This is a genomic window from Trinickia dabaoshanensis, from assembly GCF_002879885.1.
Lineage (GTDB): Bacteria > Pseudomonadota > Gammaproteobacteria > Burkholderiales > Burkholderiaceae > Trinickia > Trinickia dabaoshanensis.
Genome location: NZ_PNYA01000006.1, coordinates 228775 through 283543, shown reverse-complemented (window position 1 = coordinate 283543; position 54769 = coordinate 228775). Strand labels below are relative to the sequence as shown.

Here is a 54769-nt window from a genome sequence, read left to right as displayed (position 1 = left end):
ATCGGCACCATGCATGACATCTCGGTCAGCTCGAAGAAAGTTGTCGCCATCATCGGTGTCATAGAAGGCATCAGCTTCCAAACAAACATCCTAGCCCTGAATGCAGCCGTCGAAGCCGCGCGGGCGGGCGAGCAGGGGCGTGGTTTTGCGGTGGTAGCGGGTGAAGTGCGATTGCTGGCGCAACGTAGCGCGACCGCTGCGAGGGAGATCAAAAATTTGATCGAAGACTCTACAAGCAAGGTCGTCAGCGGGGCCACGCTGGTGGACCGTGCTGGGCAGACAATGGAAGAAATCCGGCTCGCAATTAGGCGCGTGACGGACATCATGAATGACATTTCCACCGCGTCAGTTCAGCAAAGCAGCGGCATCGAGCAAGTGAATAACGCGGTGACGCAGATGGACGAAGTCACCCAGCAAAATGCAGCGCTGGTCGAGCAGGCGGCTGCGGCGAGTGGTTCGCTGAAGCAGCAGGCGATCGACTTGCATAACGCCGTATCCAAGTTCCAGCTGGGGTGATGCCCACCGCCGGCAGCTGCGCCGCCCGGTTCAACCCGACGGCGCAGCTCGAAAGCAGGCGGCGCGCCGATTAGATGCGCTGGAGCCTTAAGACTCCTGCGACGCAGCGAGCCGCTGTTCGAGCTCGGCGACGCGGCGTTCCAACTCTTCGAGGCGCGTACGCGTCCGAAGCAGCACCTGCGTTTGCGTGTCGAATTCCTCGCGCGTGACGAGATCGAGCTTCGAGAATCCCTGCGAGAGCATGGCTTTCACGTTGCGTTCGACGTCCTTCGCCGGCGAATTCTTCAGCAGCTCGCTCATGCGATTTTGGAAATCCTGAAATAAATCATTCGGTTGCTTCATGGCGGTTCCCCTTCTTTGCACAAAAAATGTGCAGCTTCTTTCCCGACTTGCGCTGCTGATGCACGTTTGATCGAACTTGGTGCGTCCAAGGCCGCACGCTCGTGCACCGAGGAGCGTCGTTGGTGCGTACCCGAATCTCGGGCGTGCGGACACTCTAGCAACGATCGCAGGGGTGCGCCAGCGTGGCGGCCCTTTGCTGGCCGTTCGGCCGACTGAGCGCCGATACCCGCATAGCGCGTTCCCGGCACCGGCCGACACGCGGTTGGCACATCTGTTGCTTTAACTGGCCGCACGATTCGGGGGGCTGTACCCGGCGCCGATTCGCACCGCCGGCGGCGGTGCCCGGCAACACAGTTTTCGCAACGAAAAGAGGACATTCATGAAGCTCATTACCGCAATCATCAAGCCGTTCAAGCTCGATGAAGCGCGCGAAGCGTTGTCGGCGATCGGCGTGTCGGGCATCACGGTCACCGAAGTGAAGGGTTTCGGGCGCCAGAAGGGTCACACCGAGCTCTATCGCGGCGCCGAGTACGTCGTCGACTTCCTGCCGAAGGTGAAGATCGAGGCGGCCGTCTCCGACGACATCGTGGATCAGGCCATCGAGGCGATCGAACGCGCGGCGCGCACGGGCAAGATCGGCGACGGCAAGATCTTCGTGACGCCGATCGAGCAAGTGATTCGCATCCGCACCGGGGAAACGGGCGCCGACGCCCTGTAATTCGAAAACCAAATTCGAAGACTTAGCGACATAGAGGAAACCGAAAGATGCGCAAACTATTGATGTCCTTGGCGATGGCCGCCACGCTGCTGGTCGGCGGCCTGGGCACCGCACTGGCCGACGACGCTGCGTCGGCCGCTGCCGCCGCGTCCACCCCCGCCGCGGCAGCGCAAGCAAGCGCCGCGTCGGCGGCGGCCGCCCCCGATGCATCCGCCGCGGCAGCCGCCGCCGCGCCCGCCACGCCGACCGCCCCGTTCTCGGTCGATTCCTCGAAGATCAATTCGGGCGATACGGCGTGGATGCTGACTTCCACCGCGCTCGTGCTGTTCATGACGATCCCGGGCTTGGCGCTCTTCTACGGCGGCATGGTCCGCAAGAAGAACGTGCTCGCGACGGTGATGCAAAGCTTCGCGATCACCTGTGTCGTCACGTTGATCTGGACGGTCATCGGCTACAGCCTCGCCTTCACGCCGGGCAATAGCTTCATCGGCGGTTTCTCGCGCGTGATGCTTGCCGGGATGAACTACATCAAGGGCGACAAGGCGACGACGCTGACGGTGAGCCATCTGGCGACGACGATTCCCGAGTCGGTCTACTTCGTCTATCAAATGACGTTCGCGATCATCACGCCCGCGCTGATTACGGGTGCGTTCGCCGACCGCATGAAGTTCTCGGCCATGCTCGTGTTCATGTCGGTCTGGTCGATCATCGTCTACTCGCCGATCGCGCACATGGTGTGGGAACCGACGGGCTGGCTCTCGTCCGCCGGCATTCTCGATTTCGCGGGCGGCACGGTCGTGCACATCAACGCCGGTATCGCGGGCCTCGTTTGCGCCCTCGTGCTCGGCAAGCGAGTGGGCTACGGCCGCGAAGCGATGGCACCGCACAACCTGATCCTGACGCTGATGGGCGCGGCGATGCTGTGGGTGGGCTGGTTCGGCTTCAACGCGGGCTCGGCCGTCGCGGCCGACGGCCGTGCGGGCTTCGCGATGCTGACGACGCAAGTGGCCACGGCCTGCGCGGCGCTCGGCTGGATGTTCGTCGAATGGATCACGAAGGGTAAGCCCTCGGCGCTCGGTATCGCGTCGGGCGCAGTGGCCGGCCTCGTGGCGATCACGCCGGCATCGGGTTACGTCGGCGCGGGTGGCGCGATCGCGATCGGTTTCATCGCCGGCGTGGTCTGCTTCTGGTCCGCAACGTGGCTCAAGATGAAGCTCGGTTACGACGATTCGCTCGACTGCTTCGGCGTGCACGGCGTGGGCGGGATCATCGGCGCATTGCTGACGGGCGTGTTCGCGGTCAAGGATATCGGCGGTGCCGACGGCAGCCTGATCCTCCAAGCGAAGGGCGTGCTCACGACGCTCGTCTACAGCGGTGTGCTCAGCTACGTGCTGCTCAAGATCATCGATCTCACGATCGGCCTGCGCGTGGCCGAAGAGGAAGAGCGCGAAGGTCTGGACGTGGTGCTCCACGGCGAACACGTGGAATAAAGGTACTCGGGCAGGGGCGCCGCCGCTTCGCGGCGGCTTCCCATCCGATCAAGCGCAGCGACTTTTGCCCGCCTCTCGGCGGGCTTTTTTGTTGCTTATCCGTCACGTTGGCGCCTTCCCGGCCGTCTTCCACCGTGACGGCGCAAGCGGCCGGCGGCTATGACCCTTCTCGCTATCGGGTCAATAAGTATCCGCGAAGGCGTACGATCTTGCGTTCGCACAAACCGCCCCCAAATCGGCTAGGCAATTGCTCTACAATCTTTTTCTCCCCTGTTCATCGAGTACTCAATGGTTCCGCACTTAGTTACGGCGTTAAACGGTCCTCTGCTCGAGTTGGAGCGGAAGATCCTCGACGCCACGCCGGCGATCGAGCGGTGGTTCCGGCTCGAATGGCAGGAACACACGCCGCCGTTCTATTGTTCGGTCGACTTGCGCAACGCGGGCTTCAAGCTCGCGCCCGTCGATACGAACCTGTTCCCGGGCGGGTTCAACAACCTGCCGGAAGAGGTGCTGCCGCTCGCGGTGCAGGCGGCGATGGCTTCGATCGAAAAGATTTGCCCCGATGCGAAGAATCTGCTCGTGATCCCCGAGCGGCATACGCGCAACGCGTTCTACCTCGAGAACGTCGCGCGGCTCGCGACGATCATGCGTCAAGCCGGCCTGAACGTGCGTTTCGGCACGCTCGACGAAAATATCGTCGGCCCGGTGACGATCGCGCTGGCCGACGGGCAAAAGATCGTGCTGGAGCCGCTCGAACGCACGCCGCGCCGGCTCGGGCTGAAGAATTTCGATCCGTGCTCGATTCTGCTGAACAACGATTTGTCCGCCGGGCTGCCGCCCGTGCTGGAGAATCTGCATGAGCAGTACGTGCTGCCGCCGCTGCATGCGGGCTGGGCCGTACGCCGCAAATCGACGCACTTCGCGTGCTATGACGACGTAGCCAAGAAGTTCGCCAAGCTGGTCGAGATCGACCCGTGGATGGTGAATCCCTATTTCGCGCGCGTCGAGGACGTCGATTTCGAGGCCCGCACCGGCGAGCAGGCCCTGGCCGACGCGATCGACGCCGTCATCAAGAAGATCGCTCGCAAGTACCGTGAATACGGGATTACCGAGAAGCCGTACGTCGTCATCAAGTCCGATGCCGGCACCGACGGGCGCGGCGTGATGACCGTGCACGACGCATCGGAAGTCGCCAATCTGACGAAGGGCGAGCGTACGCGCATGTCGGCCACGAAGGACGGGCTGCAAGTGCACGACGTCATCGTGCAGGAAGGCGTGTATACGTTCGAGCGAATCGGCGAGGAAGTGGCCGAGCCGGTCGTCTACATGATCGACCGCTACGTCGTGGGCGGTTTTTATCGCGTGCACGGCAGCCGCGAGCGCGATCAGAATCTGAACGCGCCCGGGATGCACTTCGTGCCGCTCGGCTTCGAACATACGGCTTTGCCGGACGCGCACGCCAAGCCCGGCGCCGCGCCGCCGAACCGGTTCTATATGTATGGCGTCGTCGCGCGGCTGGGGCTGCTCGCGGCGTCGCTGGAGCTCGAGAAGACGGACCCGGAAGCGATTCAAGTCTGAGCGGCGTTGCCGGCCGGGGGCGGATCTTCGCGGCGCGAGCCGCGCCCGGCCGGAAGCGCGCATCGAGCGATCGACGCATCCAACGAACGAAAGCCCGCACCCGGGCACCAGGGGTTTCATGGACATCCTTTTCATTGCCGATCCGCTCGCGCACTTCAAGATCTACAAAGACTCGACCTACGCGATGATGGCCGAAGCCGCGCGCCGCGGCCACGTGGTCTACACGTGCGAGCCCAAGCATCTCGCTTGGGTCGATGCGAAAGTCGAAGCGACGGTGCGCCGAGTCGACATCGTCGGCGATCCGGCCGACCTGCACCGGCACCCGTGGCACGAGAGCGGTCCGCACGAACATCGAACGCTGACGTCGTTCGGTGCCATCGTGATGCGCAAGGACCCGCCGTTCGACATGGAGTACGTGACCTCGACCTGGCTGCTCGAGTTGGCCGAGCGCGCGGGCGCGCGTGTGTTCAATAAGCCGCAGACGATCCGCGACCATTCGGAAAAGCTCGCGATCGGCGAATTCGCTCAGTTCGTCGCGCCCACGCTCGTGACGCGCGATGCCGCGCGGCTGCGCGCGTTCCATGCCGAGCATGGCGACATCATCCTCAAACCGCTCGACGGGATGGGTGGGATGGGCGTCTTTCGGGTCACGCGCGAAGGCATGAATCTGGGTTCGATCATCGAGGTGCTCAGCCATGACGGCGCGCGCTCGGTGATGGCGCAAAAGTTCATCCCCGAGATCGCCGCGGGGGACAAGCGCATCTTGCTGATCGGGGGCCAAAGCGTGCCGTTCTCGCTCGCGCGCATTCCGCAAGGCGGGGAAGTGCGCGGCAACTTGGCGGCGGGCGGGCTCGGCGTGGCCCAGCCGCTCACCGCCCGCGATCGCGAGATCGCCGACACGCTGGCGCCCGTGCTGGCCGCGCGTGGATTGTTGCTGGTCGGCCTGGACGTGATCGGCGATTGGCTCACCGAGGTGAACGTCACGAGTCCCACGTGCTTCCGCGAGATCATGGAGCAGACCGGCTTCGACGTGGCCGCGATGTTCGTCGACGCGCTCGAGCGCGCCGTGGCGTAAGCTTGAAGGGCGCCCACGCGAAGCGCGCCGGTTCGGCGAAAGACGCGCCTGCTACAATGCCTGTCTCCTGAAACGGCTCGCTCGCCCGGCGTGCGGTTCGCTGCCCGCGGGCAGCGTTCGCGCGCGGCATCCCGGCGCGGGCATCGCCTGGATCTGGCCCTTTGCGGCGCTTTTCGTAGCAAGACTGACATGGCAGGCATACTGATCATCGCGCATGCACCGCTCGCTTCGGCGCTGAAAGAATGTGTCGCGCATATCTATGGCGGATTGCCCGCGCGCATCGGCGTCATCGATGTACTGCCCGATAGCGATCCCGCGCAAGTCGTCGCGTTCGCACATAGTGAGATCGAGCGGTTGCGCGAGGAGAACGGCACGCTGGTACTCACCGACATGTTCGGGGCCACGCCCGCCAATATCGCGAGCCGTCTGGCCGCGCTGCCGGACGTGCGCGTGCTGGCGGGCGTGAATCTGCCGATGCTCGTGCGAGGCGTGTGCTATCGCGCGTGCGATCTCGACACGCTCGTCGACAAAGCGCTGACCGGCGCTGCCAAGGGCGTGCACGCGATCGCGGCGCTGACCGCTTCGGCCGGCGCGGGCAAGCCGGTTGCCGAAAGCGAGTGCGTCGCGCCGGGCGTGCCGGTCGTCGCACCCGCGTCGAGCGCGAGCGCAACGGCGGCCGCTGCGCCAGCCGCTAGCGTGGCCGACCCGAACGGCCCCGCGCACTGACCTTTTCTTTGTATTCAGTACGACAGGACGAGCACATGCTTCAAAAAGAAACGACGATCGTCAATAAGTTGGGTTTGCATGCACGTGCGTCAGCCAAGCTGACGCAGCTCGCCGGTAACTATCAATCGGAAATTTGGATGACCCGCAACGGGCGCCGCATCAACGCGAAAAGCATCATGGGCGTAATGATGCTGGCGGCCGGCATCGGCAGCACCGTAACGATCGAGACCGAGGGTCCCGATGAGAACGACGCCATGGACGCGCTCTTGAAACTCATCGCGGATAAATTCGGCGAGGGACAATGAGCGGCGAGCCGCGCGATTCGATTTGAAAAACGCCGTGGTCGAGCCACGGCGTTTTCTTTCGTGCGCCGCAACGCGCCATTGCGCCGCGGATGCTGCGCCGCACGCAGTCAGCGGGCCGGTTGGAATTTATAATCGCGCATTGAGGCCTATTGCATCTTGCAGCGGTATTACTCCCGCCGCATCACACAACTCGAGGAGGTGCGCGTGTCGTTTTCGCTGCATGGTATTCCGGTGTCACGCGGCATCGCGATCGGGCGAGCCTATCTCATCGCGCCTGCAGCGCTGGACGTCGATCATTACCTCGTCGATCCGCCTCAAATCGAAAGCGAGATCGAGCGCTTTCGCGCCGCCTTGAAAGTGGTCCAGACCGAACTCGATCGGCTCAGTGCCGATCTATCGGCCGACGCGCCGAGCGAAGTGGGCGCATTTATCAACGTCCACACGATGATTCTCAAGGACGCGATGCTCGTCCAAGAGACGATGGACCTTATCCGCACGCGGCGCTACAACGTCGAGTGGGCATTGACGGAGCAGCTCGAACGTTTGTCTCGGCACTTCGACGATATCGAGGACGAGTACCTGCGCGAGCGCAAGGCCGACGTACAGCAAGTGGTCGAACGTATCTTGAAGGCGCTGGCTGGCGCGCCGTCCGCGGCCGCGCTCGTCGACGGCAATGCCGATGCGAGCGACGACATGATCGTGGTGGCGCACGACATTTCGCCGGCCGATATGCTGCAGTTCAAAACGCAAACGTTTCAAGGTTTCGTGACCGACCTGGGCGGGCGCACGTCGCACACGGCGATCGTCGCACGCAGCCTCGGGATTCCGGCGGCGGTCGGCGTGGCGCACGCGAGCGCGCTGATTCGGCAGGACGACTTGATCATCGTCGATGGCGACCACGGCATCGTCATCGTCGATCCGGCGCCGATCGTGCTCGAGGAATATTCGTACCGGCAAAGCGAGAAGCTGCTCGAGCAAAAGAAACTGCAGCGGCTGAAGTTCTCCCCGACGCAAACGCTGTGCGGCACGAAAATTTCGTTGCTGGCCAATATCGAGTTGCCCGAGGATTCGCGTGCGGCCGTCGAGGCGGGCGCCGTCGGCGTCGGTCTGTTTCGCACCGAGTTCCTGTTCATGAATCACAAGGACCGGTTGCCGGAGGAAGAGGAGCAATTCGAGGCGTATCGGCGCGCCGTCGAACTCATGGGCGGCTTGCCCGTGACGATCCGCACGATCGACGTGGGCGCCGACAAACCGCTCGACAGCATGGGGGCGGATGGCTACGAAAGTGCGCCGAATCCCGCGCTCGGTTTGCGCGCGATCCGCTGGAGCTTGTCCGAGCCGCAGATGTTCCTTACGCAATTGCGCGCGATCCTGCGCGCGTCGGCGTTCGGCCAGGTTCGGATTCTCGTGCCGATGCTCGCGCACGCGCAAGAAATCGATCAGACGCTCGACCTCATCCGCGAGGCCAAGCGCCAACTCGACGACGCGGGCCTGCCCTACGATCCGAATGTGCGCATCGGCGCAATGATCGAGATACCGGCCGCCGCGATCGCGCTGCCGCTGTTTTTGAAGCGCGTCGATTTTCTGTCGATCGGCACGAACGATTTGATTCAATACACGCTGGCGATCGATCGGGCCGACAATGCCGTCGCCCACCTTTACGATCCGTTGCATCCGGCGGTCTTGCACCTCATCGCCTTCACGCTGCGCGAAGCGAAGCGCGCCGGCGTGTCGGTCTCGGTGTGCGGCGAAATGGCGGGCGACCCGCAGCTCACGCGGCTGTTGCTCGGCATGGGCCTCACCGAATTTTCGATGCACCCGAGCCAGTTACTGGTTGTGAAGCAGGAGATCTTGCGTGCGAATCTCGCGGCCCTGGAGAAACCCGTCGCCGACGTTCTCGCGGCTTTCGAGCCCGAGGAAGTGCAGGCAGCGTTAAAGCGTCTCGGGCAGGCTTGAGGGGCCGCTCCCGCATACGGGGCAATCGCTCTGGCGGGCTATTTTCATCGTCGTCCATTCCATCCGCAGCGAATCGAGCATCATGAGCCGGCCCGTCAGGGTCTGGCCGATGCCGCCGATCACGCGCAACGCCTCGGCCGCCTGCATCGTGCCGATGATGCCGACGGTCGGGGCGAACACGCCCATCTGGGAACACGCGACTTCCTCGAACGGCTGGTCTTCGGGGAAGACACAGGCATAGCAAGGCGAGTGCGCGTCGCGGAAATCGAAGGTGCTGATCTGCCCGTCGAAACGCAGCGCCGCTCCCGATACGAGCGGCACCTGGTGTTTGACGCAGGCGCGATTGATCGCGTGCCGCGTTGCGAAATTATCGGTGCAGTCGAGCACCACCGTGGCCTGCGGGACATGCGCGTCGAGCCAGGCATCGTCGACGCGCTGGTCCACGGCGTGTACGCGAACCTCGGGGTTCAGGCGCGCGATGGTTTCGCGCCCGGATTCGACCTTTTTCTGCCCGATAGACGCCGTGGCGTGCAGGATTTGACGTTGCAAGTTCGTCAGATCCACCGCATCCGCATCGACGAGCGTCAGCGTCCCGACGCCGGCCGCGGCGAGATACATCGCTGCTGGCGAGCCCAGCCCGCCCGCGCCGATGACGATCGCGTGCGCATCGAGAAAGCGCTGCTGCGCTTCGATGCCGATCTCATCGACGAGGATATGCCGGGAATAGCGAAGGAGCTGATCGTCGTTCATGGCGGCGCGCCGAGGGATTGGACGTGCGATGGCGCCGGGAAGCGGCGCCTTCGCTGGCCCCTCGATGCTCGATGCGGCAGGGGCGGGCGAAGGCTGGCCGGATACGGCGGGTGTTACTTGCTGGGCGCGGACGCGGGCACGGCCGCCGAGGCGGGCTTGACCGCGACCGGTGCCGAGGCCGAACGCGGCGGCTTGTTCTCGGCGAGCTTGCGCTCCATGATCGACTTCGACAACTGCACCGGCTTGCCTTCGAGCTTGTTCACGGCTTGCTGAAGCATGAAGTCGTCGGCCGAGCCGAACTCGATCGGCTTACGATCGCGTTCCTTCTCGCGCTGCTCGGGCGTGAGCTTGTCGTTTTGCTCTTCGAGTTGCTGTAGTTGCAGCATGCGATCTTTCTCGCGCTGTTCCTCTTCCTTCTTCTCGTTCGGGTCCTGCGTATTGGCGAGGTGATTCGAGTAATCGACCTCGCGCGTGACGAGGGCGTCGTCCGGGTCGCCGTTCGCATATTGATCGACGGGGACGTCGGGGCGGATGCCCTTGTTTTGGATCGAACGCCCGCTCGGCGTGTAGTAGTACGCCGTCGTCAGACGCAGTGCCGTGTCGGACGTGAGCGGCCGAACCGTTTGCACCGACCCCTTGCCGAACGTCGTCTTGCCCATGATCAGCGCGCGATGCTGATCTTGCAGTGCGCCGGCGACGATCTCGGAAGCCGACGCCGAGTAGGCGTTCGTCAACACGATCATCGGCACGCTCTTGTAGATTTCGGGCAGGTTCTTCAAAGGATCGGAATCGAACGACGGCAGACGATAGTTATCGTACGTGTCGCGGTAGATCTGCTTCGAATCGGGGATCTGGCCGTTCGTGGACACGACGACCGAGCCGGACGGCAAGAACGCGCCGGCCACGCCGACGGCGCTTTGCAGCAGCCCGCCGCCGTTGTTGCGCAGATCGATCACGAGGCCCTTCAAGTTCGGCTGCTCGCGTGCGATGTCCTCGAGCTTGGTTGCCAGATCCGGCACCGTGCGCTCTTGGAAGCTCGTGATGCGGACATAAGCGTATCCGGGGGCGACGACCTTCGACTTCACGCTCTGCACGCGGATGATCGCGCGCGTCACCGTGACCGGGAACGTGCGGCTATCGGTCTTGCGGAAGATCGTGAGGGTGACTTTCGTGCCGGGCTCGCCGCGCATCTGCTTGACGGCTTGGTCGAGCGTCATGCCGCGCACGGGCTTGTCGTTGATGCGCGTGATCAGGTCGCCCGGACGGATGCCGGCGCGGAACGCGGGCGTATCCTCGATCGGCGAAATGACCTTGATGAGGCCGTCTTCCTGCGAAATCTCGATGCCGAGACCCGCGAAACGGCCCTTCGTTTGTTCCTGCAGTTCCTGGTAATCCGTCTTGTCGAGATACGACGAGTGCGGATCGAGGCTCGAAACCATCCCCTTGATCGCTTCGGTCAACAGCTTCTTGTCGTCGACCGGCACGACGTAGTCGCGCTTGATCTGCCCGAACACCTCGGCGAAAAGACGCAACTGATCGAGCGGCAGCGGTGTCGTCGTGACTTGCTGTTGCGCCGCGGCGGAAAATTGCAGCGTCGCGAAGACGCCGGTGGCGAGGCCAGCGGCGATCAAGCCGATGTTCTTGAGTTTCGTGCGCATAGAGTCTGGTGCGTTCGGGAAACGGGGTGTGAGCGCCGTGGGCGAAGGACGGTCAAGTATAACTGTTCGCGGGCGACGCGCCGACCGGCGCGTCGCTGCAGCGAATATTGGACCCGTGCGGACAAGGTCGGTTCTCGCCCGGCCGTTTGCGTTTGCGGCCGCGGCGGCCGCGGCCGACCGTTCGGACGGGGGCCGCGGACCGCGCCGAGCCGCCGCGTTCGGCTTTAGCCGGCCTTGCCTTGTTTCGCGACGGCGGCTTGCGCCTTGGCGATCGCCTCTTGGTCGCCGAGGTAGTAGTGGCGAATCGGCTTCAAGTTTTCGTCCAGTTCATAGACGAGCGGCACCCCGTTCGGAATGTTCAGGCCGACGATGTCGCTATCCGAGATGCCGTCGAGATACTTGATCAGCGCGCGCAGCGAATTGCCGTGGGCGGCGATCAGCACCTTCTTGCCGCCCTTGAGCGCGGGGGCGATCGATTCGTTCCAGACCGGCAGCACGCGCGCGACCGTGTCTTTCAGGCATTCGGTCAGCGGCAACTCGGCGCGCGGCACCTTCGCGTAGCGCGGGTCGTCGTACGATGCGCGCGGATCGGTGGGTTCGAGCGCGGGCGGCGGCGTGTCGTAGCTGCGGCGCCAGACGAGGACTTGCTCATCGCCGTACTTGGCCGCCGTTTCGCCCTTGTTGAGCCCGGCAAGCGCGCCGTAATGGCGTTCGTTCAGGCGCCACGAATGGACGACGGGGATGTACATCAGATCCATTTGATCCTGCACGTGCCAGAGCGTGCGGATCGCGCGCTTGAGCACCGACGTGTAGGCGATGTCGAACGTATAGCCGGCTTCCTTGAGCAGCAGCCCGGCTTGGGCGGCTTCGCGGTTGCCTTGCTCGGTGAGGTCGACGTCGACCCAGCCGGTGAAGCGGTTTTCCTTGTTCCACGTCGATTCGCCGTGGCGGATGAGAACGAGCTTGTACATGAGGTTAGCCGGTCGGTAGTGAGGAAGCGCGGCGCGGGCGGCCCGCTCCTACAGCGGAATGCCATCGCGTCAAACGGTTATTTTATAATGCTCCGTTGCCCAAACACTTTTGGCGGATTCTCGTGACGTTTTTTACCGATTACACCAACCTCGTTTTGATGGCCGCTCTCGCCGGTTCGGGCGCGCTGCTCCTGTGGCCGACCATTGCGGGGCGCGGCCGCGGGGGCGTCTCCGCCGCCGAGGCGACGCAGCTCATCAATCGCCGTAACGCGATCGTCGTCGATCTGCGGACCGCCGCCGATTACGCCGCCGGCCATCTGCCGGCTGCCCGCCACGTCGCGCTCGACGAGCTTCAAGCAAAGATCGGCCAAATCGCGAAGAATAAGGCTACGCCGGTATTGCTCGTTTGCCAGACGGGGCTGCAATCGAACAAAGCGTCGCACATCGTTCAGGCGGCGGGCTTTACCGAAGTCCACGTGCTGCAAGGCGGGTTGAACGCCTGGCAGCAAGCCGGCATGCCGGTCGTCAAGTAAAGGAGTGCGAGAGTGAATTCCGTCGTCATGTATAGCACGCAGGTCTGCCCCTATTGCCAGATGGCCGAACGCCTGTTGAGATCGCGTGGCGTGCAGCAGATCGAAAAGATCCTGATCGACAAGGACCCGGCCCGGCGCGAGGAGATGATGACGCGCACCGGCCGCCGTACCGTGCCGCAGGTGTTCATCGGCGATACCCATGTCGGCGGCTATGACGATTTGTCCGCGCTCGATCGCGCCGGCGGCTTGATGCCGCTGCTGGGTCAAGCGTAAGAGGCCGCGCGGCCCGTTTTGCCTTCGCGGTTCTCGAACATTCGCGCACGAGTTCATACTCTAGCGCCACACGCACCTCGGTGGCCGGTTTGCCGTCCGGCCGCCGCACACTATTCACCCATCGGAGTCACCATGTCGGACCAGAACAATCAGCCGTTCTTCAACATTCAGCGCGTCTACCTGAAGGACCTGTCGCTCGAACAGCCGAATTCGCCGGCGATCTTCCTCGAGCAGGACATGCCGGCTGTCGAGGTCGAGGTCGACGTCAAGGCTGACCGTCTTGCCGAAAGCATCTTCGAAATCCTCGTCACGGGCACGGTGACGGCCAAGGTGAACGAGAAAATCGCGTTCCTCATCGAAGCCAAGCAAGCCGGCATTTTCGATATTCGCAACATCCCGGCCGAACAGATCGATCCGCTCGTCGGCATCGCCTGCCCGACGATCATCTTCCCGTACCTGCGTTCGAACATCGCCGATGCGATCACGCGCGCCGGTTTCCCCCCGATCCACCTGGCCGAGATCAACTTCCAAGCCCTGTACGAGCAGCGTCTGGCGCAGTTGAGCGCGCAGCAAGAAGGCGGCGCGGCGGCGAACGCCACGCAGCATTGAGCCGAACGCGAGCGGTGCCTGCCATGAAGGTCGCCGTCCTCGGGGCCGGAGCGTGGGGCACCGCGCTCGCGGCGCATCTCGCGCTCAAGCACGACACCGTGCTATGGGCACGGGACCCCGCGTTGGTGGCCGAATTGGCGGCCAAGCACGAAAACGAGCATTACCTGCGCGGGGTCGCGTTGCCGGCCGCGCTTCGCTACGAAACGAATCTGGCCGCCGCGCTCGCGCATGCGGCCGACGATGCGTCGCTCGTCGTCATCGCGACGCCGGTCGCGGGGCTGCGGGCGCTTTGCCGGACGATGCGCGACGAGGCGCATTGCGTGCCCGCGCACCTCGTCTGGGTCTGTAAAGGGTTCGAAGCCGATACGCAATTGCTGCCGCATCAAGTGGTCGCGGCTGAACTCGCCGGTCACCCGAGCATCGGGGTGCTGTCGGGGCCGAGCTTCGCGCGTGAAGTCGCATCGGGCTTGCCGGCCGCATTGACGGTCGCGAGCGCCTCGGCCGCGTGCCGCGAGCGCACGCTGGCGGCATTCCATCACGGGGCGATGCGCATCTACACCGGGGACGACGTCGTCGGCGTGGAAGTGGGCGGCGCCGTGAAGAACGTCCTGGCGATCGCAACCGGCATCGCCGACGGGCTCGCGCTCGGCATGAATGCGCGAGCGGCGTTGATCACGCGCGGCCTCGCGGAAATGTCGCGGCTCGGTGCGGCGCTCGGCGGACGCCCCGAGACGTTCACGGGCTTGACCGGACTCGGCGATCTCATCTTGACGGCCACCGGCGATTTGTCGCGCAACCGAACCGTTGGGCTCCAGCTTGCGGAGGGACGCACGCTCGACGATATCTTGCTGGCGCTCGGTCACGTGGCCGAAGGTGTACGCTGTGCCAAAGCCGTGCTGGCGATCGCTCGATCGCACGGTGTGGATGTGCCGATCACGCAAGCGGTCTGCGCCGTGCTCTTCGACGGTGTCGCGCCGCGTGCCGCCGTCGACGCGCTCTTGCGCCGCGACGCGCGTGCCGAATCGTTCGGCGCGAAAGGCGCGGCGGGGTAGCCGCGCGGCGGGCAAGGAGGGGCGGCCATGGCTATGCTCGAGCTGGGTGCATGCCGATTGGAGGCATGCGACATCGATATCACGACGCTCGCCGTCGACGCGATCGTCAATGCCGCGAATAGCTCGCTGCTCGGCGGTGGCGGCGTGGACGGCGCGATTCATCGCGCGGCGGGCCCGGACCTGCTTCGCGAATGCGAAACGCTCGGCGGTTGTGCCACGGGCGACGCCAAGCTTACGCGCGGCTACCGCTTGCCGGCCAAGTACGTCGTTCACGCGGTAGGCCCCGTATGGCGCGGCGGCGATCACGGCGAGGCCGGGCAATTGGCCTCGTGCTACCGCCGCTCGCTCGAACTCGCGCATGAAGCGGGTTGCTCGAGCATCGCCTTTCCGGCCATCAGTTGCGGCATTTACCGTTTTCCCGCCGAGCAGGCGGTGCACATCGCCGTCGGCACGGTCCTCGGCTCGCTGCCCGCGTCTCCCGATTTGAAACAGGTCGTATTCGCTTGCTTCGGCGAGCCGATGCTGCGTTTGTACGAGCGCGAGTTCGAGCGCGTGCGCCTTCAGGCGCCTCCCTCGAATCCCATCTGACGCCACGCCTCGAACACGACGATCGCGACGGTATTCGACAGGTTCATGCTGCGATTGCCGGGGCGCATCGGCAGGCGAACACGCTGCTCGGCCGGAAACCGATCGAGCAGTTGCGCGGGCAGCCCGCGCGTTTCGGCACCGAACACGAACCAGTCGCCGGGCAGGAAGCGCGAATCGTGAAAGCGGCTCGAGCCGCGCGTCGTGAACGCGAACATCCGGGCGGGATCGGGCGCCTCGTTCGCGACGAGCGCGTCCCAATTCGCATGCACGCGCATCTGCGCGTACTCGTGGTAGTCGAGCCCCGCGCGACGCATCTTCGCATCGTCGAGCGGAAAGCCGAGCGGCTCCACGAGATGAAGCCGCGCGCCCGTATTGGCGCAAAGACGGATGACATTGCCGGTATTCGGCGGAATTTCGGGTTCGACTAAAACGACGTTGAACATGGCTTCGGTAAAACTGAGGTCAATCTTGGGGCGTGCGCAGCGCGACGAAATGGGTCACGCGTCGTGCGCCCGCCGTTTTCAATGCGCGTGCGGCTGCCTCGAGCGTCGCGCCGGACGTCATGACGTCGTCCACGAGGCCGACATGCAATCCGCCCACCGGCCGCATCACGCGAAATGCCGTGGCGACGTTGCGCCGGCGCGCGTCGCGATCGAGGCGCGATTGCGGCGCGGTATCGGCGATGCGCCGCATCAGCGTGGCCTCGGCCCCGACGCCGAGCGCCCGCGCGAGCGGGCGCGCGATCTCCCAGGCTTGGTTGTATCCGCGCTCGACGAGCCTGGCGTGCGCCAGCGGCATCGGCGCAAGGATATCGGGCTGCTGGCCGCCTCCGCCCAACCGATCGTCGGCAAGCCGCGCCAGTCGTTTGCCGAACTCGTGAGCCACGGCCAGCCGCGCATGAAACTTCAGCCCCAGCGCGAGGCGCTCGAGCGGCGGACGGTAGTCGGCCAGCGCCAGTGTCGCGTCGAACGGCGGCGGCGTCCGGATGCAAGCGGCACAGCGAAATCGCGCCGCGCCGAAGCGCCGTGCGCGCAAGCCGGGCAATGGCAGCGCGCAGACCTCGCAACGCAAGCGCGCTTCGTTCCAATACGCGGCGTCGCACACGCGGCAAATCGGACCTTGCGGCATTGTGCCGCATGAAAGGCCGCAGAGCAGGCACGTCCGGGGCAGCGCCGCGGCGGCCAGGCGCCGCACGAGCAGCGCAAGCGCCACGCGTGAGCGGGCACCGCGCTCGTGCGCCGCGCCGCGGGCGTTTCCCGCGAACGGGATCGGTGCGTTCGCCATCGGCGGCCTTCCTCGCTGGACGGATCGGAGCGAGCGAGTATACTTCGGGCTCCTCGCACGTTCGACCGTCATGTCCCTCACTCCCGCAAAGTCTGGCCGTCCGGCCTACGATTCCCGACTTGTGCGGCGCATCTTCGATCGCCGCGCCGCAACGTTCGGCGATGTGGCCTTCCTTGCGCGCGAGATCGCGCAGCGGATGCGCGAGCGGCTCGACTATATCAAGGTGCGCCCGACGAGTATGCTCGATGCGGGCTGCGGCACGGGCGACGATCTGCCCTCGCTGCGCGAGCGCTTTCCCGAGGCGCCGCTCGTCGGCGTCGATCTCTCGTATTCGATGCTCGCGCGCGCGTTGCCGCAGGCGGGCTTCGATGCCGGCTGGCGCCGCTTGTTGCCGGCCGCGCTGCAGCGCTCGCTCGGCACGCGCGGCCCGCGCCTCGCTCAAGCGGATTTCGCGGCGCTGCCGTTCGCGCCCGGCGCATTCGATTTCGTCTGGTCCAACCTGGCGCTGCATTGGCATTCGCGCCCCGATCTCGTGTTGCCCGAATGGCAGCGTGTGCTCGAGCCGAACGGTCTGCTCATGTTCAGCACGCTCGGACCCGACACGCTGCGCGAGCTGCGCGGCGCCTACGCGGAAGTCGAAGCGGCGCATGGCGTGCCCGGCCGGGCGCATGTGATCGAGTTCGTCGATATGCACGACCTGGGCGACATGCTCGTGGAAAGCGGGTTCGAGATTCCCGTCATGGATCAAGAGACGCTGACGATCACCTACAAGTCGCCGCAGTCGCTGCTCGCGGACGTGCGCCGCTGGGGCGCTTACCCGCATGCGCGCGAGCCGCTGGGTTCGGCGCGTGCCCGGCGTTTGCACGCGGCGCTGCTCGACGCGTTGGAGGCGCGCCGCCGCGAGGATGGGACGATCGCGCTGACGTTCGAGGTGATTTACGGTCACGCATGGAAGGCGGTGCCGCGCCAAACGGCCGACGGGCACGCGATCGTGCGGGTGCAAGACATCGGGCGGCGTCGCCCGAATTGACCGCCGAGGCGGCGCGGTGCCGAAAATGGCAAGCTGCGACGCTTTGTCGCGGATCGTAAAGTTGCGATCCGTTATGGTCGAAATCACTGGGCGGGACGGCATGCAAAAAAAGCAGCCGAAACCGCGCAAAGGCTTGTCGCGCTTGGGTTGCAGGCCGATAGCCGTTTGCTTGTGGATGCCATTGAACGCGCCTATAATGCGTCAGTTTGTCGCCCGGAGTTCCCCACATCCGGCGTGGCAGGCCCCGAATAGCGCGGTGTGTTCGATGGCATGCGCGGGAGGCGGCGATGGAAGCGACAACCCTGCTGACGGATGCGGAGCCGGTCCTTCGTGATTGGCTGATGAAACGCAATTGCGCGGTGTCGCCGCGGCAGTTCGTTTGGTTTTATGCGTCTTTGGCTTTGTTTTCGGTGGCTATTGCGCTGTTGCTGGTCGTGCGCGGCGCATGGCCGGTGCTGCCGTTCACCGGCATCGAGGTGCTGGCGGTCGGCGCCGCGTTTGTGGTTCATGCGCGCCATGCGGTCGACTACGAGCGGATCCGGCTCTATCCGAATCGTCTCGTGATCGAGCAGATGAGCGGGCAGCGATTGACGCAGTACGAATTCAATCCGCGTTGGGTGCGGATCGAACGGGGCGATTCGCCGCGCGATCCGATCAGGGTGGTGTCGCGCGGGCAAGCGGTCGTGATCGGCGTGCATCTCGCGCAATACCGGCGCGCGTCGTTCGCGAGCGAATTGCGCGTGGCACTGACGCGGTGCGGTTGAGGCGACTCTAGCCGGACGTCAAGCGGGGCGAGGGTTTGAATGGAAATTTTGGGTAAGGAAGCTATGAAAACAATCAAGCGAGCCCTCATGGGCGTGCTGGCGTCTTGCGGGCTGCTCAGCGCGCACGCCGCCTTGGCAGTCGGCGACAGTCCGGGCGGCCCCGCCGTCAACGAGATCAATTTCCAGCCGCCCGTGACGAAAATCGCTGAAGAGCTTTATCACCTGCACATGATGATGTTGCTGTTGTGTACGGTGATCTTCATCGGCGTGTTCGGCGTGATGTTCTATTCGATCATCGTGCATCGCAAGTCGAAGGGGCACAAGGCCGCGAATTTCCATGAAAGCACCACGGTCGAAATCATCTGGACGATCGTACCGTTCGTCATCGTCGTGTTGATGGCGCTGCCGGCGACCAAGACCGTCGTTGCGATGAAGGATACGAGCAACGCCGATTTGACGATCAAGGTCACCGGCTACCAGTGGAAGTGGGGCTACGACTACGTCAAAGGTCCGGGCGAAGGCGTCAGCTTCTTCTCGACGCTGACCACGCCGCGCTCCGAAGTGAACGGCCAAGCGCCGATCAGCGACACGTACTTGCAGGAAGTCGACAACCCGCTCGTCGTGCCGGTGAACAAGAAGATCCGCATCATCACGACGGCCAACGACGTCGTTCACTCATGGTACGTGCCCGCGTTCGGCGTCAAGCAAGACGCGATCCCCGGCTTCGTGCGCGATACGTGGTTCAAGGCTGAGAAGACCGGTACGTACCGCGGCTTCTGTACCGAGTTGTGCGGCAAGGAACACGCGTTCATGCCGGTGGTCGTGACGGTGCTCTCCGACGACGACTACGCCAAGTGGGTCGACGACCAAAAGAAGAAGATGGCCGGCGCGAACGACGATCCGAACCGTACCTACACGATGGCCGAGCTCATGCAGCGCGGCGGCCAAGTCTACAAGTCCAATTGCGCCGTGTGCCACCAGCCCACGGGTAAGGGCGCGGGTGCGTTCCCGGCACTGGACGGCAGCAAGATCGCCAACGGCCCGATCGCGGCTCACGTGAGCATCGTGCTGAACGGCAAGAATGCGATGCCCACTTGGGGCAAGACGCTGAACGACGTCGAGATCGCCTCGGTGATTACGTTCGAACGCAATTCGTGGGGTAACCACACGGGCGACATCCTGCAGCCGCGTCAAGTCGCGGATGCCCGCAACGGCAAGATGCCCGAAGGCGGCGATCACCTCTCGGGTGCGGCGGCTGCCGCGCCGGCCGGCGCCAGCGGCGCGCCCGCGGCGAGCGGCGCGCAGGCGGCGAGCGGGCCGACGGCCTCGAGCGGCGCGACGCGCGCCGTGACGGCCAGCCGGATGGTCAAGGAACAGCCCGAAGCGGTTGCTGCCCGCTCGGCGCCTGCGGCTTAACGTGTCGCCGCACTATTTGCTCTAGGAGATTCTCATGTCTAGCATCGGACACGATGTAGCCGCGGGCCATGGTCACGACGACCATGCGCACGCCACACCGCACGGATGGCGGCGGTGGCTGTTCGCCACCAATCACAAGGACATCGGGACGATGTACCTGTTGTTCTCGTTCACGATGTTCCTCGTGGGCGGCGTCGCGGCATTGATGATCCGCGCCGAGCTGTTCGAGCCGGGCTTGCAGATCATGCGCCCCGAGTTCTTTAACCAGCTCACCACGATGCACGGTCTGATCATGGTGTTCGGCGCGATCATGCCGGCGTTCGTCGGTTTCGCGAACTGGATGATCCCCCTGCAAATCGGCGCGGCCGACATGGCGTTCGCGCGGATGAACAACTTCAGCTTCTGGCTGCTGCCGGTTGCGGCCGCACTGCTGGTTAGCTCGTTCTTCGCGCCGGGCGGCGCGACGGCCGCGGGCTGGACGCTGTATGCACCGCTCTCGACGCAAATGGGCCCGGGTATGGACTTCGCGATTTTCGCGATCCACATCATGGGTGCGTCGTCGATCATGGGTTCGATCAACATCATCGTGACGATCCTGAACATGCGCGCGCCCGGCATGACGCTGATGAAGATGCCGATGTTCGTCTGGACGTGGCTCATCACGGCTTACCTGCTGATCGCGGTGATGCCGGTGCTCGCGGGCGCGATCACGATGGTGCTGTTCGATCGACACTTCGGCACGTCGTTCTTCAACGCGGCCGGCGGCGGCGATCCGGTGATGTATCAGCATATCTTCTGGTTCTTCGGGCACCCCGAGGTCTACATCATGATCTTGCCGGCGTTCGGGATCGTGTCGCAGGTGATCCCGGCGTTCTCGCGCAAGGCGCTGTTCGGCTATAGCTCGATGGTGTACGCCACGGCCTCGATCGCGATTCTCTCGTTCATGGTTTGGGCCCACCACATGTTCGTGACGGGCATGCCGGTGACCGGACAGTTGTTCTTCATGTACGCGACGATGCTGATCGCGGTGCCGACGGGCGTGAAGGTGTTCAACTGGCTCGCGACGATGTGGCGCGGTTCGCTGACGTTCGAATCGCCGATGCTGTTCGCGATCGGCTTTCTGTTCGTGTTCACGATGGGCGGCTTCACGGGCCTGATGCTGGCCATGGCGCCGCTCGACATCCAGTACCACGGTACCTACTTCGTCGTGGCCCACTTCCACTACGTGCTGGTAGCGGGGTCGCTGTTCGCGCTCTTCGCGGGCTGGTACTACTGGTCGCCGAAGTGGACGGGCTGGATGTACAACGAGACGCGCGGCAAGATCCACTTCTGGGCGTCGATGATCTTCTTCAACCTGACGTTCTTCCCGATGCACTTCGTCGGTCTGGCCGGTATGCCGCGTCGCTACGCCGACTACCCGGCGCAGTTCACGGATTGGAACCAAGTGGTGTCGATCGGCGCGTTCGGTTTCGGTTTGGCGCAGGTGTACTTCCTGTTCGCCGTGGTGCTGCCCGCCTATCGTGGCGCCGGCGAACTCGAGAAGGCGTCGGACAAGCCGTGGGACGGCGCGACGGGCCTCGAATGGACGGTTCCGAGCCCGGCTCCGTTCCACACGTTCGAGAACCCGCCGACCGTCGAGTAACGCGAGTCCGTGCGAGTGATGCAATAGTCCGTAAAACGGGGCGATGGCGGTGCGCCGTCCTCGCCCCAGTAACGAAATAGACGATGAACCACCCACAAAAAAGACGAACGCCCGAGCGCATGCGCGCCGGGAATTTGCGGCTTGCCCTGATCTTGGTCGCGGTCGTCGCCGTCTTCTTTGTGAGTGCCGTTCTGAGGCAGTGGCTGTCTCATTGAGCCGCGTGCCGGCTGTATAGCGAGGAAAAGATGGCGACGCCCGCCCCGCACGACGGCGACCGGATGCTGAATCGTTCGATGCTGATCAAACTCGTCGTGATGGCGGCGGTGATGTTCGGCTTCGGCTTCGCGCTCGTGCCGCTTTACCGCGCGATTTGCAACATCACGGGGGCGAACAGTCTCGTGAAGCGCGACGTGACGGCTGCCGGTGCGAGGAACACGCAGGTCGATACGACGCGTACGGTTTCGGTGGAGTTCGACGCCAACGCGCGCGGCGCGCTGGTGTTCAGCCCCGAGCAAAACGCGTTCGACGTGCATCCGGGCGCGGTCACGGCGGTGAAGTATCGCGTAACGAATAGCCTGAATCGTACCGTGCACGCGCAGGCGATCCCGAGCTACGCACCGGCGGTTGCCGGGCAGTACTTCGAGAAGATCGAGTGCTTTTGTTTCACGCAGCAAACGCTCGCGCCTCATGAGACGCGCGAGATGCCGGTGGTGTTTTTCGTCGATCCGAAGCTGCCGCGCGATGTGAGGACGATCACGCTGTCGTACACGTTCTTCGAATTGGGCGGGCCGGCAGGCGAAACGACGAGCGCGGGACAAGGCGGTACGGCCGCGGCGACCCCGGCCGGCGGCGCGTGATGAGCGGCGAAGCAAACGACGAAGCGGGGTGAGCATTGGAGACAGGCGCGATGGCCTCTAGCGGGAAGGGCAGTTTTGCCAGGACGATGAAAGCGGTGCTCTGGTCGTTCTTCGGCGTGCGCCGGCGAGCCGACCATGAAGCGGATACGCAGCTCAACCCGCTGCATTTGATCGCGGCGGCCATTATCGCGGCGGCGGTGTTCATCGCGCTGTTGGTGGCCGTGGTGCACATGGTGACGAGCTGACCGGGCGGCCGGGCGAAGTAACTTAAAAAGCGAAGCGGTGCGGCGCCCCCCAAGGGGACTTCCCAAGGGGCGTCGACGCGCCGGCAAAGTGCGAAACAATTGGACTGAAGTGGAGAATCAACAATGAGCGGTCAAAACGAGAGCCCGTATTACTTCGTGCCGAATCCATCCCGGCACCCGGTCACGGCGTCTATCGGCGTGCTCGTCATGCTCGGGTCGTTGGCGCTGTGGATCAACGATACGCCTTGGGCGCCGTACACGATGTTCGCGGGCTTGCTGTGGCTGCTCTTCGTGCTTTGGCATTGGTTCGGCGACGCCATCGCCGAATCCGAGACGGGGATGTACGGCAAGCGCGTCGACCGCTCGTATCGCTGGAGCATGAGCTGGTTCATCTTCTCCGAAGTCATGTTCTTCGGCGCGTTCTTCGGTGCGCTCTTTTATGCGCGCATGATCGCGTTGCATGAGCTCGGCAGCCTCGACTACAAGCTGATTTGGCCCGACTTCACGGCGGTGTGGCCGAACGAAGGCCCCGCGGCGCTGGCCGGTCATTTCAAGCGCATGGTGCCGTGGCCCGTGCCGACGATCAACACGGCCTTGCTGCTGAGCTCGGGCGCGACGCTGACGGTGTCGCACCACGCGCTGCGCGACGATCACCGTAAAAAGGCCATCGCGTGGCTCGGCGCCACGGTCGCCCTCGGTCTGTGCTTCTTGTTCCTGCAAGCGTTCGAGTACATCCACGCGTATGGCGAACTGAACCTCACGCTGGCTTCGGGCGTGTACGGCTCGACGTTCTTCTTGCTGACGGGCTTCCACGGTTTCCACGTGTTCCTCGGCGGCACGATGCTGACCGTCGTGCTCGTGCGTCTCATCCGCGGACACTTCACGGCCGATCATCACTTCGCGTTCGAAGGCGCCGCGTGGTACTGGCACTTCGTCGACGTCGTCTGGCTCGGCCTGTACGTCGTCGTCTACTGGCTGTAATGCAGCAGCAGGCCCGTCTCGCTGGAACGACGGGCCTCGGTCTATCGCGCGAATGCGCGAGGGTGATCGAGATGAAGTTTTCGTGCGCCGCCTGCGATCCGATCGAGGCGGCGTTTGTCGTTTTAAGTGGGGCGCTGCGGCAACGTGCCGCAGCCAAGCGGGGCGAAAGCGGGGCGTGACTGCCCGTTTAGCAGCCGTTTAGCGGCCGAGCGGCACGTGGCTATAGTCGATCCAACCGAGCCAGTGGGCTAGCCACAGGAACAGGAAAAGCGAGATCGAGAGCCCGACGCGTGTCGCGAGCGACCAGACCATCCGCTTGGTCTTGCCCCGGTCGTGCATCATGAAATAAAGGGCCGAGACCATACTGGCGATGATGAGGATGAAAGCGACGGCAACGAAGATGTGCATGGAACCAACCGATGTTCGGAATCGACGAAAGGAAATCGATGCAATTATCGCACCGACCTCGCGCGCTCACGCGGCCTGCGAGGGCCGGATCGTGCGTCCCCGCGCCGTCGCGGCCGATGATTTTCGACGCACGGTTCATCTGATATGAAATTTCGTCTCGTTCCCGTGTTGTTGATTCTGATCGTCATGGCCGTGACGATCCGCCTCGGCTTTTGGCAGCGCGATCGCGCGCATCAGAAGGAAGCGTTGCAGGCCCAGATCGATCGCTTCGAACATGCGCCGGCGCAGCCCGTGGGTGCGCAGCCGATCGCGCTCGGCTCGATCGAATATCACCGCGTGCGCGCCGTGGGCCGCTTCATGCCCGACCATGTCGTATATCTCGACAATCGCCCCTATCGGGATCAGCCGGGCTTTTACGTGGTCATGCCGTTCGCGTTGTCCGGCGGCGGCTACGTCCTCGTCAACCGAGGGTGGCTGCCGCGCAATGCCGACGTGCGTACGGCGATCGCGCCGTACCGCACGCCGCCGGGCGAGGTCACGATCGAAGGAATCGCGCGCGCCAACGCGTCGCGCGCGTTCGAGCTTGGCGAAGGCGGTTCGGCCGCGCATCAGGCCATCCGGCAGAACCTCGACGTCGGCGCGTTCGCGCGCGAGACGGGTTTGACGCTACAACCGTTCGTCATCGAGCAGACCAGCGACGACGGCGATATGCTCGTACGCGATTGGCCGGCGCCCGCGATGGGCGTCGAAACGAATTACGGATACATGCTCCAGTGGTGGGGTATGGCGGCCGCGGCCTTGGGCTTCGGCTTGTACGCGGCCCGGCGTGCCGCGAAAAAAGGCAATTGAGAGGGAGTGACGCTTGTCGATGTCATCAGAACGCTCGCGCGAGCAAAAGCGGGGCAGGGACCCATCTGCACAGCCGGCCAAGCGCGGCTCTTGGACGAGCGGCCGATGGATGGTGCTGCTCATCGCGCTCGTGTGCGCCGCGCCGATCATCGCGTCGTACCTGACTTACTACGTGATCAAGCCGAAGGGCGGCGCGACCAATTACGGCACGTTGATCGAGCCGCAGCGTCCGATTTCCGAAGCGCTGATCGTCGAGGACGAAGCCGGCAAGACGATGCCGCTCGCCTCCTTGCGCGGGCGTTGGCTCATGATCAGCGTCGATCGCAGCGCCTGCGACAAAGCATGCGCGACGAAGCTGTACTTCATGCGCCAGATTCGAGCCACGCAAGGCGGCGAACGCGAACGTCTGCTGACCGTTTGGCTGCGCACGGACGCCGATGCCGTGCCCGCCGAGATCGAGCACGCCTATCCCGACACCGCCAAGTTCATTGCCGATCCGGCCGCGCTGTCCGCTTGGCTGCCGGCTGAAACGGGCGCGACGGATCTCGATCACATCTATTTGGTCGATCCGAACGGCAACTTGATGATGCGGTTTCCGAAGCACCCCGATCCGAACAAGATCAAGGGCGACATCACGAAACTGCTGAAGTGGTCCAGTATCGGCTGACGCGCGCGTCGCCGGTTCGTTGGAGAGAAAATCGATGTTCTTGCTGCAATTGGGCGCGACCGGGCTTTGCATCGCGCTGCTTCCGCTGAGCTACGTCTGGATCAAGGGCAGCGACGATAAATTTCGCAAGCTGGTCTGGGTCACGACGTTTCTCACGCTCGATCTGATCATGTTCGGCGGTTTCACGCGCCTGACCGATTCGGGGCTCGGTTGCCCCGATTGGCCCGGCTGCTACGGCACGGCCTCGCCGTTTCTGGCGCACGCGCAGATCAGCGCGGCCCACGCGGCGATGCCGAGCGGGCCCGTGAGTATGGTCAAGGCCTGGATCGAGATGATCCATCGCTATTTCGCGATGGCGATCGGCGTGCTCATCATCGCGCAGACGGCGAGCGCCTGGATCGCGCGCATCAAACGCCGGGCGCTGCACGTTTCGCCTTGGTGGCCTACTTCGCTGCTGCTTTTGATCGTCGTGCAGGGCGTATTCGGCGCATGGACGGTTACGATGAAGCTACAACCGGTGATCGTGACCACGCATTTGCTGCTCGGCTTGACGCTGCTCGGCGCGCTCGCCTGGTTTGCCGCTCGGCTCACGCCGCTACCGGCGTTCGAGCCCGAGATCGCCCGGTATCGCGCGTGGGCGCTAGCCGGCCTCGTGCTGCTCGTCGTGCAACTTGCGCTGGGCGGGTGGGTGAGCACGAATTATGCGGTGCTCGCTTGCACCGATTTTCCGACCTGCAACGGTCAATGGGTTCCCCCGATGAATTTTGCGCAAGGTTTCCATCTGTGGCGCGCGCTCGGCATGACCGGCGACGGCGAGGCGATCACGCAAGACGCGCTCGTGGCCATTCACTGGACGCACCGCACGTTCGCCGGGATCGTCATCGCATACCTCGCGGTGCTGGCATTCAAGCTGCGCCGCTACGAGTCGCTGCGGCGACCGGCGACGGGCGTCTTGATCGTGCTCGCGCTTCAATTTGCGACCGGCCTATCGAACATCGTCCTACAGTGGCCGCTGCCGATTGCCGTTGCGCACAACGGCGGTGCGGCGGTCCTGCTGTTGTTGGTCGTTGTGCTAAACTTTCGCACCGCTTCCAGCCGACTTGGCCGCGCCGCAGTTTCGCCGCGCGAGGCCGCACCTGCGTGATCCCATGGAAAGCACGACATTCGCCCGTCATCCGGGCTCCCGAATCTCCCAATACCTCGCGCTCACGAAGCCTCGTGTCACGCAGCTCGCCGTATTTTGCGCGGTGATCGGCATGTTCTTGTCGACACCGGGCATGGTGCCGTGGACCGTGCTCGTCGGCGGAACCGTCGGCATCGCGCTGACGGCCGGTGCCGCGTTCGCGATCAACTGCCTCGTCGAGCAAAAGATCGACGCGATGATGCGTCGAACCGCTTGGCGGCCCTCCGCGCGCGGCGAGATCACCACCGTGCAGATCCTGGTCTTTTCCGCCGTGTTGGGCGGCGTGGGGATGTGGACGCTGTACGCGCTCACCAATGCCTTGACGATGTGGCTGACGGTGGCCACGTTCATCGGCTACGCGGTCGTCTATACGCTGCTGCTCAAACCGGCCACGCCGCAAAACATCGTCATCGGCGGTGCCTCGGGCGCCATGCCGCCGGCACTGGGGTGGGCGGCCGTCACGGGGCACGTTCCCGGCGACGCCTGGATCCTCGTGCTCATCATCTTCGTGTGGACCCCGCCGCATTTCTGGGCGCTGGCGCTGTATCGCCGCAAGGATTACGAAAACGCCGGATTGCCGATGCTGCCGAATACGCACGGCGAGCAATACACGCGTTTGCATATCCTGCTCTACACGGTGATCTTGTTCGCCGTCACGTTGATGCCGTTCGTCTCGGGCATGAGCGGGATGGTCTACCTCGTCTCGGCGGTTCTGCTCGGCGCGATCTTCCTCGCTTATGCCTGGAAGATTTATCGCGAGTACTCCGATGCGCTGGCACGCAAGACCTTCCGCTATTCGATCGTCTACCTGTCGTTGCTCTTTGCCGCGTTGCTCGTCGATCACTATGCGCGCGGCTTGATCGGTCTTTGACCCGCTTATGTCCAAGCTTTCGCTGATGCGCGCCTCGCGCGCGATTCTCGCCGCATGCCTCGTCGGCGGTGCGCTATTGATCGCCGGTTGCGGCAAGAGCGAGCCCGCGTTTCAAAACCTCGACCTCACGGGCAACAAGCAGTTCGGTAGCGACTTTTCGATGCCCGATACCGACGGCAAGCTTCACACGATCGCCGATTACAAGGGCAAGGCCGTCGTGCTGTTTTTCGGCTATACGCATTGCCCCGACGTGTGCCCGACGACGATGGCGGAATTGAGCCAGGCGATGCAGCAACTCGGACCCGAGGCGAAGCGCGTACAAGTGCTCTTCGTGACCGTCGATCCGGAACGCGATACGCCGCAAGTGCTTTCGCAGTACGTGCACGCTTTCAATCCTTCGTTCGTCGGATTGAGGCCCGATGCCGCTCAACTCGCGAAGGTCGCGAAGGATTTCCGCGTCTATTACGCGAAGGTACCGGGCAAGACGCCCGACAGCTACACGATGAACCATACGGCGGCGAGCTACGTCTTCGACCCCTCGGGGCAGTTGCGTCTTTTCGCGCGCGACGGGCAGGGCGTGCAGCCCTGGGTTCACGACCTCAAGCTCTTGCTCGGCTAACTTGCCGGTACGCTAGCCTCTTCCCCGTTAGCCTCTTCACCCGATGAAAGCGACCGTTGCGGTCGCTTCGTCTTCGCGTCCGATTAGTTCGTTCTCCTAATGGAATCCACCGCTGCGTTCGATCCGCATATGGATATGCGATCAACGTATTTCCATTCAAGAGACGGCTATGACACCATAGCCTGTCTTCTTATTTTTCCTATAAAGAAAGCGAGTTTTTATGCAACGCAGAACGCTTCTCAAGCTTCTCTCGTCCGTCGCAGCGACCGCCGCATTCGTCGTCGGCACCGCGGCGCACGCGGACCAAGTCGTGAAGGTGGGTACGATCGCGGGGCCCGACGAGCAAACGTGGGCAGTCGTGCAAAAGGTGGCGAAGCGCGAAGGGCTCGACGTGAAAATCGTCACCTTCAACGATTACGTGCAGCCGAATGCGGCGCTCGACGCGGGCGATCTCGACGCCAATAGTTTCCAGCATCAGCCCTACCTCGACAGCCAAGTGAAGCAGCGCGGCTATAAGATCGTGACGGCGGGTCTCACGTACATTTCGCCGATCGGGATTTATTCGAAGAAACTCAAATCGGTGAAGGATCTGCAGCAAGGCGCGAAGATCGCGATCCCGAACGACCCATCCAACGAGAACCGCGCGCTGTTGCTCTTGCAAGCGCAAGGGCTCGTGAAGCTCAAGGCCGGCGCGGGGACGAACGGCAACAACGCGACCACGCTCGACGTTGCGGACAATCCGAAGAAGTTCAAGCTGCTCGAGCTCGATGCGGCCCAATTGCCGCGCTCGCTCGGCGATGTCGACGCGGCCGTGGTCAACACGAACTATGCGCTGGCGGCAGGACTGTCGCCGACGAAGGACGCGATCGCACGCGAAGACGTTCATAGCCCCTATGCGAACCTGATCGCGGTGCGCGCGCAGGACAAAGACAAGCCGTGGGTCAAGAAGCTCGTGAGCGCGTACCAATCGCCCGAGGTGCGCGCCTTCATCACCACCCAATTCAAGGGCGCCATGGTGCCTTCGTTCTAACCGTCAGGCGAGCTTCATCGACTGAAAAAAACGCCGCGTTCTCCATGCGGCGTTTTTGTATGGGCGATCGTTCCAAGCAGCTAACGCCGGGCGATGCGCCGCGCTCATAGCTTGCGCTCCCACGTCTGCGCAATGAGATTGCGCCCGAAGCGCCGTTCCGGTTCAGTCGAGATGCAATCGAATCCCGCTCGCTCGAATATGCGCCGCCCGTCATTCAAGAGCCCGCACGTCGTCAACGTCAGCGTATCGTAGCCGGCGCGCTGTGCGAAGCCGATGCCTTGACCCACGAGCAACGTTCCGATGCCGAGCCCGCGCGATTCCGGTTCCACGTAGAGCAAACGCATGCGGGCCGCGCGGTCGGACAGGGCCGTGACGAACGCCGCGCCGACGACCGTCTCCTGCTGCTCGGCGATCCAGCACATTCCGCGCTCGCGGTCGCGCAATCGCGAAAGCTCCGCCATTTCCTGCGCCGCATAAGCTTCGAAGCCCATATCGGCGCCATACTCGGCGCCGAACAGCAGCGCTTGGCGATGCGCGAGCCATCCGAAATCGCCGAGCCGCGGCGCGCGTAGCGAAACGGCGGCATGCGGCGGTATCCGGTCGAGCAACCGTTCGATGATGCGCATCGCACCGATCAACTGTTCCTGCCCCGCCGCGGAGAGCGCTTTGAGCACGCCGCACACTTCCTCGATCGCCGCGACTTCGAGCGGCGCATAGGCGGCGCGGCCTTCCGGGGTCATTTCGAGCAGCGACTGGCGCGCGTCGGCCGCCGATTGACGGCGCGTGATCAATTGCCGCCGCTCGAAACTCGTCAGCAAGCGGCTCAGATACCCGCTGTCCAGCCCCAATACCCGCGCGAGCTCCGTCGCCGTGGAAACGGTGCCCTGCGTCAACTCGCGCAGTACACGCACTTCCGTCAGGGAAAACGGACTTTTCTGTAGAAACTCATGCAACACACCGATGTGCTGTGTGTAGAACCGATTGAAATGGCGCACCGCTTCCGCGCGGTGCTGCAAAGTGGTGTCGATCAATGCGGGTGTCACCGTATCGTCTAGATTAATCAGAACTATATGGGATCGTCGTCAACAAACAAGTTTTGCTCCGCAAACGGGTGGGTGCGGCGTCGGTCTCACAGCGCGTCGCGCCCCCGCGCGGATCGCGGCCTGGGCCCTCGTCGGAGCGGGATTGGTATGCTGTGCGGGTAAATACCGATGCCGAAAAAACCTGCTCGAGGAGCCTTGATTGTGGCGGAAAGCCTTGTCTGTAAAGGCATTGGCGGATCTCTTGGCGCGTCCGGAGTATAAATTGACTGGTACTAATCTGGTTATATAATGGGCTCCAATTTCATCGCCCTCCTCGAGCACGACTGCTGCGGGCGTGTGAGCCTGCAACGATGGTGCGCCCCGCTCGCGCACTCGAGCTTTATTTGAGATAGCAACCTCATGCTGAATGGAAACATCCTCACGCCGGACGGTTGGATTCGCGGCACGCTGCATTTCGAGAATGGACGGGTCACCGCGCTCGAAGGCTCGAGCGTGGATCCGTCGACGAACGGCGAACCGTATATCTTGCCCGGCTTCATCGACTTGCACGTGCATGGCGGCGGCGGTGCCGATGTGATGGAAGCCGGTAACGCGATCGAGGCGATCGTGCGCACCCATGCGCGCCATGGCACGACGAGTTTGCTGGCCACCACGATGACGGCGCCGCGCGACGAATTGCTCGCCGTCGTCTCGAACCTCGGCGAGGTGACGCGCAATCGCACGCCGGGCGGCGCGCGCGTGCTGGGCGTGCACCTCGAGGGCCCCTACATCAATCCCGGCAAGCTGGGCGCGCAGCCCGACGCGGCGGTCTCGGCCGTGCTCGACGAGGTCCTGAAGTACTTGTCCGTCGCGCCGATCCGCGTGGTCACGCTCGCGCCCGAAATCGCGGGCCATATGGAAATCATCTCGGAGATGGTGGCGCGCGGCGTGCGCGTGCAACTCGGCCATTCGCTCGCCACCTACGACGATGCGGTGGCGGCGATGAAGCACGGCGCTTGCGGCTTCACGCACTTGTTCAACGCCATGTCGCCGATGCACCACCGCAATCCCGGGCTCGTCGGCGCGGCGCTCGCGCACGCCGAATTCGCCGAGATCATCCCCGATTTGCTGCACGTGCATCCGGGCGCGATCCGCGCGGCGATGCGTGCGATTCCGCGTCTGTATGTCGTCACCGACAGCACGTCGGCGACGGGCATGCCCGACGGCGAATACCGCCTCGGCAGCCAGCACGTGACGAAGTGCCTGGGCGGCGTGCGCTTGGCCGACGGAACGCTCGCCGGCAGCACGCTGACGATGGACGACGCGCTGCGTAACCTCGTCTCGCTCGGCCTGCCGCTCGCCGATGTATCCAACCGTATGTCGCGCTACGCCGCCGACTATCTCGGCATCGAAGATCGCGGCCGCCTTGCGCGCGGCGCGTGGGCCGATGCCGTCGTGTTCGAGCGCGATCTGACGCTTGCCGCGACCTACGTCGAAGGGGAACAGATTGTCGAATATGCTTAAAGAGGCGCTTGCCGCGAGTGCCGTCGTGGCGGCGCAGTGCGCCGACAGCGCTCGCGTCGAGCAATTGGCCGAACGATTGGCCGGCGCGCCGCGTCACGTCGCGCTCACGATCGCGCGCGGCAGTTCCGATCACGCCGCGAGCTATTTCGCGAGCCTGGCGATGAGCCGGATCGGCTTGCCGGTCGCATCGCTGCCGATGTCGATCGCCACGCTGCAAGCCGCGCCGCTGCGCGTGGCCGGGGAATTGGCGATCGCCTTCTCGCAATCGGGGCGCAGCCCCGATCTGGTCGGCACGATGAAGGTGCTGCGCGACGCCGGTGCGCTGACCGTCAGCGCGGTGAACGCGCCCGAATCGCCGCTCGCCGATACCTGCGAATGGCAACTGCCGCTGCTGGCCGGGCCGGAGCGGTCGGTGGCCGCGACCAAGAGCTATATCGCGATGCTGTCGATTTCGGCGCAGCTCGTGGCGTACTGGCAGCGCGATCCGATGCTGCTCGATGGATTGCGCGCATTGCCCGATACGCTCCGCGATGCGGCCGCGCTCGATTGGTCGCCGGCCGTCGATGCGCTGCGCGAGGTCGAACGCATGATCGTCATCGGACGCGGCCTTGGGCTCGCGATCGCGCAGGAAGCGGCGCTCAAGCTCAAGGAGACCTCGGGTATTCAAGCCGAAGCGTTCTCGAGCGCGGAAGTGCGTCATGGGCCGATGGAGTTGATCGACCGCGACTACCCGCTGCTCGTGTTCGCTCCGCGCGGCCCCGAACAAGCGGGCTTGATCCGGCTCGCCGCCGACATGCGCGCGCGCGGCGCGCGCGTGCTGCTGGCCGCGCCGAGCGATGTCGCCGACGCGCAATTGCCGCTCGCGACGAGCCAGCATGTATCGCTCGATCCGATCGCGGCGATCCAAAGCTTTTACGTGATGGCCGCGGAACTCGCGGCGGCGCGCGGCCGCGATCCCGATATGCCGCGCCATTTGAACAAGATCACCGAAACCCACTGAGCGAGAGATGCGGATGGAACGTGCTGAGGAGTCCCGATTAATGAATCAATCCCCGGACAACGTGGTTCTGCTCGCGCCGCTGACGGGGCCGGTGGTCGCGCTCGCCGATGTGCCCGACCCCGTCTTCGCCGGCGGCATGTTCGGTGACGGCATCGCCATCGATCCGCTCGAGGGGCGCCTGCTCGCGCCGTGCGCGGGCGTCGTTACCCATCTGGCCCGCACGGGCCACGCCGTTACGCTGCAAACGCCCGAGGGCGCGGAGATCTTGCTCCATATCGGTATCGACACGGTGGAACTGGGCGGCCAAGGCTTCACGTCCCACGTGGCGCAAGGCGATCACGTCGAAGGCGGCGACTTGCTGATCGAATTCGATCAAGACACGGTCGGGATGAAGGCGCCTAGCCTCGTGTCCGTGATCGCGATCGCCAATTCGGACGCATTCGACGTCGTCGAGCGTGCCTCCGGACGCGCGAGCGCCGGCGTAACGCCGCTGCTGGTACTGCGCGCGAAAGGCGCCGTCGCCACCTCGGCCAGCGCCGTCAGCGCGGCCCCGAGCGAAGTGAAGGTGCAAGCGAGCCGCACGATCAAGCTCGTGCAGGCGGGCGGGCTCCACGCCCGGCCGGCGGCGCGCGCGCGCGAGGCCGTGCGCGGACTGCAGGCACGCGTCGAGGTGCATCATGACGGCCGCCAAGCGAACGTCGAGAGCGTCGTAGGCTTGTTGGGGCTGGGTGCGGGCGAAGGCGCCACCGTCGAGGTAATCGGCACGGGGCGCGACGCCGCTCAAGCCGTGGACGCGGTCGCGCGCGAATTGCTGCGCGAGGTGCATGGCGAACTCGAGGAAACGCCGGCGCGCTTGAAGTCGCCGGCGCCGGGCCTGGCGTTGCGGCCCACGGGCGCACCGCTCGATCCCAATACTCTCGCGGGCGTTTGCGCCGCGCCGGGCATCGCGGTGGGCAAGCTCGTGCGCTGGGACGACTCCGAATTCGCCCCGCCCGAACTGGCGACGGGCACCCCCGCCGCGGAAAGCCGTTTGCTCGACCGCGCGCTGGCGACCGTCGATGCCGAATTGAATACGACGGTGCGCGATGCGTCGCAGCGCGGCGCCGTCGGCGAGGCCGGCATTTTTGCCGTTCATCGCGTCTTGCTCGAAGATCCGACGCTCGTCGATGCCGCGCGCGATTTGATCAGTCTCGGCAAGAGCGCGGGCTTTGCCTGGCGCGAGGCGATTCGCGCGCAAATCGCCGTGTTGACGCAGGTCGAGGACATGCTGCTCGCCGAGCGCGCCGCCGATTTGCGCGATATCGACAAACGCGTGCTGCGCGCGCTCGGTTACGCGAAACCCGCGGCGCGGGCGCTGCCCGAGGAAGCCGTGCTCGCCGCGAACGAATTCACCCCGTCCGATTTGTCCTCGCTCGACCGCGGGCGCGTGACCGCGCTCGTCATGGCCGCGGGCGGCGCCACGTCGCACGCCGCGATCATCGCCCGCCAACTCGGGATTCCCGCGCTCGTCGCCGTCGGCGATGCGTTGCACGCGATTCCCGACGGTACGCAAGTCGTCGTCGATGCGAGCGCGGGCCGGCTCGAATACGCGCCGACCGAACTCGACGTCGAGCGCGCGCGCCTGGAGCGTCAGCGGCTGGCCGGCGTGCGCGAGGCGAACCGTCGTACGGCCAGCCAGGCGGCGGCCACGCGCGACGGCCGTTCGATCGAGGTGGCCGCGAATATCGCGACGATCGACGATGCGCGCACGGCCGTCGAGAACGGAGCCGATTGCGTCGGCTTGCTGCGCACGGAGTTGCTGTTCATCCATCGCGAGTCGGCGCCGAACGTCGATGAGCACCGGCAAAGCTACCAAGCGATCGTCGATGCATTGGGTGGGCGCACCGCCATCATCCGCACGCTCGACGTCGGTGCCGATAAGGAAGTGCCGTATTTGACGCTGCCGCCCGAGGCGAACCCTGCGCTCGGCTTGCGCGGCATCCGGCTCGCGCAAGTGCGCCCCGATCTGCTCGACGACCAATTGCGCGGGCTGATTGCGGTGCAGCCGCACGGCAGCGTTCGGATCTTGCTGCCGATGGTGACCGATGCGGGCGAGCTCGTGCGCGTGCGCAAACGGATCGACGAACTCGCGCGCGCCTTGGGGCGCACGGACCCCGTCGAGGTGGGCGTGATGATCGAAGTGCCGTCGGCCGCCTTGCTGGCCGATCAGCTGGCACGCCATGCCGATTTTCTCTCGATCGGCACGAATGACTTGACGCAATACACGCTGGCGATGGACCGCTGCCAAGCGGATCTCGCCGCGCAAGCGGACGGCCTGCACCCGGCGGTGCTGCGCTTGATCGATCACACCACGCAAGGCGCCGCCAAGCACGGCAAGTGGGTGGGCGTGTGCGGCGCGCTGGCGGGCGATCCGTTGGCCGTGCCGGTGCTCGTGGGCCTCGGTGTCACCGAATTGTCGGTGGACCCGGTGGCGGTACCGGGCATCAAGGCGCGCGTGCGCACCCTCGATTATCAGCTGTGCCGGCAACGCGCGAGCGACTTGCTCGCGCTCGATTCGGCTCAGGCGGTAAGAGCAGCAAGCCGCGAAATTTGGCCGCTCGAATAGGCGGGAAATCCTAACTATTAGGAATCCTAACTAATTAGCGGCCGAAATCGCACTTAGACGATAGACTAAAAGTATCAACGACGAGACAGACCAACCGGAGGATTCAATGGATGCGAACCCATTCCTAAAGGTACAGCGCTTAGGACGAGCGCTGATGCTGCCGATCGCGGTATTGCCTGTCGCGGGCATTTTGCTGCGGCTCGGGCAGGCGGACGTCCTGAACATTAAATTGATCGCCGATGCGGGCGGCACGATTTTCGACAATCTGCCGCTGCTCTTCGCGATCGGCGTTGCGGTGGGCTTCGCAAAAGAGAACAACGGCGTGGCGGCGCTCGCCGGGGCGATCGGCTATCTCGTCGAGATCGCCGTGATGAAGGACATCAACGACAAGCTGAACATGGGGGTGCTCTCGGGCATCATCGCGGGCGTCGTCGCCGGGCTGCTGTACAACCGGTACAAGGACATCAAGCTGCCCGACTACCTGGCCTTTTTCGGCGGTAAGCGCTTCGTGCCGATCGTCACAGGGCTCGCGTGCGTGGTGCTGGGCGTCGTGTTCGGCTACGTCTGGCAGCCCGTGCAATTGGCGATCGACGCGACCGGCCATTGGCTGACGACGGCCGGCGCGATCGGCGTGTTCGTCTACGGCACGCTCAATCGGCTGCTGCTCGTCACCGGGCTGCACCACATCATCAACTCGCTGGCGTGGTTCGTCTTCGGCACGTTCACGCCCCCGGGCGGCGGCGCTGCCGTAACGGGCGACCTGCACCGGTTCTTTGCGGGCGATCCCACCGCGGGCGGCTTCATGACGGGCTTTTTCCCGATCATGATGTTCGGTCTGCCGGCCGCTTGCTTGGCGATGTTCCATGAAGCGCCGAAGGAACGCCGCGCGTTGGTGGGCGGGCTGCTGCTCTCGATGGCACTGACGTCGTTTCTCACGGGCGTGACCGAGCCGGTCGAGTACACGTTCATGTTCCTCGCGCCGGTGCTCTACGTGATTCACGCCGTGCTGACGGGGCTCTCGCTGGCGATTTGCCAAGCGCTGGGCATCCATCTGGGCTTCACGTTTTCGGCCGGTGCGATCGACTACGTACTGAATTACGGTTTGTCGACGAAGGGGTGGCTCGCGATCCCGGTCGGCCTCGCATACGGCGTGGTGTACTACGGCTTGTTCCGCTTCTTCATCCGCAAGTTCAACATGGCCACGCCGGGCCGCGAAAGCGCGGGCACGGAAGCGCAAGTCGAATCGTTCGCCGCGGGCGGCTACGTCGCGCCGGTGGCCGGTGCGCCGCTCTCGCGTGCCGATCGCTATATCGCCGCCCTGGGCGGTGCGCAGAACTTGACGCTCGTCGATGCGTGCACGACGCGGCTGCGTTTGTCGGTCGTCGACGCCGAGAAGATTTCCGAGCCCGCGTTGAAAGCGGCCGGTGCGCGTGGCGTGCTCAAGCGCGATGCGCGTAACGTGCAAGTGGTCATCGGGCCCGAGGCCGACATGATCGCCGACGAAATGCGTGCGGTGATCGCCGGTGGCGCCGGCGCGGCGCAGGCACCCGCGGCCGCGGCCGCGAAAGTGGCCGACGGCGCGGCCGGCCCGCTCGACCCGGACCCGATGCGCTGGCTCGCGGTGTTCGGCGGCGCGACGAATGTCGCCGCGCTCGACGCGGTGGCGGCTACCCGGCTGCGCGTGGTCGTGCGCGATCCCGCGGCCGTCGATCGTCAGCGTCTAGCCGCGCTCGATGTCGCATGGGTTTCGGCGGACACGTTCCATATCGTCTGCGGTCCTGCCGCGCAACGGTACGCACAGCAACTCGCGACGCGCTTGCCGGCGTCCGGCGGCCCCACGCCGCAGCCGGTTTGAGGGTCGGCCGGCGCTTCGTTCGCGGGGCGCCGGCTCCGGCAACACAGCGATAAGAAACGGCGCCTCGGCGCCGTTTCGTCATTGCGAGAAGCGCGGGCCGGTCGACATCGAGCCTATCTCGAGCGCTCGGCGCGCACGGCGGCTTTCTCCGTTCTCGATTCGAGCCACATGGCGTTGATGATGCCGAAGCCCAGGGCCACGCCGATGCCGAGTATCCAACTGAAGTACCACATGATTTGTCCTCCTAAATAACCGATTCGGCCCGCACTCAATACATCGAATGCCGGTTTTGTTCGAGCGCCGTATGCGTGACCTTGCCGCGCATGACGCGATAGACCCATGCGGTATAGGCCAGCACGATCGGCAAGAAAACGATCACGGCCACGAGCATGATCTGCAGCGTCATCCGGCTCGAGGTCGAATCCCAGAGCGTCAAGCTGCTCTTCGGGTCGAGCGAGGAGGGCATGATGAACGGGAACATCGAGAAGCCCGCGGTGAGAATGACGCCGGCGATCATGAGGCCCGTCGCCATGAACGCCGTTTTTTCGAAGCGCGAACGCGCCAGCGCGAAGGCGACGAGCCCACCGGCGAAGGCGAGGGCGGGCGCGCTCGTCATCCACGGAAAGCGGCCATAGTTCGCGAGCCACAGCCCGGTCCCTCGCTCGACGCTCTTGAGCAGCGGATTGGCAACCGCGTCGAGCGGCGGTGCGGCGTCGATCCGATAGCCCGTAATCGAAGTCGCGATCAACGCGCCGGCGAGCGCGAACGTCAGCAGAGTCACGCAACTCGAGGCGCGCAGCGCGAGCGCGGCGCGCGCCGCGATGGGGCCGTCGGTTTTCATTTTGACGAAGGCGGCGCCGTGCGCGATCAGCATCGACAAGCTCACGAATCCGGTCAGCAGCGCGAACGGATTGAGCAGCGCGAAGAACGAGCCGTGATAGGTCGCCCGCATTTCGTTGTCGAACGCGAACGGTGCGCCTTGCAGCAAGTTGCCGAACGCGACGCCGAACACGAGCGCCGGCACGAAGCCGCCCGCGAACAGGGCCCAATCCCACGCCGAGCGCCAGCGCGGGTCGGCGCGCTTGCTGCGGTAGTCGAAGCCGACCGGCCGGAAAAACAGCGCGAACAGCACGAGCAGCATCGCGAAGTAAAAGCCCGAGAACGAAGCGGCGTACACGAGCGGCCAACTCGCGAACATCGCGCCGCCGGCCGTGATGAGCCACACCTGATTGCCCTCCCAGGTGGCGCCGACGGTATTGACGACGATACGCCGTTCATCGTCGGTCTTGCCGACGAACGGCAGCACGATGGCCGTGCCCATGTCGAAGCCGTCGGTCAGCGCAAAGCCGATCAGCAGCGTGCCGATGAGCGCCCACCAAATCACTTTGAGCGTTGCGTAGTCCATGATGGTCCTTTGATCGATGACGTGGATGCAAGCGCGTCCGTTAGGCGGGTGTGTCGCTCGCGACCGGTGCGGCGCGGCGAGTCTCCGACTCGTAGCGACCCGTATGCAGCGAGGCGGGACCCAGGCGCGCGTACTTGAACATCAGCGTGATCTCGATGACGAACAGCGCCGTGTAAAAGAGCGCGAAGCCCGCGAGGCTCAACCAGACATCGGTCGGCGAGAGGCTCGATACCGATAGATTCGTCGGCAAGATGCCGGCGATCGTCCAAGGCTGGCGGCCCACTTCAGCGACGACCCAGCCGAATTCGGCCGCGAGCCAAGGCAGCGGAATCGCCCATACGGCCCAACGCAGGAACCAGCGCCGGCGCTCGTCGAGCACGCCTCGACGCGCGCACAGCCAGAATGCGTAAGCAAACGTCGCGAGAAACAAGATGCCGAGGCCGACCATCAACCGGAACGAGAAGAAGATCGGCGAGACGGGCGGGATCGTGCTTTGCGCGGCGTCGTGGATTTGCTGCGGGGTTGCGTCGGTGACACGCGGCGTCATCGGTTTGAGCAGCAGGCCGTAGCCGAGATCGGCCTTGTGCGCATCGAAGGCCGAGCGCGCGTCGGCCGACGTATCGCCTTGCCTGAGCCGCTGTAGCGCGGCATACGCGAGCATGCCGTTCTTGACGCGAGCCTCGGCGGAGGCGGCTAGATCCTTCAAGCCGACGACGGGCTCGTCGATCGAACGCGTCGCGATGAGGCCGAGCGCGTACGGCACGCGCAAAGCGTAATCGGTGCGTTGGGCGGCTTGATTAGGAATCCCGAATATCGTGAATGCCGCGGGCGGGGTTGCCGTCTCCCATTCCGCCTCGATCGCGGCGAGCTTGACCTTCTGAACTTCGCCCGTGTTGTAGCCCGACTCGTCCCCGAGCACGATGACGCACAGGGTCGACGCGAGCCCGAAGCCGGCGGCGATCGTAAACGAGCGCAGCGCGAACTCGACATCGCGGCGCTTGATCAGGTACCACGACGAGATGCCGAGCACGAACATGGCCGCGGTCACGTAACCGGCCGATACCGTATGAACGAACTTGACCTGGGCGATCGGATTGAAGATGACGGCGAATAGGCTCGTCAGCTCCATGCGCATCGTTTCGTAGTTGAACGCGGCGCCGACCGGATTGTTCATCCAACCGTTGGCGACGAGAATCCACAACGCGGAGAGATTGGAGCCGAGCGCGACGAGAAACGTCACGCCCAAATGTTGCACTTTGGAGAGCCGGTTCCAGCCGAAGAAGAATAGGCCGACGAACGTCGACTCCAAAAAGAACGCCATCAATCCTTCGACGGCGAGCGGCACGCCGAAGATATCTCCGACGTAATGCGAGTAGTAGGCCCAATTGGTGCCGAATTGGAATTCGAGGGTAATGCCCGTCGTCACACCCATCGCGAAATTGATACCGAACAGCTTGCCCCAAAATTGGGTCATGTCTTTATAGACGGGCTTATCGGTCATCACATAGACGGCTTCCATGATGACCAGCAGCCAAGAAAGCCCCAATGTCAGCGGGACGAACAAGAAGTGATAAAGGGCGGTGACTCCGAACTGGAGGCGGGATAGATCGACAACTTCACTACTGAGCATGGCCGACTCCTTGTGGCTAGCGAGAGGCGGGAGAGGAAAGCAAGGCGCGGGCGACTTCGGCTGGGGGCATCGACATATCGGCCGCGCGAGGATGATTGAAGAACGCGTACTTGAGCGCGATCAGCAGCAAAACTTTGAGCGTCAGCACGAGCGCGATATCGCGGGCGAACGTGGGTCTTCGCCGGAAACGCGCGAACGATGCCGCAAGCGCCGTTCGCAAGGCATCGGATTTGTCGCCTGTATCGATAGCGGCTGCGTCGCGCGTGGATCGCATGGTCTCGTATCCCGTATTCGCCGAATTCGAGCCGCCGGTGGTGCCTCTCGTCGATGAGAAGCAGCGGCGGCACGAAGTGTTATGCGTTCGGAATGATCGTAGAGCCGGACCTGCCCGCCGATATTGACCTGCGACAAGGGTGCGTCGCTTGAACGCAACTCGATGCGGCGCTCAATTCACGCTGTCGGGCGCGCCGAGTGGTGTACGCGCGGGCAAAAAAAATCCCGCCGCGAAAGGGCCGCGGCGGGATCGATCGATGTGACGCGCGATGCGCCGGGAAATGGCGCGCCGCCTACGTCCGTATCGTTTAGGCGTACTCGGCGAGTGCCGTGCGCATCTTCTTCATGGCGCTCGCTTCGATCTGACGAATGCGCTCGGCCGACACGCCGAATTCGTCGGCCAACTCGTGCAGCGTCGAGCCGCCCGAGCCGTCGTCCGCGACATTCAGCCACCGCGCCTCGATGATGCGCCGGCTACGCGCATCGAGCGAGTCGAGCGCTTGTGCGATGCCGTCCGTTTGCAAGCGGTCGTTTTGGCGAGCGGAGAGCACGGCCGTGGGTTCGCTGTGCGAATCGGCCAGATAGGCGATCGGCGCGAACGATTCCTCGCCGTCCTCGACCTGCCCTTCCAGCGCGATGTCGCCGCCCGAGAGCCGCGTTTCCATCTCCGAGACTTCCTCGCGCTTGACGTTCAACTCCTTCGCCAGACCGTCGATTTCGTCGGGCGTGAACGCCTGCAGACCTTGCTTGTGGCTGCGCAGGTTGAAGAACAGCTTGCGCTGCGCCTTCGTCGTGGCGACCTTGACCATGCGCCAGTTGCGCAGGATGTATTCGTGAATCTCCGCCTTGATCCAATGGATCGCGTACGAGACCAGGCGCACGTTTTGCTCTGGATCGAAGCGCTTCACGGCCTTCATCAGACCTATATTGCCTTCTTGGATCAGGTCGGCGTGCGGCAGGCCGTAGCCCAGGTAGTTGCGGGCGATCGAGACGACCAGACGCAGGTGCGACAGCACGAGCCGGCGAGCCGATTCAAGGCTGGCCTGCTGACGGTAATCGGTGGCGAGTTCGCGTTCTTCCTCGGCGCTCAGCATCGGGATGCGGTTCACCGCCTGGATGTAGGCGTCGATGTTGCCGAGCTGCCCGGGCAGCATCGACGGCGCGAGCGTCAGCGCACCTGCCGAAGCGGCCTTAGCGGACGCCGGGCGCACAATATTCGGAAGGGTCATAGCGTTGCTCACGAAAGAAACTCCTTGTGAAACAGGTAACTGCTCAGTCACGAAGACAAACTCCACGGAGGATATTAGCACTCCCTTTCCTGGAGTGCTAAGCATTCGAGTCCGCTCGCGCGGCGAAGTTCCCTGGCTCCTATCGAAATTAAAAAGCGATAGAGATATTTTACGCCGTTTCCGGTCCCGCTGCTCGCGGCCCGCAGCGAGCGTGCCTCGGCGGCACCGCGGGCGGCGAACACTTTGTTGCGTGAAATGACATCGTCACGAGTGCTTGTCGCCAAGTAAGATCATTCGACCCCCTGCGATGCACAGGGCACGGTGGACCTATCTCCCGTACGTTGGAGTATCGAGATGAAAAAGAAGAACGAATTGATTCGCATCAAACGCAAGGCATGGGCGGTATTCGCCACACTCGTCGCCGGGACGGCGGCGCACGCGCAAGCCGCGGTCGCGCCGGCCTCGGCGCAAGGATTCGGCGTTCAGGCCGGCATCGGCATCGCTCAAGAGCACAAGGTGAGGGAAGCCGACCTCGGCTTCGTTTGGGACCCGGGGCTCACGTGGTGGGAGACGGGCGGTTGGCATTTCGGCCTGACGGGCGAGGCGCATCTGAGCTATTGGCATACGAACGAGGGTGCCTTCCACCACGACATCTACGCGCTCGGCCTTCAGCCGATGGTTCGTTTCATCAAAGACCAAGGGGCGATTCGTCCGTATATCGAGGCAGGCGTCGGCTTGCGCTTGCTGTCGCATGCGACGATCACCGACCAATACTCGATGGGAACCGCATTCCAATTCACGGAGATCGTGGGCGTCGGCGCACAGTTTGGCGCGCACCAGCAGTACCAGGCCGGCTGCCGCTTCCAGCACATCTCCAATGCCGGTATGAAAGAGCCGAATCCTGGTATAAATTTCACCCAGCTATACCTGCAGTACAACTTCTGACGCCGGCGCATTCACGCCGGGTGCAAGGGGGCGGTGCAATGGCTGCGAAGGTGATCGAGGCGATTCGGGCGCTCGAGCGGGATCGGTTTCGCGCGATGGTGGACGGCGACGTCCCCGTGCTCGACAAATTGCTGTCCGACAGCGTGAGCTACGTGCACACCAACGGCAAGCGCGAGACGAAACGGCAGTTCATCGAGGCCATCTCGGGCGGCCATCGCCGTTACCGGCAGATCGAGCTGCAATCGCAAGAGGTGCTGCCGCTCGGCAGCGATACCTGTGTCGTCACGGGGCGCGCGCTGGTGGAGATCGAGGCGAACAACGGAGCGTTGCTGTTTCCGATCGCCTATACCGCCATCCAGGCGCAGGAAGGCGGGCACTGGCGTCTCGTCGCTTGGCAAGCGACGCGCTGCGCACTCGAGTAGAGCCGCGCCGCGCGCCGCCCGTTTCGCCCGCTCGTGGCGGGTGAAACGCCAATTGCCGCGCGAGCGTTCAAGCGGCGGCGGCTTCGTCCGAGCGTTCTCGATCCCACGCATGCCGATTCAAAGCGCAAACGAGCGCGTCGGCCGCCGCGATAGCCGGGTTCACGTGCACGCCGGCCCCGTAGCGCACCGCTTGGGCACCGGTTTGCCGGCCGTCTTCGAGCGAGCAGGCGACGAAAGCCGCCGTGCGCCCGTCGCTCGTCGGCACGGTCTCGAACTCGCCGATGCGCACGCGCTCGCGCGAGGCGCTGGACAGGGCGTCCGCAACGGCCCGCACCCAGGCTTGCGCGCTGTCGTATGCGGCTGCCGCGTCGATGCGGGCCACCTCCCGGTGGCGCCATCGAATCGACGCATCGATGCGTTCGGCCGGTCCGCCCACATCGAAATATTCTCGTGAGAAAAGGGCGCAGAGCGCGTCGCCCGTGACTTCGGCGCCCGAATCGTCGGCGATGCGTTGCACGGCGTGGCTGAACTCGATTTGTACGCGCCGCGGCGGCGCGAAGCCGAGCCCGCGCTCGAGCAAGAACGTGGCGCCGCCCTTGCCGGATTGGCTGTTGACGCGGATCACCGCTTCATAGCCGCGTCCGACGTCGGCCGGATCGATCGGCAGATAAGGCACTTCCCAAAGCCCATCGCTCTTTTGCTGCGCGAGGCCCTTGCGGATCGCGTCTTGATGCGAGCCGGAGAAGGCGGTGAAGACGAGTTCGCCCGCATACGGATGGCGCGGGTGGACCGCGATCGCGTTGCAGCGCTCGACGACGCGGCGCACGCGATCGATATTGGAAAAGTCGAGCCCCGGATCGATGCCCTGCGTGTACAGGTTGAGCGCGAGCGTCACGAGATCGACGTTACCGGTACGTTCGCCGTTGCCGAAAAGGCAACCCTCGATCCGATCGGCCCCGGCCAGCAGCGCGAGTTCGGCCGCGGCCACCGCGGTGCCGCGGTCGTTGTGCGGGTGCACGGACAGGACGATGCTGTCGCGGTAGGCGAGGTTGCGATCCATCCACTCGATCTGATCGGCGAAGACGTTCGGCGTCGCGGCTTCGACCGTGGCCGGCAGGTTGACGATCATCTTGTGCTCGGGCGTGGGCCGCCACACCGCGCTGACCGCATCGCATACTTCGCGCGCGAACGCGAGCTCGGTCATGCTGAACGTTTCCGGCGAGTACTCGTAGGTCCAGTGCGTGCCGGGCCGCCGCTGCGTGTGCTCCTTGATCAGCCGCGCGCCATCGACCGCCAGCGCTTTGACGTCGTCCTTCGATGCGTTGAACACGATGCGCCGGAACGAGGGCGCGATCGCGTTGTATTGGTGGACGATCGCGCGCGGCGCGCCTTCGAGTGCTTCGAACGTGCGAGCGATCAAATCGGCGCGCGATTGCACGAGCACCTCGATCGTCACGTCGCCGGGGATGCGCTTTTCGTCGATGAGCTTGCGCACGAAATCGAAGTCGGTTTGCGAAGCCGACGGAAAGCCCACTTCGATTTCCTTGAATCCGATCGCGACGAGCATCTCGAAGAACTCGAGCTTCTGCTCGATGTTCATGGGCTCGATCAAGGCTTGGTTGCCGTCGCGCAGATCGGTGCTCATCCAAATCGGGGCGCGGTCGATCGTCCGGTTGGGCCATTTGCGGCCGGCCAACTGCACGGGCGGGAAGGGACGGTACTTTGCGGCGGGGGTGCGAAGCATGACGGACCTCGGTTCGTCGGGTCGTCTGCGAAACGCGGCGGATCGAGCGGCTGGCCGATTCGCGCTGGGACGCAATGCTGCCACGTCGGCGATTTCGCGATCCGTCCGAGCGGTACTCGGCCGAATGCTGACGACTACGGGTTGTAGAAGGAACTGCGGCTTGGGGGTGAAACGAAAACGGCTTGGGGTACTGCTGGAGGACCGCGCAAATGACAGCGCGGCGCTACGCCTGGCTTACGCTAGTCGTAGCGATAGGGGCCGCGCTAGGCGGCCGGAGGTAATTCGGAGGGGGTTCAGGTTCGAACGCATAAAGCGCACTCTATGACAGCGCGTCACGCGCTGTCAACAGGCCGCGTGTCACCGCGTCCGCACGATGCGTACGATTTCTTGGACTTGCCGCGCGAGTGTCGGAGGCACCGGCGCCTTGCCGTCCAAGACCGAGCGTATCCAGTCCGCGGTCGTTTGCGCGTCGCGCGCGGCCGGCAGATCGGGGCTGGCTTCGTCGGGCGAGGACCGTTCGGGCGAGACGAGCGTTTGCGCGACGCCGTCGTGAAGCCAATCGATCTGCACTTGCCTGCGGGTGTCGGCCACGGCCTCGCCCTCGGTACCGCGCGCGAGCAGCGCGCCGCCGGCGGCCGCCTCGGGGTGGCCGAGAAAGAGTTCGGCCAGCGCGTCGCGATAGGAAGGGTGCGTGTAGTTGACGAGCCGCAAGCCCGCCGGCGCGAACGGCTGCAAGATCTTGACGAGCGTATGGGTGGAGTTGCGCACGCCCAGCACGCGCCGCAGCGCGAGCAAGCGCGCGAGCTTGGGCGCCAGCACTTCGACGGGCGCGAAAGCGACGTGGCGCTCGCCGAGCGAAGCCTCGATCTGACCATGCGAGGCCGAGGAGGCGATGCCCAGGCAGGTGAAGATTTCGGCGCTCGTCACGCGGCCCGGGTCCTCGGTTACCCCGTGCACGAGCGTGGGCACCCCCTCGCGGGCCAGCAGCAACGCGAGCAGCGGCACGAGGTTCGGTTGCTTGCGCGCACCGTTGTAGCTCGGAATCGATACGGCCCCCGGCACGCGCAGCGGCTCGATCGAGGCTTGCGCCGCGGCCAGCATCGCGGCCAGTTCCTCGGCCGTCTCGCCTTTCAAGCGGTAGGCCAACAAGACGGCGCCAAGCTCCACGTCGGATACGCGGGCGTCGAGCATCGCGCTGTACAGCGCGTAGGTGTCGTCGGGCGAAAGGGGGCGGGCCCCGTGCGGGCCGCGCCCGATTTCCTTGATGAAGCGGGCGCACGGGAAACGTTCTGCGGTGGATGCGGTCATGAGGCGCGAGCTAGAGCGGCAAAGCACTCGTGTAATGGTGACGGTAAGGCGAGTATCGCATTCCTTCGCGATCTGGCAAGCCGCCCGTGCCGGGCGTTCGACACGTGCTCGCGCTAAACTCGACGTTTCCGCCAAGGCCGCGCGCAGCGGTTCGCGGCGCTCATTGAATCATGGAGAAAGCGCGATGGAGTTCGTCTTTGCCCCGCCCCCGGTCGTCGCCGTGCCGATCGCCGAAACCGTCGATGCCGCCAGCGCGAGCGAGTGCTTCCCGGTGCGCCGCATTTACTGCGTCGGCCGCAACTACGCGGCGCATGCGCGGGAGATGGGCCACGACCCCGACCGCGAGCCGCCGTTCTTTTTCTCGAAGCCCGCCGATGCCGTGGTCTACGTCGCGCCGGGAGCAACGGACGAGTTTCCGTATCCGCCGCGCACGAGCGACGTTCACCACGAAATCGAGTTGGTCGTCGCGATCGGCCGCGCGGGACGCGACATTGCCGTCGAACACGCGCTGGAGCATGTGTACGGCTACGCGGTCGGTCTCGATATGACGCGGCGCGACCTGCAAGCCGAAGCCAAGAAAATGGGCCGTCCCTGGGACGTCGCCAAGGGCTTCGATCACTCGGCGCCGCTCGGTCCGATTCACCCGGTGTCACGCGTCGGGCACATCGAGCGCGGCGCGATTTGGCTCGAGGTGGGCGGCGTCGAGCGGCAACGCTCGGATGTCTCGGCGCTCACTTGGTCGAGCGCCGAGACCATCGCCTATTTGTCGACGCTGTTTACGCTGCAGCCGGGCGACTTGATATTCACGGGAACGCCGGAGGGCGTAGCGGCGGTCCAGCGCGGCGACGTGATGACGGGCGGCGTGGACGGGCTCGGCCAATTGAAGGTGCGCGTGGTTTGACGCCGAGACAAGAGAGGAGACGCTTCGATGAAGCTATATAGCTATTTCCGCAGTTCGGCGGCCTATCGCGTGCGCATCGCGCTCAATTTGAAGGGGCTCGCCTACGACTATGCGGCCGTGCACTTGTTGCGCGGCGGGGGCGAGCAGTTGATGCCCGAGTATCGGCGCATCAATCCCGACGGCATCGTGCCCGCGCTCGTCGATGACGGCCTGGTGCTGCAGCAGTCGCTCGCCATCATCGAGTATTTGGAGGAGACGCATCCCAATCCCCCGCTGTTGCCGAGCACGCCGGGCGATCGCGCGTACGTGCGATCGATCGCGCTGCAAATCGCCTGCGAGATTCATCCGCTGAACAACCTGCGCGTGCTCAAGTATCTGAAGCACAGCCTGAACGTGACGGACGAGGCGAAGGACGCCTGGTACCGGCACTGGGTCACCAATGGCTTCGACGCCCTCGAGCCGAGGCTTGCCGGCGATCCGCGCACCGGTCAGTTCGTTTATGGCGACACGCCGACGATGGCCGATCTCGCGCTCGTGCCGCAGGTGTTCAACGCACTGCGTTTCAACGTCGATATGGCGGCGTATCCGACGATTCAACGCATTTATGACGAAGCGCTGCGGCACGACGCGTTCGTGCGCGCATCGCCCGAAAAACAGCCGGACGCTGAGTAATGGAAACAGGGAAACAGGGAAACAAGCGAGACGGGCGCGCGTTGCCGGTGCGACGCGCGCGCCTTTTGGCGGGGCGGTTTAGCCGAGCAGCGCGTCGGCGAATTCTTCCGCATTGAACGGCTGCAAGTCTTCGACCTTTTCGCCGACGCCGATGAAGTACACCGGCACCGGGCGCTGGCGCGCGATCGCCGCCAAAATGCCGCCCTTGGCCGTGCCGTCGAGCTTCGTGACGATCAGGCCCGTCAGAGTCAGCGCGTCGTCGAAGGCTTTGACCTGCGCGAGCGCGTTTTGACCGGTGTTGGCGTCGATCACGAGCAGCACTTCGTGCGGCGAGCCTTCTTGCGCCTTGCCGATCACGCGTTTGACCTTGCGCAGTTCCTCCATCAGATGAAGCTGCGTCGGCAGACGTCCGGCCGTGTCGGCCATGACGACGTCGATCTTGCGCGCGCGCGCCGCACTGACGGCGTCGAAGATGACCGCGGCGGGATCGCCGCTTTCCTGCGAGACGACCGTCACGTTGTTGCGTTCGCCCCAGATCGTCAACTGCTCGCGCGCGGCGGCGCGGAACGTGTCGCCGGCGGCCAGCAAGACCGATTGATCGAACCGCTGCAAATGCTTGGCGAGCTTGCCGATGCTCGTGGTTTTACCGGCGCCGTTCACGCCCGCGATCATCATCACGAGCGGTTGCGCGCGCCCGAGCATGAGCGACTTTTCGAGCGGCTTGAGCAGATCGACGAGCAGCGCGCGCAGCGCGGCCTTCACTTGTTGCGGATCGGTCAGGCGCTCGGTGCGGACCTTTTCGCGCAAGGCGCCGAGTAGGAATTCGGTGGCCTCGACGCCCGCGTCGGACATCAAAAGCGCGGTTTCTAGCTCTTCATAGAGTTCATCGTCGATCTTCGTGCGTACGAAGATGCCCGTCAGGCCGGCGCTCGTTTTCGACAAACCCGAGCGCAGCCGGGTGAGCCACGATTGTTTCTGGCCCGGTTCCGGCGCGGGAGGGGGGACGACTTCCTCGATTTCGATGTCATCCGCTTGCTGCGCCAGGCCGAGCGGCTCGACAGCGGCCGACGGTACGGCTTCGGTGCGTGCAATGGCGCTCGGTTGTACCGCGGCAGGCTGCGGCGCCGGTGCGGCGGCGGGCGCGCTGCCCGGGACCGGAGCGATGGCCGGAGCGGAGGCAGGCACCGAAACCGGTGATGAAACGGGGGCCGGTTGCGCGGCTGCGGCTTCGCTTGCCGCCGGCGAGGGGCTTTGCGCCGCCGGCGTGTCCTGCGGCGGGGTTTCGGACGATTTCCCGCCCTTGAATCGTTTGAAGAAGCTGAACATGATCTGCCGTGATGGAGGCCGCGGCGCAAAGCCCGCGGCGGCAATGAATGGCGCGTGGCCGCGCATGCGCCGCGGTGGACCGGCAATGCGGCAATGCCCTCGATAAGCGCGTCATTTTAGCAGGCGCGCCGTCCAAGGCGTGCGCTCGGACGCTTCTCGCGGGCCTCGCCCCCGGCTGTGGTAACGTTGGCGGCTGCACCCGCGCGTTTTTTCGCGCGCCCCATCGCCTTCGACCCTTAGTTGCCCGCATGCCCCGTTCCCCGTCTGCCTCCCGCGCCTCCGGCGCCGCATCCGTTCGCGGCAAGCCCAATACCGTCCGCATCATCGGCGGCGACTGGAAGCGCACGCCGCTGCAAGTGCTCGACCTCGAGGGGCTGCGCCCGACGCCCGACCGCGTACGCGAAACGCTGTTCAATTGGCTGGGGCAGCGGCTCGACGGCTTGCGTTGCCTCGATTTGTTCGCGGGTACCGGCGCGCTCGGTTTCGAGGCGGCATCGCGCGGCGCCGCGCGCGTGCTCATGGTCGAGCGCAACGCGAAAGCGGCCCGCCAACTACGCGAAATCGGGGCGCGCTTGTCCGCGCAAGCCGTGGAAGTGGTGGAGGCCGACGCCATGCGGCTCGCCCCGGGCCTGCCGCCGCGCTCGTTCGACGTCGTTTTTCTCGATCCGCCGTTCGGCGAGCCGGGCATGCTGGCGCGCGCGCTGCAGTCATGTGTGCCGCTCGTCGCCGAGGGCGGCTATCTATATGTGGAATCGGGGGAGGCGCTCGACCTGGCCGAATCCGAGTCGCTCGCCGGGTGGCGCATCGCGCGACAGGGCAAGGCGGGCGCCGTACACTACCATTTGCTGCAGCGCGAAAATGATGAATAATGCGCGTTTTCGGCAGGAATAGAGACGTCGGCCACGGTAAGCCGCGTCAAGGCCGGGCGGCGTAGCATGCCCGCGTCTCAAACGAAGATGATGACAGGAGATGGTCGATGGTAGTCGCCGTGTACCCGGGTACGTTCGATCCGCTTACGCGCGGTCATGAAGACCTCGTTCGGCGTGCGTCGAGCATTTTCGATACGCTCGTCGTCGGCGTCGCCGATAGCCGCAACAAGAAGCCGTTCTTCACGCTGCAGGAGCGCCTCGACATCGCGCAAGAGGTCTTGGGCCATTATCCGAATGTCCAGATCATGAGCTTCAAGGGTTTGCTCAAAGACTTCGTGCGGGCCAACAACGCGCGCGTCATCGTTCGCGGGCTGCGCGCCGTGTCCGATTTCGAGTACGAGTTTCAGATGGCGGGGATGAACCGCTACCTGTTGCCCGACGTCGAGACGATGTTCATGACGCCGTCGGATCAATATCAATTCATCTCCGGTACGATCGTGCGCGAGATCGCGCAGCTTGGCGGCGACGTCAGCAAGTTCGTCTTCCCTTCGGTCGAAAAATGGCTGACCGAGAAGGTGGCGGAAATGACGAAAGGGTCGTAGACGCTTGCGTCTGTGAACTTGGCGAATCGGTCTGGGTCGCCCGCTCGACGAACGAAGATCGAGGCAGTGAAATCGCCGCCATTGGCGAGCGCCTATTAGGGGTTATCGGCCATTTTTTCGTCCGCAATTGCGTCGTATAAGTACGGCGATCTATCCTAGCGCGAGCAAAAATGTAACCACAACGCCTACTCTCGCGCTAGCTATGCGTATCCAATTCGTCATCGGCAACTTGAGCGATTATCACGTCCCGCGATATCGGGCACTGTTGAAGTTGGCGTTAAGCCGCGGGTTCGATGTTTCGCTCATCGAACTCTACGACAGCAATAATTTTTACGAGTACCCGCAAAGCGCTCGAGTCGCATTCATGCAGGACGCGCCACCCGAAACGGTGACGGTCTTCAAGAACGCGCCCGGTGAACGTAAGCATTGGCTCCTCGTCGCCGCCAAGGTAGGCGCGATCGTCCGTGCGACGCGGCCCGACTTCGTCATCACGCTCGGCTATCACACGAGTTACTCGATCTATCTGTGCTTGCTACGGACGATCTTGCGCCGCTTCCGGCTCGTTTATATGTCCGACTCGAAGCACGACGACGGCAAGCGGCACCGCGTCAAGGAAGCTCTGAAACGGCTCCTCGTGTCTCGTTTCGATGGAGCGTTGGTCGCCGGCGAAAAGCACCGCCTTTACGCCCAATCGCTCGGCATTCCGATGCAGCGATCACGAGTCGGCTTCGATGTCATCGATGTCGCCTACTTTCGTGAAACCGCGGAGCGGGTTCGCGCCAATGCATCCGGCTCGCGAGAGCGCTTCGACTTGCCGTCGCGATACGTGCTGTGCGTCAGTCGTTTCGTCGAGCGCAAGAACGTCCCGGTCGTGATCGATGCATTCGCGAAATCGGGGCTCGGCGAACAAGGTGTCGGCCTGGTAATCGTCGGGCGAGGTCCACAGGAGCAAGCGATTCGCGCCCAGATCGAACGGCTCGGTTTATCCGAGCAAGTGCGGATCGTTACCGAAGTCCTCAATCGCGATATGCCGGCTTTTTACGCATTGTCCGATTTCGTTGTATTGGCCAGCGAATTCGATCAGTGGGGGCTCTGTGTCAACGAGGCGATGGCTTCCGGGCGGCCCGCGATCGTGTCTGAAACCTGCGGCTGTGCGAACGAGTTGGTTCACGACGGCGTCAACGGATTCGTGGTGCGCCCTGGTGACGTCGATCAACTCGCGGACAAGATGCGGCGACTCGGTACCGACCGAACGCTGCGCGAACGGTTTGCCACTCAAGCCGAGAAGACGATCAGCCGCTGGACGCCCGAACTCTTCGCCGAGAACCTGCTGGCGCTGGCGGGGGCCGTTGGCGCTCGTTGACTCAGCGCGAGCGAACGGTCGCTAGCCGCCGGCGAGCAGCCGAGAAAAAGACACCCGTCAGGGGTGGATCGTTTGGCAGTTGCGGCTCCTGCCGCGACCGATTCCAAGTATGAGCTTAGGCGTATTCGGCCATTTTTAAAGCTGTTGTTGCATCGCATTTTGCAGCGCGGCATATTTCTGTCAACCGGAATGCCGGTCGAGCCAAAAGCGTATGTATGCCCGATAGAAATCGGCGTTGCTTCGGCACTATCGGTAATTCATGCGTATCCGAATTCGTTATCGGCAATATGAGCGGCTATCACGTCCCTCGCGGTCCTGTGCCGCAGCGGCATGCGGCCAGCCGGGGGAAAGATAGAGTTCGTTAAAACCGGCCATTGTGTTTCTCTGTGTGCTCAGGATGCTCATGCACCGCTTCAAAGTAATTTATATATCGGATTCCCAAGCCGGCGACGCGGTGTTTGCCGCGCATATGCCGGCAATGGCCGATGATATTCGGATATCGAAATGAAACCGCGCGCCCTTGTCATTGAGCCGGACTTTTCGGGCCATCGCTGGCGATATGTCCAATGGGCCGTGGAAGCGCTCATCGAGGCGGGATACGAGTGCGTCGTGGCCACCGACGCTTCGAACTGCAAGCATGCTCTGATCGAAGCTTATCAAGCGGGCCGCGCGGACGTCCACGTGCTTTGGCATCGCGAGGACCAACGGCGTCCTTCCATCGCGAACCGGCTATTGGGACTCGCCAAAGAGGACTTCTCCTTTTACGCCAGGTTTGCCTGGGTGTACCGCGAGGTGACCCGATCCGAACCGGTGGATATCGTCGTCGTTCCTTTCGGTGACTACATTCTCAACGCCGTCGCGTTTCTCGGCTCCCCGTTCGGTAAGTCGCCCTGGTTCTGCGTCGTGATGCGTCAGACGTTCCATCATCGCGAAATGGGCGTGAACGTCCCCGCTCGCCCCCTCGTCGATTACGCGAAGAAGCAGCTTTTTTCTTGGGCGTTGCGGCGGGGAAATCTGTCCGCGGTGTTGACGATCGATCCCACTCTTCCCGGCTGGCATGCGAATACGAGTCTAGCCAAGCATTCGCCGGCGGTTCTCTATCTCGCGGATCCGTTCCCCGAAGGGGGAACGGTTGGGCGCGACGAGGCGAGGGAGCGGCTCGGCATCGGCACTGAGCGCATGATTTTGGTCTATGGGGCGATCACGGACCGCAAAGGAGTCAAGGAACTGGTCAACGCCTGCATGACACGAGACATGCCGCTCGTCATCGTGATCGCAGGCAAGCAAAACGATGACATTCGCGCGTTTTTGAAGGCGCTTGGGAGTCGTTCGAAAGAGCGAGTCGTCGTATTCGACCATTTCATTTCATCCGAAATGGAAGCCGATCTCTTTTGCGCGTGCGACGCCGTTTGGGTGGGCTACAAGGGGCACTACGGTATGAGTGCCGTCCTCGTGCAGGCCTATCGATACGGTAAAGCCGTTCTGGCCTCGCCTTTCGGGCTCATCGGATGGTTCGCCAAACAGGATCGGCTCGGACCGGTGCTGGACGACTTGTCGATTCCGGCTATCAACGCCGCTATCGATGAAGTCTTCGCTCTCGATCGGGAATACGAACCGGCTCGAGAATCGGACGGCCGCAAGCTTCTCGCGGGCCATACGGTCAGTAACTTCAAGAAGACTGTGCGATCCGCATTGACGATCGCCGGGCCCGATGTCAAAACCATACCAACTCCTATATGATTTATGAGCTTGCGCATACTTCACGTGATGTTCACGGTGGATCGTAGCTACGGCGGCCCGATCGAAGTCGTCTTGCAGACAGCAAGAGAACATCGGCGCAGAGGCAACACCGTCGAGATCGTGTCGCTCGACGGCCCGCGCGATAGCTGTGTCGAGCAATGCGAACTGACCTGCCATGCGGTCGGACCCGGCATCGGTAAGTTCAGGTTTGCTCCCAAACTGGTCCCGTGGCTGCGAGCCAACAAAGCGAAATACGATCTCGTCATCGTCAACGGTATTTGGAATTACGCCTCGCTCGGCGTGTGGCGAGCGTTGCGCCGTTCGTCGACGCCGTACTATGTCTTCACACACGGCATGCTCGACCCTTGGTTCAAGGAGCGCTACCCGCTCAAGCACCTGAAGAAATGCCTCTATTGGCCGTGGGCGCAGTATCCGGTGCTGCGCGACGCCAACGCGGTTTTCTTCACGTCCGAAGAAGAGCGGATCTTGGCGCATCGGTCTTTCTGGCCGTATCGCTGCAATGAGCATGTCGTCAACTACGGCACGACGGGTGCATTGGGCGATTTGCAGACGCAGCGAGAGATTTTCCTCGAGCGCTTCCCTCATCTGCGGGGAAAACGCAGCTTGTTGTTTCTCGGGCGCATCCACGAAAAGAAGGGTATCGACCTGACGCTTAGGGCCCTTGCCGAGTGCCTGCAAAATGCCCCGCAAGAGGAGGTCGCCGATGTCCACCTGATCATCGCCGGCCCGGACGACGGCGAATACGCGAAGACGACGAGAGCGCTGTGCGACGAGTTGCATCTGACAGAGCGCACGACGTGGACGGGCATGTTGGGTGGCGACCTCAAATGGGGCGCGTTTCTCGTATCGGACGCGTTCGTGCTCCACTCGCATCAGGAAAACTTCGGCGTATCGGTGGCGGAGGCGTTATCGGCAAGCCTACCGACGCTGATTACCGACAAGGTCAATATCTGGCGCGAAATCGACGAGTGGCGTGCCGGCTTCGTCGACAAGGACGACCTCGGCGGCGCCGTGCGTTTGCTGCGCCGCTGGCTCGAAACTTCGGCGGACGAGTGGGCCGATATGCGTGCTCGTGCGAGAGAGTGCTTCGTTTCTCGCTTTCATATCACCCGATCCACGCAATCGTTGCTCGACGCGCTCGCGATGTACCGAGGGAGGCGACTATGACTACGGCCCGCCAGCGAGGGGCGATGGGAAGGCAGGCGAGCGGCGAGACGTCCGACGCCGGCGCCTCGAAAGAGAAATGGTTGGACCGGCTCGAATCGACGATCAGTTTCGGGCTCGTCTTGAATCTATTTCTGATGCGCCCGGCTGCGCTTGGCCAGAG

At 64.0% G+C, this 54769-nt stretch carries 57 protein-coding genes (2 of these 57 running past the window's edge); 41 read left to right on the top strand and 16 right to left on the bottom strand.

All coding sequences use genetic code 11. The features are described 5' to 3' along the window. Nucleotides 1–516 carry the final stretch of a methyl-accepting chemotaxis protein gene (locus C0Z18_RS33455; RefSeq protein WP_408646979.1) on the top strand. The gene continues 708 nt to the left of window position 1, outside the view, so 516 of the gene's 1224 nt are visible here — the last part of the coding sequence; the start codon falls outside the window, past its left edge; the stop codon is at nt 514–516. An 87-nt stretch (nt 517–603) separates the two neighbouring features. Here the strand turns inward: C0Z18_RS33455 and C0Z18_RS09070 are convergent, their stop codons facing one another. Further along, a complete protein-coding gene (locus tag C0Z18_RS09070) occupies nt 604–858 on the bottom strand; it encodes an accessory factor UbiK family protein (protein ID WP_102645043.1) in 255 nt (84 codons plus the stop codon). Nucleotides 859–1237: 379 nt separating this feature from the next. Between C0Z18_RS09070 and C0Z18_RS09065 the strand changes: the two genes are divergently transcribed. The 7 genes from C0Z18_RS09065 to ptsP (C0Z18_RS09035) all read left to right on the top strand — a co-directional run bounded on the left by C0Z18_RS09065 (nt 1238) and on the right by ptsP (C0Z18_RS09035) (nt 8706). Continuing rightward, on the top strand, nt 1238–1576 hold the full coding sequence (locus C0Z18_RS09065; RefSeq protein ID WP_020566534.1) for a P-II family nitrogen regulator: 339 nt from the start codon (nt 1238–1240) through the stop codon (nt 1574–1576). Nucleotides 1577–1623: 47 nt separating this feature from the next. After that, the gene (locus C0Z18_RS09060; protein ID WP_102645042.1) at nt 1624–3066 is read left to right on the top strand and encodes an ammonium transporter; all 1443 of its coding nucleotides are present in this window, start codon (nt 1624–1626) and stop codon (nt 3064–3066) included. A 288-nt stretch (nt 3067–3354) separates the two neighbouring features. Continuing rightward, nucleotides 3355–4644, top strand: a complete 1290-nt coding sequence (gshA, locus tag C0Z18_RS09055) for a glutamate--cysteine ligase (RefSeq protein ID WP_102645041.1) — start codon at nt 3355–3357, stop codon at nt 4642–4644. A gap of 118 nt (nt 4645–4762) precedes the next feature. Beyond that, nucleotides 4763–5719, top strand: a complete 957-nt coding sequence (gene gshB / locus C0Z18_RS09050; protein ID WP_102645040.1) for a glutathione synthase — start codon at nt 4763–4765, stop codon at nt 5717–5719. A gap of 189 nt (nt 5720–5908) precedes the next feature. Then, nucleotides 5909–6445, top strand: a complete 537-nt coding sequence (locus tag C0Z18_RS09045; protein WP_102645039.1) for a PTS sugar transporter subunit IIA — start codon at nt 5909–5911, stop codon at nt 6443–6445. Nucleotides 6446–6480: 35 nt separating this feature from the next. Then, nucleotides 6481–6750: an HPr family phosphocarrier protein gene (locus C0Z18_RS09040; RefSeq protein ID WP_102645038.1), complete on the top strand. Its 270-nt coding sequence runs from the start codon at nt 6481–6483 to the stop codon at nt 6748–6750. 204 nt (nt 6751–6954) lie between these two features. Beyond that, a complete protein-coding gene (gene ptsP, locus C0Z18_RS09035) occupies nt 6955–8706 on the top strand; it encodes a phosphoenolpyruvate--protein phosphotransferase (RefSeq protein ID WP_102645090.1) in 1752 nt (583 codons plus the stop codon). Here ptsP (C0Z18_RS09035) and C0Z18_RS09030 read toward each other — a convergent pair. The 3 genes from C0Z18_RS09030 to gpmA form a co-directional block, all read right to left on the bottom strand. Continuing rightward, nucleotides 8683–9456: a HesA/MoeB/ThiF family protein gene (locus C0Z18_RS09030; protein WP_102645037.1), complete on the bottom strand. Its 774-nt coding sequence runs from the start codon at nt 9454–9456 to the stop codon at nt 8683–8685. The two genes, ptsP (C0Z18_RS09035) and C0Z18_RS09030, sit on opposite strands and share 24 nt — an antisense overlap. 113 nt (nt 9457–9569) lie before the next feature. Beyond that, entirely contained in the window at nt 9570–11114 is a 1545-nt protein-coding gene (locus tag C0Z18_RS09025; RefSeq protein WP_102645036.1) for a S41 family peptidase, read from the bottom strand. A 224-nt stretch (nt 11115–11338) separates the two neighbouring features. Continuing rightward, nucleotides 11339–12085 carry a 2,3-diphosphoglycerate-dependent phosphoglycerate mutase gene (gene gpmA / locus C0Z18_RS09020; RefSeq protein WP_102645035.1) on the bottom strand — a complete coding sequence of 249 codons (747 nt, stop codon included), beginning with the start codon at nt 12083–12085 and terminating at the stop codon, nt 11339–11341. 122 nt (nt 12086–12207) lie between these two features. On the opposite strand from gpmA, the gene C0Z18_RS09015 reads away from it, so the two are divergent. The 5 genes from C0Z18_RS09015 to C0Z18_RS08995 all read left to right on the top strand — a co-directional run bounded on the left by C0Z18_RS09015 (nt 12208) and on the right by C0Z18_RS08995 (nt 15140). Further along, nucleotides 12208–12618 carry a rhodanese-like domain-containing protein gene (locus tag C0Z18_RS09015; RefSeq protein WP_102645089.1) on the top strand — a complete coding sequence of 137 codons (411 nt, stop codon included), beginning with the start codon at nt 12208–12210 and terminating at the stop codon, nt 12616–12618. A 12-nt stretch (nt 12619–12630) separates the two neighbouring features. Further along, a complete protein-coding gene (gene grxC / locus C0Z18_RS09010) occupies nt 12631–12891 on the top strand; it encodes a glutaredoxin 3 (RefSeq protein ID WP_102645034.1) in 261 nt (86 codons plus the stop codon). A gap of 132 nt (nt 12892–13023) precedes the next feature. Continuing rightward, nucleotides 13024–13500: a protein-export chaperone SecB gene (secB, locus tag C0Z18_RS09005; RefSeq protein ID WP_102645033.1), complete on the top strand. Its 477-nt coding sequence runs from the start codon at nt 13024–13026 to the stop codon at nt 13498–13500. Between the two features lie 23 nt (nt 13501–13523). Further along, nucleotides 13524–14552: an NAD(P)H-dependent glycerol-3-phosphate dehydrogenase gene (locus C0Z18_RS09000; protein WP_102645032.1), complete on the top strand. Its 1029-nt coding sequence runs from the start codon at nt 13524–13526 to the stop codon at nt 14550–14552. 33 nt (nt 14553–14585) lie between these two features. Further along, nucleotides 14586–15140 carry an O-acetyl-ADP-ribose deacetylase gene (locus C0Z18_RS08995; protein WP_102645031.1) on the top strand — a complete coding sequence of 185 codons (555 nt, stop codon included), beginning with the start codon at nt 14586–14588 and terminating at the stop codon, nt 15138–15140. On the opposite strand, the gene trmL is transcribed toward C0Z18_RS08995, so the two are convergent. Both trmL and C0Z18_RS08985 read right to left on the bottom strand, forming a co-directional pair. Beyond that, nucleotides 15113–15583 (bottom strand): tRNA (uridine(34)/cytosine(34)/5-carboxymethylaminomethyluridine(34)-2'-O)-methyltransferase TrmL, encoded by a 471-nt coding sequence (gene trmL, locus C0Z18_RS08990; protein WP_102645030.1) that lies wholly within the window; start codon nt 15581–15583, stop codon nt 15113–15115. The two genes, C0Z18_RS08995 and trmL, sit on opposite strands and share 28 nt — an antisense overlap. Nucleotides 15584–15602: 19 nt before the next feature. Next, nucleotides 15603–16424 (bottom strand): ComF family protein, encoded by an 822-nt coding sequence (locus C0Z18_RS08985; RefSeq protein ID WP_102645029.1) that lies wholly within the window; start codon nt 16422–16424, stop codon nt 15603–15605. 70 nt (nt 16425–16494) lie between these two features. On the opposite strand from C0Z18_RS08985, the gene C0Z18_RS08980 reads away from it, so the two are divergent. The 8 genes from C0Z18_RS08980 to C0Z18_RS08950 all read left to right on the top strand — a co-directional run bounded on the left by C0Z18_RS08980 (nt 16495) and on the right by C0Z18_RS08950 (nt 23359). Continuing rightward, on the top strand, nt 16495–17454 hold the full coding sequence (locus tag C0Z18_RS08980; RefSeq protein ID WP_102645028.1) for a methyltransferase domain-containing protein: 960 nt from the start codon (nt 16495–16497) through the stop codon (nt 17452–17454). A gap of 287 nt (nt 17455–17741) precedes the next feature. Beyond that, entirely contained in the window at nt 17742–18218 is a 477-nt protein-coding gene (locus tag C0Z18_RS08975; RefSeq protein ID WP_102645027.1) for a DUF2244 domain-containing protein, read from the top strand. Between the two features lie 39 nt (nt 18219–18257). Then, nucleotides 18258–19634 carry a cytochrome c oxidase subunit II gene (gene coxB, locus C0Z18_RS08970; protein WP_102645026.1) on the top strand — a complete coding sequence of 459 codons (1377 nt, stop codon included), beginning with the start codon at nt 18258–18260 and terminating at the stop codon, nt 19632–19634. 34 nt (nt 19635–19668) lie between these two features. Then, nucleotides 19669–21276, top strand: a complete 1608-nt coding sequence (ctaD, locus tag C0Z18_RS08965; RefSeq protein WP_102645025.1) for a cytochrome c oxidase subunit I — start codon at nt 19669–19671, stop codon at nt 21274–21276. An 83-nt stretch (nt 21277–21359) separates the two neighbouring features. Continuing rightward, the gene (locus tag C0Z18_RS33450) at nt 21360–21491 is read left to right on the top strand and encodes a cytochrome oxidase small assembly protein (RefSeq protein WP_233217247.1); all 132 of its coding nucleotides are present in this window, start codon (nt 21360–21362) and stop codon (nt 21489–21491) included. Between the two features lie 30 nt (nt 21492–21521). Then, the gene (locus tag C0Z18_RS08960; protein ID WP_102645024.1) at nt 21522–22133 is read left to right on the top strand and encodes a cytochrome c oxidase assembly protein; all 612 of its coding nucleotides are present in this window, start codon (nt 21522–21524) and stop codon (nt 22131–22133) included. A gap of 50 nt (nt 22134–22183) precedes the next feature. After that, nucleotides 22184–22378 carry a DUF2970 domain-containing protein gene (locus C0Z18_RS08955; protein WP_102645023.1) on the top strand — a complete coding sequence of 65 codons (195 nt, stop codon included), beginning with the start codon at nt 22184–22186 and terminating at the stop codon, nt 22376–22378. Between the two features lie 123 nt (nt 22379–22501). Continuing rightward, nucleotides 22502–23359 carry a cytochrome c oxidase subunit 3 gene (locus tag C0Z18_RS08950; RefSeq protein ID WP_102645022.1) on the top strand — a complete coding sequence of 286 codons (858 nt, stop codon included), beginning with the start codon at nt 22502–22504 and terminating at the stop codon, nt 23357–23359. A 198-nt stretch (nt 23360–23557) separates the two neighbouring features. Here C0Z18_RS08950 and C0Z18_RS08940 read toward each other — a convergent pair whose 3' ends face one another. Continuing rightward, nucleotides 23558–23767, bottom strand: coding sequence for a twin transmembrane helix small protein (locus tag C0Z18_RS08940; protein WP_102645020.1), 210 nt, complete (start codon nt 23765–23767; stop codon nt 23558–23560). Between the two features lie 144 nt (nt 23768–23911). Here C0Z18_RS08940 and C0Z18_RS08935 point away from each other — a divergent pair, with 144 nt between their 5' ends. The 6 genes from C0Z18_RS08935 to C0Z18_RS08910 all read left to right on the top strand — a co-directional run bounded on the left by C0Z18_RS08935 (nt 23912) and on the right by C0Z18_RS08910 (nt 28986). Next, on the top strand, nt 23912–24616 hold the full coding sequence (locus tag C0Z18_RS08935) for an SURF1 family protein (RefSeq protein ID WP_102645019.1): 705 nt from the start codon (nt 23912–23914) through the stop codon (nt 24614–24616). Nucleotides 24617–24635: 19 nt separating this feature from the next. Next, the gene (locus C0Z18_RS08930) at nt 24636–25283 is read left to right on the top strand and encodes an SCO family protein (protein WP_102645018.1); all 648 of its coding nucleotides are present in this window, start codon (nt 24636–24638) and stop codon (nt 25281–25283) included. A gap of 34 nt (nt 25284–25317) precedes the next feature. Continuing rightward, nucleotides 25318–26427 carry a COX15/CtaA family protein gene (locus C0Z18_RS08925; protein WP_102645017.1) on the top strand — a complete coding sequence of 370 codons (1110 nt, stop codon included), beginning with the start codon at nt 25318–25320 and terminating at the stop codon, nt 26425–26427. A gap of 4 nt (nt 26428–26431) precedes the next feature. Beyond that, the gene (cyoE, locus tag C0Z18_RS08920) at nt 26432–27337 is read left to right on the top strand and encodes a heme o synthase (protein WP_102645088.1); all 906 of its coding nucleotides are present in this window, start codon (nt 26432–26434) and stop codon (nt 27335–27337) included. 7 nt (nt 27338–27344) lie between these two features. Continuing rightward, nucleotides 27345–27956 (top strand): SCO family protein, encoded by a 612-nt coding sequence (locus C0Z18_RS08915; protein WP_102645016.1) that lies wholly within the window; start codon nt 27345–27347, stop codon nt 27954–27956. Nucleotides 27957–28176: 220 nt separating this feature from the next. Next, nucleotides 28177–28986 carry a MetQ/NlpA family ABC transporter substrate-binding protein gene (locus C0Z18_RS08910; RefSeq protein ID WP_102645015.1) on the top strand — a complete coding sequence of 270 codons (810 nt, stop codon included), beginning with the start codon at nt 28177–28179 and terminating at the stop codon, nt 28984–28986. Between the two features lie 104 nt (nt 28987–29090). Here C0Z18_RS08910 and C0Z18_RS08905 read toward each other — a convergent pair whose 3' ends face one another. Further along, a complete protein-coding gene (locus C0Z18_RS08905) occupies nt 29091–30017 on the bottom strand; it encodes a bifunctional helix-turn-helix transcriptional regulator/GNAT family N-acetyltransferase (protein WP_102645014.1) in 927 nt (308 codons plus the stop codon). Nucleotides 30018–30428: 411 nt separating this feature from the next. Here C0Z18_RS08905 and nagA point away from each other — a divergent pair, with 411 nt between their 5' ends. The 4 genes from nagA (at nt 30429) to nagE (ending at nt 36992) form a co-directional block, all read left to right on the top strand. Next, complete coding sequence (gene nagA, locus C0Z18_RS08900; RefSeq protein ID WP_102645013.1) at nt 30429–31532, top strand: N-acetylglucosamine-6-phosphate deacetylase; 1104 nt, start codon at nt 30429–30431, stop codon at nt 31530–31532. Then, entirely contained in the window at nt 31516–32532 is a 1017-nt protein-coding gene (locus tag C0Z18_RS08895) for an SIS domain-containing protein (protein ID WP_233217246.1), read from the top strand. The genes nagA and C0Z18_RS08895 overlap by 17 nt, the downstream gene beginning before the upstream one ends. Nucleotides 32533–32545: 13 nt before the next feature. Further along, nucleotides 32546–35137 (top strand): phosphoenolpyruvate--protein phosphotransferase, encoded by a 2592-nt coding sequence (ptsP, locus tag C0Z18_RS08890; RefSeq protein ID WP_102645087.1) that lies wholly within the window; start codon nt 32546–32548, stop codon nt 35135–35137. Nucleotides 35138–35243: 106 nt separating this feature from the next. Continuing rightward, complete coding sequence (gene nagE / locus C0Z18_RS08885; protein WP_102645011.1) at nt 35244–36992, top strand: N-acetylglucosamine-specific PTS transporter subunit IIBC; 1749 nt, start codon at nt 35244–35246, stop codon at nt 36990–36992. Between the two features lie 113 nt (nt 36993–37105). Here the strand turns inward: nagE and cydX are convergent, their stop codons facing one another. The 5 genes from cydX to rpoH all read right to left on the bottom strand — a co-directional run bounded on the left by cydX (nt 37106) and on the right by rpoH (nt 41541). Continuing rightward, nucleotides 37106–37225: a cytochrome bd-I oxidase subunit CydX gene (gene cydX, locus C0Z18_RS08880; RefSeq protein WP_102645010.1), complete on the bottom strand. Its 120-nt coding sequence runs from the start codon at nt 37223–37225 to the stop codon at nt 37106–37108. Between the two features lie 35 nt (nt 37226–37260). Further along, nucleotides 37261–38397 (bottom strand): cytochrome d ubiquinol oxidase subunit II, encoded by a 1137-nt coding sequence (gene cydB / locus C0Z18_RS08875; RefSeq protein ID WP_102645009.1) that lies wholly within the window; start codon nt 38395–38397, stop codon nt 37261–37263. Nucleotides 38398–38437: 40 nt separating this feature from the next. Further along, nucleotides 38438–40027, bottom strand: coding sequence for a cytochrome ubiquinol oxidase subunit I (locus C0Z18_RS08870; RefSeq protein ID WP_102645008.1), 1590 nt, complete (start codon nt 40025–40027; stop codon nt 38438–38440). Nucleotides 40028–40043: 16 nt separating this feature from the next. Further along, a complete protein-coding gene (gene cydP / locus C0Z18_RS08865) occupies nt 40044–40301 on the bottom strand; it encodes a cytochrome oxidase putative small subunit CydP (protein ID WP_102645007.1) in 258 nt (85 codons plus the stop codon). 307 nt (nt 40302–40608) lie between these two features. Beyond that, nucleotides 40609–41541 carry an RNA polymerase sigma factor RpoH gene (gene rpoH / locus C0Z18_RS08860; protein WP_102645006.1) on the bottom strand — a complete coding sequence of 311 codons (933 nt, stop codon included), beginning with the start codon at nt 41539–41541 and terminating at the stop codon, nt 40609–40611. Nucleotides 41542–41883: 342 nt separating this feature from the next. Here rpoH and C0Z18_RS08855 point away from each other — a divergent pair, with 342 nt between their 5' ends. Both C0Z18_RS08855 and C0Z18_RS08850 read left to right on the top strand, forming a co-directional pair. After that, nucleotides 41884–42474, top strand: coding sequence for an acyloxyacyl hydrolase (locus tag C0Z18_RS08855; protein WP_102645005.1), 591 nt, complete (start codon nt 41884–41886; stop codon nt 42472–42474). Nucleotides 42475–42512: 38 nt separating this feature from the next. Then, a complete protein-coding gene (locus C0Z18_RS08850) occupies nt 42513–42896 on the top strand; it encodes a nuclear transport factor 2 family protein (RefSeq protein WP_102645004.1) in 384 nt (127 codons plus the stop codon). A 67-nt stretch (nt 42897–42963) separates the two neighbouring features. Here C0Z18_RS08850 and leuA read toward each other — a convergent pair whose 3' ends face one another. Further along, the gene (gene leuA, locus C0Z18_RS08845) at nt 42964–44640 is read right to left on the bottom strand and encodes a 2-isopropylmalate synthase (protein ID WP_102645003.1); all 1677 of its coding nucleotides are present in this window, start codon (nt 44638–44640) and stop codon (nt 42964–42966) included. 357 nt (nt 44641–44997) lie between these two features. Further along, nucleotides 44998–45948 (bottom strand): DNA-binding protein YbiB, encoded by a 951-nt coding sequence (ybiB, locus tag C0Z18_RS08840; RefSeq protein ID WP_102645002.1) that lies wholly within the window; start codon nt 45946–45948, stop codon nt 44998–45000. 184 nt (nt 45949–46132) lie between these two features. Here ybiB and C0Z18_RS08835 point away from each other — a divergent pair, with 184 nt between their 5' ends. Then, complete coding sequence (locus C0Z18_RS08835) at nt 46133–46849, top strand: fumarylacetoacetate hydrolase family protein (protein WP_102645001.1); 717 nt, start codon at nt 46133–46135, stop codon at nt 46847–46849. A 27-nt stretch (nt 46850–46876) separates the two neighbouring features. After that, nucleotides 46877–47521, top strand: coding sequence for a maleylacetoacetate isomerase (gene maiA, locus C0Z18_RS08830; RefSeq protein WP_102645000.1), 645 nt, complete (start codon nt 46877–46879; stop codon nt 47519–47521). Between the two features lie 78 nt (nt 47522–47599). On the opposite strand, the gene ftsY is transcribed toward maiA, so the two are convergent. Beyond that, complete coding sequence (gene ftsY / locus C0Z18_RS08825) at nt 47600–48847, bottom strand: signal recognition particle-docking protein FtsY (protein ID WP_102645086.1); 1248 nt, start codon at nt 48845–48847, stop codon at nt 47600–47602. Between the two features lie 248 nt (nt 48848–49095). Here ftsY and rsmD point away from each other — a divergent pair, with 248 nt between their 5' ends. From rsmD to C0Z18_RS08795, 6 genes are all read left to right on the top strand, one after another. Next, on the top strand, nt 49096–49716 hold the full coding sequence (gene rsmD / locus C0Z18_RS08820) for a 16S rRNA (guanine(966)-N(2))-methyltransferase RsmD (protein ID WP_102644999.1): 621 nt from the start codon (nt 49096–49098) through the stop codon (nt 49714–49716). A 107-nt stretch (nt 49717–49823) separates the two neighbouring features. Then, nucleotides 49824–50318 carry a pantetheine-phosphate adenylyltransferase gene (gene coaD / locus C0Z18_RS08815; protein ID WP_102644998.1) on the top strand — a complete coding sequence of 165 codons (495 nt, stop codon included), beginning with the start codon at nt 49824–49826 and terminating at the stop codon, nt 50316–50318. 202 nt (nt 50319–50520) lie between these two features. Next, nucleotides 50521–51681 carry a glycosyltransferase family 4 protein gene (locus C0Z18_RS08810; protein WP_102644997.1) on the top strand — a complete coding sequence of 387 codons (1161 nt, stop codon included), beginning with the start codon at nt 50521–50523 and terminating at the stop codon, nt 51679–51681. Nucleotides 51682–52185: 504 nt separating this feature from the next. Next, on the top strand, nt 52186–53421 hold the full coding sequence (locus tag C0Z18_RS08805) for a glycosyltransferase (protein WP_102644996.1): 1236 nt from the start codon (nt 52186–52188) through the stop codon (nt 53419–53421). 9 nt (nt 53422–53430) lie between these two features. Further along, nucleotides 53431–54609, top strand: a complete 1179-nt coding sequence (locus tag C0Z18_RS08800; RefSeq protein ID WP_199189415.1) for a glycosyltransferase — start codon at nt 53431–53433, stop codon at nt 54607–54609. Continuing rightward, nucleotides 54606–54769, top strand: the 5' portion of a protein-coding gene (locus tag C0Z18_RS08795) for a hypothetical protein (protein ID WP_146013974.1). The gene runs 1243 nt beyond the window's last position; only the first 164 of its 1407 coding nucleotides appear in the window; its start codon is at nt 54606–54608; its stop codon lies off the right edge, out of view. Before C0Z18_RS08800 ends, C0Z18_RS08795 begins: the two co-directional genes overlap by 4 nt.

What these genes read in the sequence shown, in the direction of transcription:
- C0Z18_RS09030 (WP_102645037.1), bottom strand. Translation starts at nt 9,456, where the DNA reads ATGAACGACGATCAGCTCCTTCGCTATTCCCGGCATATCCTCGTCGAT.
- C0Z18_RS09040 (WP_102645038.1), top strand. Translation starts at nt 6,481, where the DNA reads ATGCTTCAAAAAGAAACGACGATCGTCAATAAGTTGGGTTTGCATGCA.
- secB (WP_102645033.1), top strand. Translation starts at nt 13,024, where the DNA reads ATGTCGGACCAGAACAATCAGCCGTTCTTCAACATTCAGCGCGTCTAC.
- C0Z18_RS08850 (WP_102645004.1), top strand. Translation starts at nt 42,513, where the DNA reads ATGGCTGCGAAGGTGATCGAGGCGATTCGGGCGCTCGAGCGGGATCGG.
- ftsY (WP_102645086.1), bottom strand. Translation starts at nt 48,847, where the DNA reads ATGTTCAGCTTCTTCAAACGATTCAAGGGCGGGAAATCGTCCGAAACC.
- C0Z18_RS08975 (WP_102645027.1), top strand. Translation starts at nt 17,742, where the DNA reads ATGGAAGCGACAACCCTGCTGACGGATGCGGAGCCGGTCCTTCGTGAT.
- C0Z18_RS08955 (WP_102645023.1), top strand. Translation starts at nt 22,184, where the DNA reads ATGGCCTCTAGCGGGAAGGGCAGTTTTGCCAGGACGATGAAAGCGGTG.
- C0Z18_RS08985 (WP_102645029.1), bottom strand. Translation starts at nt 16,424, where the DNA reads ATGGCGAACGCACCGATCCCGTTCGCGGGAAACGCCCGCGGCGCGGCG.
- C0Z18_RS33450 (WP_233217247.1), top strand. Translation starts at nt 21,360, where the DNA reads ATGAACCACCCACAAAAAAGACGAACGCCCGAGCGCATGCGCGCCGGG.
- maiA (WP_102645000.1), top strand. Translation starts at nt 46,877, where the DNA reads ATGAAGCTATATAGCTATTTCCGCAGTTCGGCGGCCTATCGCGTGCGC.
- trmL (WP_102645030.1), bottom strand. Translation starts at nt 15,583, where the DNA reads ATGTTCAACGTCGTTTTAGTCGAACCCGAAATTCCGCCGAATACCGGC.
- C0Z18_RS09045 (WP_102645039.1), top strand. Translation starts at nt 5,909, where the DNA reads ATGGCAGGCATACTGATCATCGCGCATGCACCGCTCGCTTCGGCGCTG.
- gpmA (WP_102645035.1), bottom strand. Translation starts at nt 12,085, where the DNA reads ATGTACAAGCTCGTTCTCATCCGCCACGGCGAATCGACGTGGAACAAG.
- C0Z18_RS08805 (WP_102644996.1), top strand. Translation starts at nt 52,186, where the DNA reads ATGAAACCGCGCGCCCTTGTCATTGAGCCGGACTTTTCGGGCCATCGC.
- C0Z18_RS08810 (WP_102644997.1), top strand. Translation starts at nt 50,521, where the DNA reads ATGCGTATCCAATTCGTCATCGGCAACTTGAGCGATTATCACGTCCCG.
- leuA (WP_102645003.1), bottom strand. Translation starts at nt 44,640, where the DNA reads ATGCTTCGCACCCCCGCCGCAAAGTACCGTCCCTTCCCGCCCGTGCAG.
- C0Z18_RS08940 (WP_102645020.1), bottom strand. Translation starts at nt 23,767, where the DNA reads ATGCACATCTTCGTTGCCGTCGCTTTCATCCTCATCATCGCCAGTATG.
- C0Z18_RS08870 (WP_102645008.1), bottom strand. Translation starts at nt 40,027, where the DNA reads ATGCTCAGTAGTGAAGTTGTCGATCTATCCCGCCTCCAGTTCGGAGTC.
- cydX (WP_102645010.1), bottom strand. Translation starts at nt 37,225, where the DNA reads ATGTGGTACTTCAGTTGGATACTCGGCATCGGCGTGGCCCTGGGCTTC.
- C0Z18_RS09025 (WP_102645036.1), bottom strand. Translation starts at nt 11,114, where the DNA reads ATGCGCACGAAACTCAAGAACATCGGCTTGATCGCCGCTGGCCTCGCC.
- C0Z18_RS08930 (WP_102645018.1), top strand. Translation starts at nt 24,636, where the DNA reads ATGTCATCAGAACGCTCGCGCGAGCAAAAGCGGGGCAGGGACCCATCT.
- C0Z18_RS08925 (WP_102645017.1), top strand. Translation starts at nt 25,318, where the DNA reads ATGTTCTTGCTGCAATTGGGCGCGACCGGGCTTTGCATCGCGCTGCTT.
- C0Z18_RS08980 (WP_102645028.1), top strand. Translation starts at nt 16,495, where the DNA reads ATGTCCCTCACTCCCGCAAAGTCTGGCCGTCCGGCCTACGATTCCCGA.
- C0Z18_RS08950 (WP_102645022.1), top strand. Translation starts at nt 22,502, where the DNA reads ATGAGCGGTCAAAACGAGAGCCCGTATTACTTCGTGCCGAATCCATCC.
- C0Z18_RS08835 (WP_102645001.1), top strand. Translation starts at nt 46,133, where the DNA reads ATGGAGTTCGTCTTTGCCCCGCCCCCGGTCGTCGCCGTGCCGATCGCC.
- C0Z18_RS08995 (WP_102645031.1), top strand. Translation starts at nt 14,586, where the DNA reads ATGCTCGAGCTGGGTGCATGCCGATTGGAGGCATGCGACATCGATATC.
- C0Z18_RS09060 (WP_102645042.1), top strand. Translation starts at nt 1,624, where the DNA reads ATGCGCAAACTATTGATGTCCTTGGCGATGGCCGCCACGCTGCTGGTC.
- gshA (WP_102645041.1), top strand. Translation starts at nt 3,355, where the DNA reads ATGGTTCCGCACTTAGTTACGGCGTTAAACGGTCCTCTGCTCGAGTTG.
- ptsP (WP_102645087.1), top strand. Translation starts at nt 32,546, where the DNA reads ATGGAACGTGCTGAGGAGTCCCGATTAATGAATCAATCCCCGGACAAC.
- coxB (WP_102645026.1), top strand. Translation starts at nt 18,258, where the DNA reads ATGGAAATTTTGGGTAAGGAAGCTATGAAAACAATCAAGCGAGCCCTC.
- C0Z18_RS09065 (WP_020566534.1), top strand. Translation starts at nt 1,238, where the DNA reads ATGAAGCTCATTACCGCAATCATCAAGCCGTTCAAGCTCGATGAAGCG.
- C0Z18_RS08935 (WP_102645019.1), top strand. Translation starts at nt 23,912, where the DNA reads ATGAAATTTCGTCTCGTTCCCGTGTTGTTGATTCTGATCGTCATGGCC.
- C0Z18_RS08855 (WP_102645005.1), top strand. Translation starts at nt 41,884, where the DNA reads ATGAAAAAGAAGAACGAATTGATTCGCATCAAACGCAAGGCATGGGCG.
- ctaD (WP_102645025.1), top strand. Translation starts at nt 19,669, where the DNA reads ATGTCTAGCATCGGACACGATGTAGCCGCGGGCCATGGTCACGACGAC.
- C0Z18_RS08910 (WP_102645015.1), top strand. Translation starts at nt 28,177, where the DNA reads ATGCAACGCAGAACGCTTCTCAAGCTTCTCTCGTCCGTCGCAGCGACC.
- cydP (WP_102645007.1), bottom strand. Translation starts at nt 40,301, where the DNA reads ATGCGATCCACGCGCGACGCAGCCGCTATCGATACAGGCGACAAATCC.
- C0Z18_RS08960 (WP_102645024.1), top strand. Translation starts at nt 21,522, where the DNA reads ATGGCGACGCCCGCCCCGCACGACGGCGACCGGATGCTGAATCGTTCG.
- C0Z18_RS09000 (WP_102645032.1), top strand. Translation starts at nt 13,524, where the DNA reads ATGAAGGTCGCCGTCCTCGGGGCCGGAGCGTGGGGCACCGCGCTCGCG.
- C0Z18_RS08915 (WP_102645016.1), top strand. Translation starts at nt 27,345, where the DNA reads ATGTCCAAGCTTTCGCTGATGCGCGCCTCGCGCGCGATTCTCGCCGCA.
- C0Z18_RS09070 (WP_102645043.1), bottom strand. Translation starts at nt 858, where the DNA reads ATGAAGCAACCGAATGATTTATTTCAGGATTTCCAAAATCGCATGAGC.
- coaD (WP_102644998.1), top strand. Translation starts at nt 49,824, where the DNA reads ATGGTAGTCGCCGTGTACCCGGGTACGTTCGATCCGCTTACGCGCGGT.
- rsmD (WP_102644999.1), top strand. Translation starts at nt 49,096, where the DNA reads ATGCCCCGTTCCCCGTCTGCCTCCCGCGCCTCCGGCGCCGCATCCGTT.
- cyoE (WP_102645088.1), top strand. Translation starts at nt 26,432, where the DNA reads ATGGAAAGCACGACATTCGCCCGTCATCCGGGCTCCCGAATCTCCCAA.
- nagA (WP_102645013.1), top strand. Translation starts at nt 30,429, where the DNA reads ATGCTGAATGGAAACATCCTCACGCCGGACGGTTGGATTCGCGGCACG.
- gshB (WP_102645040.1), top strand. Translation starts at nt 4,763, where the DNA reads ATGGACATCCTTTTCATTGCCGATCCGCTCGCGCACTTCAAGATCTAC.
- ybiB (WP_102645002.1), bottom strand. Translation starts at nt 45,948, where the DNA reads ATGACCGCATCCACCGCAGAACGTTTCCCGTGCGCCCGCTTCATCAAG.
- nagE (WP_102645011.1), top strand. Translation starts at nt 35,244, where the DNA reads ATGGATGCGAACCCATTCCTAAAGGTACAGCGCTTAGGACGAGCGCTG.
- cydB (WP_102645009.1), bottom strand. Translation starts at nt 38,397, where the DNA reads ATGGACTACGCAACGCTCAAAGTGATTTGGTGGGCGCTCATCGGCACG.